Origin of the sequence: Bradyrhizobium genosp. P, assembly GCF_049949265.1 — a bacterium.
Taxonomy (GTDB): Bacteria; Pseudomonadota; Alphaproteobacteria; order Rhizobiales; family Xanthobacteraceae; genus Bradyrhizobium.
On the sequence record NZ_CP188195.1, the window covers coordinates 4753199 to 4810869 of the forward strand.

The 57671-nt window shown below is 62.8% G+C and carries 52 protein-coding genes and 1 pseudogene (2 of these 53 running past the window's edge); 42 read left to right on the forward strand and 11 right to left on the reverse strand.

The genetic code is table 11. From position 1 onward, the window contains the following. The 4 genes from ACP2YO_RS23015 to ACP2YO_RS23030 form a co-directional block, all read right to left on the reverse strand. Window positions 1–838: the 5' portion of an ABC transporter permease gene (locus ACP2YO_RS23015; RefSeq protein ID WP_426442847.1), read on the reverse strand. It extends 197 nt beyond the left edge of the window; the window shows 838 of its 1035 coding nt (coding positions 1–838); the start codon lies at window positions 836–838; the stop codon falls past the left edge of the window. A gap of 12 nt (window positions 839–850) precedes the next feature. Then, entirely contained in the window at window positions 851–2353 is a 1503-nt protein-coding gene (locus tag ACP2YO_RS23020) for a sugar ABC transporter ATP-binding protein (protein ID WP_426442848.1), read from the reverse strand. 9 nt (window positions 2354–2362) lie between these two features. After that, window positions 2363–3376, reverse strand: a complete 1014-nt coding sequence (locus ACP2YO_RS23025) for a sugar ABC transporter substrate-binding protein (protein ID WP_426443292.1) — start codon at window positions 3374–3376, stop codon at window positions 2363–2365. A 126-nt stretch (window positions 3377–3502) separates the two neighbouring features. Further along, a complete protein-coding gene (locus ACP2YO_RS23030) occupies window positions 3503–3910 on the reverse strand; it encodes a globin (protein WP_426443293.1) in 408 nt (135 codons plus the stop codon). Window positions 3911–4393: 483 nt separating this feature from the next. On the opposite strand from ACP2YO_RS23030, the gene ACP2YO_RS23035 reads away from it, so the two are divergent. The 8 genes from ACP2YO_RS23035 to ACP2YO_RS23070 all read left to right on the forward strand — a co-directional run bounded on the left by ACP2YO_RS23035 (window position 4394) and on the right by ACP2YO_RS23070 (window position 13558). After that, complete coding sequence (locus ACP2YO_RS23035) at window positions 4394–4765, forward strand: DUF2946 domain-containing protein (RefSeq protein WP_426442849.1); 372 nt, start codon at window positions 4394–4396, stop codon at window positions 4763–4765. 85 nt (window positions 4766–4850) lie between these two features. Then, a complete protein-coding gene (locus ACP2YO_RS23040; RefSeq protein WP_426442850.1) occupies window positions 4851–7376 on the forward strand; it encodes a TonB-dependent receptor in 2526 nt (841 codons plus the stop codon). Window positions 7377–7415: 39 nt separating this feature from the next. Beyond that, on the forward strand, window positions 7416–7919 hold the full coding sequence (locus tag ACP2YO_RS23045) for a copper chaperone PCu(A)C (RefSeq protein WP_426442851.1): 504 nt from the start codon (window positions 7416–7418) through the stop codon (window positions 7917–7919). 8 nt (window positions 7920–7927) lie between these two features. After that, window positions 7928–8446, forward strand: a complete 519-nt coding sequence (locus tag ACP2YO_RS23050) for a YcnI family protein (RefSeq protein WP_426442852.1) — start codon at window positions 7928–7930, stop codon at window positions 8444–8446. A 130-nt stretch (window positions 8447–8576) separates the two neighbouring features. Further along, complete coding sequence (locus ACP2YO_RS23055) at window positions 8577–10013, forward strand: copper resistance CopC/CopD family protein (RefSeq protein WP_426442853.1); 1437 nt, start codon at window positions 8577–8579, stop codon at window positions 10011–10013. Window positions 10014–10178: 165 nt separating this feature from the next. Continuing rightward, window positions 10179–11498 carry a proline--tRNA ligase gene (proS, locus tag ACP2YO_RS23060; protein WP_426442854.1) on the forward strand — a complete coding sequence of 440 codons (1320 nt, stop codon included), beginning with the start codon at window positions 10179–10181 and terminating at the stop codon, window positions 11496–11498. A gap of 72 nt (window positions 11499–11570) precedes the next feature. Beyond that, the gene (locus tag ACP2YO_RS23065; protein WP_426442855.1) at window positions 11571–12851 is read left to right on the forward strand and encodes a lipoprotein-releasing ABC transporter permease subunit; all 1281 of its coding nucleotides are present in this window, start codon (window positions 11571–11573) and stop codon (window positions 12849–12851) included. Between the two features lie 8 nt (window positions 12852–12859). Further along, entirely contained in the window at window positions 12860–13558 is a 699-nt protein-coding gene (locus ACP2YO_RS23070; protein WP_426442856.1) for an ABC transporter ATP-binding protein, read from the forward strand. 1 nt (window position 13559) lies between these two features. On the opposite strand, the gene ACP2YO_RS23075 is transcribed toward ACP2YO_RS23070, so the two are convergent. Further along, on the reverse strand, window positions 13560–13829 hold the full coding sequence (locus ACP2YO_RS23075) for a DUF3551 domain-containing protein (protein WP_426442857.1): 270 nt from the start codon (window positions 13827–13829) through the stop codon (window positions 13560–13562). 121 nt (window positions 13830–13950) lie between these two features. Continuing rightward, a complete protein-coding gene (locus ACP2YO_RS23080; protein ID WP_426442858.1) occupies window positions 13951–14214 on the reverse strand; it encodes a DUF3551 domain-containing protein in 264 nt (87 codons plus the stop codon). Window positions 14215–14538: 324 nt separating this feature from the next. Between ACP2YO_RS23080 and ACP2YO_RS23085 the strand changes: the two genes are divergently transcribed. From ACP2YO_RS23085 to ACP2YO_RS23170, 18 genes are all read left to right on the forward strand, one after another. Further along, a complete protein-coding gene (locus ACP2YO_RS23085; protein ID WP_426442859.1) occupies window positions 14539–15288 on the forward strand; it encodes an outer membrane protein in 750 nt (249 codons plus the stop codon). Window positions 15289–15752: 464 nt separating this feature from the next. Then, a complete protein-coding gene (dnaE, locus tag ACP2YO_RS23090) occupies window positions 15753–19271 on the forward strand; it encodes a DNA polymerase III subunit alpha (RefSeq protein WP_426442860.1) in 3519 nt (1172 codons plus the stop codon). Between the two features lie 326 nt (window positions 19272–19597). Next, window positions 19598–20590: a 30S ribosomal protein S2 gene (locus ACP2YO_RS23095; protein ID WP_426442861.1), complete on the forward strand. Its 993-nt coding sequence runs from the start codon at window positions 19598–19600 to the stop codon at window positions 20588–20590. A gap of 127 nt (window positions 20591–20717) precedes the next feature. Next, window positions 20718–21641 (forward strand): translation elongation factor Ts, encoded by a 924-nt coding sequence (tsf, locus tag ACP2YO_RS23100; RefSeq protein WP_426442862.1) that lies wholly within the window; start codon window positions 20718–20720, stop codon window positions 21639–21641. 69 nt (window positions 21642–21710) lie between these two features. Beyond that, the gene (gene pyrH / locus ACP2YO_RS23105) at window positions 21711–22427 is read left to right on the forward strand and encodes a UMP kinase (protein WP_426442863.1); all 717 of its coding nucleotides are present in this window, start codon (window positions 21711–21713) and stop codon (window positions 22425–22427) included. Between the two features lie 50 nt (window positions 22428–22477). After that, a complete protein-coding gene (frr, locus tag ACP2YO_RS23110) occupies window positions 22478–23041 on the forward strand; it encodes a ribosome recycling factor (RefSeq protein ID WP_426442864.1) in 564 nt (187 codons plus the stop codon). 65 nt (window positions 23042–23106) lie between these two features. Further along, entirely contained in the window at window positions 23107–23865 is a 759-nt protein-coding gene (locus ACP2YO_RS23115; RefSeq protein WP_426442865.1) for an isoprenyl transferase, read from the forward strand. Further along, window positions 23862–24710, forward strand: a complete 849-nt coding sequence (locus ACP2YO_RS23120) for a phosphatidate cytidylyltransferase (RefSeq protein ID WP_426442866.1) — start codon at window positions 23862–23864, stop codon at window positions 24708–24710. Before ACP2YO_RS23115 ends, ACP2YO_RS23120 begins: the two co-directional genes overlap by 4 nt. A gap of 4 nt (window positions 24711–24714) precedes the next feature. After that, window positions 24715–25938, forward strand: coding sequence for a 1-deoxy-D-xylulose-5-phosphate reductoisomerase (gene dxr / locus ACP2YO_RS23125; protein WP_426442867.1), 1224 nt, complete (start codon window positions 24715–24717; stop codon window positions 25936–25938). A gap of 43 nt (window positions 25939–25981) precedes the next feature. Continuing rightward, the gene (locus ACP2YO_RS23130) at window positions 25982–27133 is read left to right on the forward strand and encodes a M50 family metallopeptidase (RefSeq protein WP_426442868.1); all 1152 of its coding nucleotides are present in this window, start codon (window positions 25982–25984) and stop codon (window positions 27131–27133) included. A gap of 174 nt (window positions 27134–27307) precedes the next feature. Further along, window positions 27308–29881, forward strand: a complete 2574-nt coding sequence (gene bamA / locus ACP2YO_RS23135; RefSeq protein ID WP_426442869.1) for an outer membrane protein assembly factor BamA — start codon at window positions 27308–27310, stop codon at window positions 29879–29881. Between the two features lie 29 nt (window positions 29882–29910). Next, window positions 29911–30978 (forward strand): UDP-3-O-(3-hydroxymyristoyl)glucosamine N-acyltransferase, encoded by a 1068-nt coding sequence (lpxD, locus tag ACP2YO_RS23140; protein ID WP_426442870.1) that lies wholly within the window; start codon window positions 29911–29913, stop codon window positions 30976–30978. Further along, window positions 30978–31436 carry a 3-hydroxyacyl-ACP dehydratase FabZ gene (gene fabZ / locus ACP2YO_RS23145; protein ID WP_426442871.1) on the forward strand — a complete coding sequence of 153 codons (459 nt, stop codon included), beginning with the start codon at window positions 30978–30980 and terminating at the stop codon, window positions 31434–31436. The genes lpxD and fabZ overlap by 1 nt, the downstream gene beginning before the upstream one ends. A 163-nt stretch (window positions 31437–31599) precedes the next feature. Then, window positions 31600–32400, forward strand: a complete 801-nt coding sequence (gene lpxA / locus ACP2YO_RS23150; RefSeq protein WP_426442872.1) for an acyl-ACP--UDP-N-acetylglucosamine O-acyltransferase — start codon at window positions 31600–31602, stop codon at window positions 32398–32400. An 18-nt stretch (window positions 32401–32418) separates the two neighbouring features. Continuing rightward, complete coding sequence (locus ACP2YO_RS23155) at window positions 32419–33276, forward strand: LpxI family protein (protein ID WP_426442873.1); 858 nt, start codon at window positions 32419–32421, stop codon at window positions 33274–33276. Beyond that, complete coding sequence (lpxB, locus tag ACP2YO_RS23160) at window positions 33276–34451, forward strand: lipid-A-disaccharide synthase (RefSeq protein ID WP_426442874.1); 1176 nt, start codon at window positions 33276–33278, stop codon at window positions 34449–34451. The genes ACP2YO_RS23155 and lpxB overlap by 1 nt, the downstream gene beginning before the upstream one ends. A gap of 116 nt (window positions 34452–34567) precedes the next feature. Continuing rightward, on the forward strand, window positions 34568–35221 hold the full coding sequence (locus ACP2YO_RS23165) for an SRPBCC family protein (RefSeq protein ID WP_426442875.1): 654 nt from the start codon (window positions 34568–34570) through the stop codon (window positions 35219–35221). A gap of 6 nt (window positions 35222–35227) precedes the next feature. Further along, the gene (locus ACP2YO_RS23170) at window positions 35228–35563 is read left to right on the forward strand and encodes an ArsR/SmtB family transcription factor (protein WP_426442876.1); all 336 of its coding nucleotides are present in this window, start codon (window positions 35228–35230) and stop codon (window positions 35561–35563) included. A 177-nt stretch (window positions 35564–35740) separates the two neighbouring features. Here ACP2YO_RS23170 and ACP2YO_RS23175 read toward each other — a convergent pair whose 3' ends face one another. The 3 genes from ACP2YO_RS23175 to gltX form a co-directional block, all read right to left on the reverse strand. Beyond that, the gene (locus ACP2YO_RS23175) at window positions 35741–36067 is read right to left on the reverse strand and encodes a GFA family protein (RefSeq protein ID WP_426442877.1); all 327 of its coding nucleotides are present in this window, start codon (window positions 36065–36067) and stop codon (window positions 35741–35743) included. A gap of 105 nt (window positions 36068–36172) precedes the next feature. Further along, window positions 36173–37477 carry a citrate synthase gene (gene gltA, locus ACP2YO_RS23180; RefSeq protein WP_426442878.1) on the reverse strand — a complete coding sequence of 435 codons (1305 nt, stop codon included), beginning with the start codon at window positions 37475–37477 and terminating at the stop codon, window positions 36173–36175. Between the two features lie 162 nt (window positions 37478–37639). Continuing rightward, complete coding sequence (gene gltX / locus ACP2YO_RS23185) at window positions 37640–39061, reverse strand: glutamate--tRNA ligase (protein WP_426442879.1); 1422 nt, start codon at window positions 39059–39061, stop codon at window positions 37640–37642. 151 nt (window positions 39062–39212) lie between these two features. On the opposite strand from gltX, the gene ACP2YO_RS23190 reads away from it, so the two are divergent. The 11 genes and pseudogenes from ACP2YO_RS23190 (at window position 39213) to ACP2YO_RS23240 (ending at window position 51815) form a co-directional block, all read left to right on the forward strand. Continuing rightward, the gene (locus tag ACP2YO_RS23190) at window positions 39213–40898 is read left to right on the forward strand and encodes a glutamine--tRNA ligase/YqeY domain fusion protein (protein WP_426442880.1); all 1686 of its coding nucleotides are present in this window, start codon (window positions 39213–39215) and stop codon (window positions 40896–40898) included. 37 nt (window positions 40899–40935) lie between these two features. Continuing rightward, the gene (locus ACP2YO_RS23195) at window positions 40936–41322 is read left to right on the forward strand and encodes a YybH family protein (protein WP_426442881.1); all 387 of its coding nucleotides are present in this window, start codon (window positions 40936–40938) and stop codon (window positions 41320–41322) included. Window positions 41323–41420: 98 nt separating this feature from the next. Then, window positions 41421–42644 (forward strand): annotated as a pseudogene (locus ACP2YO_RS23200) (ComEC/Rec2 family competence protein); the annotation flags it as partial. Between the two features lie 821 nt (window positions 42645–43465). After that, the gene (locus ACP2YO_RS23205; RefSeq protein WP_426442882.1) at window positions 43466–44548 is read left to right on the forward strand and encodes a hypothetical protein; all 1083 of its coding nucleotides are present in this window, start codon (window positions 43466–43468) and stop codon (window positions 44546–44548) included. Between the two features lie 40 nt (window positions 44549–44588). Then, complete coding sequence (locus ACP2YO_RS23210; RefSeq protein ID WP_426442883.1) at window positions 44589–44819, forward strand: hypothetical protein; 231 nt, start codon at window positions 44589–44591, stop codon at window positions 44817–44819. 139 nt (window positions 44820–44958) lie between these two features. After that, on the forward strand, window positions 44959–45690 hold the full coding sequence (locus tag ACP2YO_RS23215; protein WP_426442884.1) for a hypothetical protein: 732 nt from the start codon (window positions 44959–44961) through the stop codon (window positions 45688–45690). Between the two features lie 148 nt (window positions 45691–45838). Next, window positions 45839–48241 (forward strand): tail fiber domain-containing protein, encoded by a 2403-nt coding sequence (locus tag ACP2YO_RS23220; RefSeq protein ID WP_426442885.1) that lies wholly within the window; start codon window positions 45839–45841, stop codon window positions 48239–48241. Between the two features lie 26 nt (window positions 48242–48267). Next, a complete protein-coding gene (locus tag ACP2YO_RS23225; RefSeq protein ID WP_426442886.1) occupies window positions 48268–49965 on the forward strand; it encodes a hypothetical protein in 1698 nt (565 codons plus the stop codon). Between the two features lie 94 nt (window positions 49966–50059). Then, window positions 50060–50497 (forward strand): hypothetical protein, encoded by a 438-nt coding sequence (locus ACP2YO_RS23230; protein ID WP_426442887.1) that lies wholly within the window; start codon window positions 50060–50062, stop codon window positions 50495–50497. Between the two features lie 87 nt (window positions 50498–50584). Beyond that, on the forward strand, window positions 50585–51280 hold the full coding sequence (locus ACP2YO_RS23235; protein ID WP_426442888.1) for a recombinase family protein: 696 nt from the start codon (window positions 50585–50587) through the stop codon (window positions 51278–51280). Further along, window positions 51273–51815, forward strand: coding sequence for a hypothetical protein (locus ACP2YO_RS23240; protein WP_426442889.1), 543 nt, complete (start codon window positions 51273–51275; stop codon window positions 51813–51815). The genes ACP2YO_RS23235 and ACP2YO_RS23240 overlap by 8 nt, the downstream gene beginning before the upstream one ends. 54 nt (window positions 51816–51869) lie before the next feature. Here ACP2YO_RS23240 and ACP2YO_RS23245 read toward each other — a convergent pair whose 3' ends face one another. After that, entirely contained in the window at window positions 51870–52163 is a 294-nt protein-coding gene (locus tag ACP2YO_RS23245; RefSeq protein ID WP_426442890.1) for a hypothetical protein, read from the reverse strand. Window positions 52164–52508: 345 nt separating this feature from the next. Between ACP2YO_RS23245 and ACP2YO_RS23250 the strand changes: the two genes are divergently transcribed. Together ACP2YO_RS23250 and ACP2YO_RS23255 are read left to right on the forward strand one after the other, a co-directional pair. Further along, complete coding sequence (locus tag ACP2YO_RS23250) at window positions 52509–53018, forward strand: hypothetical protein (protein ID WP_426442891.1); 510 nt, start codon at window positions 52509–52511, stop codon at window positions 53016–53018. Beyond that, window positions 53015–53299 (forward strand): hypothetical protein, encoded by a 285-nt coding sequence (locus tag ACP2YO_RS23255; RefSeq protein WP_426442892.1) that lies wholly within the window; start codon window positions 53015–53017, stop codon window positions 53297–53299. Before ACP2YO_RS23250 ends, ACP2YO_RS23255 begins: the two co-directional genes overlap by 4 nt. A gap of 98 nt (window positions 53300–53397) precedes the next feature. Here the strand turns inward: ACP2YO_RS23255 and ACP2YO_RS23260 are convergent, their stop codons facing one another. Next, on the reverse strand, window positions 53398–54639 hold the full coding sequence (locus tag ACP2YO_RS23260) for a methyltransferase domain-containing protein (protein WP_426442893.1): 1242 nt from the start codon (window positions 54637–54639) through the stop codon (window positions 53398–53400). 390 nt (window positions 54640–55029) lie between these two features. Between ACP2YO_RS23260 and ACP2YO_RS23265 the strand changes: the two genes are divergently transcribed. The 3 genes from ACP2YO_RS23265 to ACP2YO_RS23275 form a co-directional block, all read left to right on the forward strand. Continuing rightward, window positions 55030–55965: a hypothetical protein gene (locus tag ACP2YO_RS23265; RefSeq protein ID WP_426442894.1), complete on the forward strand. Its 936-nt coding sequence runs from the start codon at window positions 55030–55032 to the stop codon at window positions 55963–55965. A 219-nt stretch (window positions 55966–56184) separates the two neighbouring features. Then, complete coding sequence (locus ACP2YO_RS23270) at window positions 56185–57369, forward strand: hypothetical protein (RefSeq protein WP_426442895.1); 1185 nt, start codon at window positions 56185–56187, stop codon at window positions 57367–57369. A gap of 186 nt (window positions 57370–57555) precedes the next feature. Continuing rightward, window positions 57556–57671, forward strand: partial view of a hypothetical protein gene (locus tag ACP2YO_RS23275; RefSeq protein WP_426442896.1) — the start only. 232 nt of this gene lie beyond the right edge of the window; the window shows 116 of its 348 coding nt (coding positions 1–116); it begins with the start codon at window positions 57556–57558; the stop codon falls past the right edge of the window.

Consider the following 57671-nt stretch of genomic DNA (forward strand, 5'->3'; position numbering starts at 1 on the left):
CGCCGACCACCACGGCCGCGATGGAATCCAAAAGATAGGTATCGAACTCGTTCTGCTGCGCGCTGCCGAAATGCGCAACGCCGAGCATTCCGCCGATCCCCGAACAGACCGCCGAGATCACCATCACACTGCCGAGGATCAGCTTGACGTTGAGGCCGGAGAATTCCGCGGCCTCGCGATTGCCGCCGACCATGTAGACGTAGCGGCCGAACCGCGTGTAGGTCAGCACCAGATGGCCGCCGAGCAGCATCACCGCGGCCACGATCACGATCCAGGGGATGCCGCCGATCGAGCCGGAGCCGAGCGTATTAATCAGGGGCGGCACCTTGTAGGCGATTTGGCCGCGGACCAAGAGCGCGGAGACGCCGGCCGCGATCTGCATCATGGCCAGCGTCATGATGAAGGAGGGGATGCCGATCATGGTCAGGCCCAGCGCATTGACGAGGCCGAGCAGCGCGCACAGCGCCAGCGCCAGCAGGATCGCGGCCCAGCCGGGCATCGGGAAATTCGCGATGTTGACGTAGGATTCCTGCAGCGTGAAAAAGGCCACCGCGATGCCGGTGACGTTGGCGATGCTGGCGATCGACAGATCGATCTCGGCGCAGAGGATCACAAATGTCAGCCCGACGGCGATGACGCCGGTGACCGACACCTGGGTCAGGATATTGCCGAGATTGTCGATCGTGGCGAACGACGGGCTTGCGATGGCGAAGAAGGCGCTGAGGAAGATCAGCGTCAGGAACGGCGCGATGTTGCGCATCTGCGAGCGCAGGAAGGTGCCGAGCCCGCGCGGCCGCTTGTGATCCACAGGCGTCGTCGCGCTGTCACTGCTTGCCATCATGTATCTCCATCAAGCGGCCTCCAGCAGCCGGTCCTTGCTGACCGTCTCGCCCGCGAATTCGCGAACCACCGCGCCGCGCTTCAGCACCAGGATGCGGTCGGCCAGCGACAGCACCGTCTCCGGCTCCGTCGACAGCACGATGATCGCCAGTCCCTTGGCGCGGAGATCGCGGACGATGTTGATCACGTCGTTCTTGGCGCCGACATCCATGCCGCGGGTCGGCTCGCACAGCACCAGCAGGCGCGGCGGGTAGGTCAGCCATTTCGCCAGTGCGACCTTCTGCTGGTTGCCGCCGGACAGCATGCCGAGGTCGAGGCCGACGACAGGGGGCCTGATCTGCAACTGCTCGACCTGCCGCTTGGCGATCTCGCGCTCGCGCAGCGGCTTGAGCAGCAGGGCGGAAATCCGATCGAGGATGCTGATCGAGATGTTCTTGTAGACCGGCTCCTGGTGAAACAGCATCGCGCGCCGGCTCTCCGGCACCAGCGCGACGCCAGCACGGCGTGCGTCGGCGGTGCTGCGGAATCTCTTCGCGGAGCCGTCGACCGCGAGCGTTCCGCCGTCCGGCTTCAGCTTGCCGAACAAGACGCGCGACAGCTCGAGCTGGCCGCAGCCCATGAAGCCGTAGATGCCGAGCACCTCCCCGGCGCGGGCCTCGAACGAGACGTCTTGAAGGTTGCGGCCAAGCGAGAGCTGGTCGACCTTCAGCACCACCGAACCGGTGCTGGACGGCTGCAGCGTGCGGTCTTCGGTGTAGCTGTGCTCCAGCGCTTCGCCGCCGCGGCCGATCATGGCCTCGATCAGGGCGACCTTGGTGGTGTCGGCGGATGCGGTCTCCGCGACCTTCCGGCCGTTGCGGAACACCGTCACCGTGTCGGAGACGCGCAGGATGTCCTCGATGAAATGCGAGATGAAGACGATGCTGGTGCCTTCCTCGCGCAGCTTGCGCAGCGTCGCGAACAGGCGCTCGACCTCGGGCGGAGAGAGCGCGGAGGTCGGCTCGTCCAGGATGATGATGCGCGCGCCGGAAAACAGCACGCGCGCGATCTCGATCAATTGCTGCAGGCCGATCGGCAAGTCGCCAAGCCGGGTCATTGGATCGACGTCGATGCCGAAGCGCGCGAGCTGCTCGCCGGCCTCGCGCGCCATCCGCCGCCATTGCACGAGGCCGAGGCGGTTGGTCGGCTGGTTGCCGAGAAAGACGTTCTCGGCGACCGTGAGGTCAGGGGCGACGCTGAGCTCCTGATGCACCATGCCGATGCCGGCCGCATGCGCATCGCGGGTCGAGTGGAAGCGGGTCTCCTGGCCGTCCAGCATGAAGCGGCCGGAGAATTCCGGGTGCACGCCGGCGATGATCTTCATCAGCGTGCTTTTTCCAGCACCGTTCTCGCCGACGAGACCATGGATCTCGCCAGCGTGAAGCGCGAAGTCGACCCCACGAAGGGCTTCGACACCGCCGAAGGCCTTCGTGATCTGGTTCAACTCGAGGACCGGGAAGCGTCCCTGCGACATGAAGGGCGCTCAGATCAGGAAGTGATTCTCCATCCACTGCATGCCGGGGGCGTTGGCCTTGGTCACGACCGGGCCGTCGGTCACGACGTTCTTCGGAATGCCCTGGCCGCTCTTCTCGCCGTTCACGACGGCGGCTACGCCGGCGACGATCGCGCCGCCATGGATGCGGCAGGACGGGTTGCGAACGGTCGCGAACATGCGGCCTTCGCTGACCGCCTGGATCGCCGGCGGCATGGCGTCGACGCCGCCGATCAGGATGTTGGCGCGGTTGTGCGCCTTCATGATGTTGGCGGCGGCGAGCGCCATGTCGTCATTGTGGAAGAATGCCGCGTCGATCTGCGGATATTTCGTCAGATAGGTCTCCCACAGGCGCGCGGTCTTCGACACGTCCCAATCGCCGGGCTGGGTGTCCAGCACCTCGATGTTGGGGAACTGCTTGATGACGGAGTTGAAACCCTTGGCGCGGCCCTGCGCGCCGGTGTGGCCGAGCGCACCCTGGGTCATGATGACCTTGCCCTTGCCGCCGATCGCATTGCAGAGCGCCTGAGTCACCGAGGCGCCCATGAACTCGTTGTCGGGCGCGAGGAACGCGTGGACGTTGATTTGATCGAGCGGGGCAATCAGCGTGTCCATGTCGATCACAGGGATGCCGGCGTCGATCATCTTCTGCACGGGCTGGGTGAGGGTGCCGATGCCGAAGGCCTGCATCGCGACGAAGTCCCATTTCTGCGACGCCATATTGTCGATCGCGGCGCGCTGCTTGACGGCGTCGAGCTGACCGTCGAACCAGGTGACCTCGACGTTGAACAGCTTGCCCCAGAACTCGGCGGCCTGCTTGCCCTGCGCGCACCACGTCGCCTGCAGTCCGGCGTTGGAGAAGGCGGCCTTCAGCGGCTTTTCCGAGCGGCCCATTTCGGCTGCGAGCGCGGAGGTGGCACCGATTCCGCCAAACAGCGCTGCCGCCGCTCCGCCGGCCGCAGCCATCTGCAGAAGATCACGCCTTGTCGTCGGAGACTTGTCCATCCCTGGCATTGTTGCTTGCTCCCTCTTCATTTTTCTGACCGTCGGCGTCAGTTGCACACGCCTCGGATAAAGCGAGTGTGTCACAATCGAAACGGCCGCGCTACGGCCTCCGTACCGGAGATGTTTTTAGTCGGCGTGTTGCGTGACGACGGCCCCGATGTCGCGCAACAACTTGTGCCACGCAGCATCGATCTCATCGGACCATTGTTCACCCAGGATCTCGCGCAGCGCATCGGCGATCACGCCGAAGAACGCGACGAACAATTCACGCGGCGTGCCGTAGGCGTCGTGCGAGGACACCTCGCAGTCGATCAACCGGAAATGCCCGGTGCGCTCGCCGGCGAAGTCGAGGATCGATTCGATCGTGAGCGAGAGCATCGAGCCCTTCACCGGGTCGCTTCCTTCGCTGCGAAACATCGCCTGCGCTTCGGGGTGTTCGCGAAACAGGCGGCGATAAACCTGCGGCGTCAGATCGTCGCAGCGCTCAGCTGCTAGTTCGAAGCTGTGTTCGATCGGATTCGACGATGGCGTCATCATGGATTGCGATCATCACATAAAAGATCGTCACATAAAAAAAGAGCAGGGCTCCGAGCCCTGCTCCAAAAATTGTGTCGACCCTGTTTGCCCCAAAAATTCGATTGATCTTGATTGATGGGGTTGACGCTGCTTATGCGCGCCGGGCTCCTCCCGAGACTTGGACCACCAGGACTCACCTTGCGGCTGGCCTGAGGTTCAATAGGTAGACTATCTTTTTTCGTTTGTCATCATTTTCGGCAACGATTGTTCAAATTTCGAGCAAATTGCGAAATGATTGGGATATTGCGACTGCCGGTTGCATGAAGGTCATGAAAACCCGCGCTGGGGTAAGGGGGTACGGACTGTCTTCACCACACCGGAGACCGCCCGCGCAAAGTCGTCACAGTCGGCAATTTTCGTTGCCGGGAAGAAACAGGACAGGGTCACGATCTCGACTCCTGACGCGCGGGGTGATTAGTTCACCTGCGGATGGGTGTTGCAATGCGCCGGCGGCTGAAGAATTTTCTGCCCATAGTGATGGTTGCCCTGCTGGTGCAGATTTTTGCACCGATCGGCGCCTGCTGGGCGGCGAGCCTTGCCGCGTCCGACCCGCTGGCGGCCGCCTCCATCTGCCAGGGCTATGCAAGCTCACAAAATGGGCAGGGCGACTCGACCGGGCATCGTGCCCATGACGGCTGCTGCTCGGTCTGCAGCGTGCTCCACACCGGGGCGCCGATCGATACCCCTGACATCGCGGCGGTCCCCGTCGAGCGTGTGGCGAGCCATATCGCCTGGCACGATTTTGCGTCCGAGTTCGACCGCCTCCGCGCCGGCTCGCATGCGCAGGCCCGCGCACCACCCTTCGTTTCCTGACGACGATCTCGCTGCCGCTGCGCCTTTGCGCATCGGTGATTGCTATCGAGCCAGCCGGCCGCAGTGCCGGTGTCAGGACATTTCCATGTTTCGCTATCATGCCCTCAGTGGCGTGAGCGTTGTTGCCATCCAGGCGACGCTGCTGGCGTCTGCCGAGATCGCCTACGCGCAGAGCGCAGAGCAGAAGGTGCTGCCGCCCGTCACCGTCGAATCGCCGCGGCCCCCAAAGCCGGCTGCGCGCAAGCCTGCCAATCGGATTGCAGCGAGGCCGCAGCGGACGACACCCGTTGTCGCGACCGAGCAGAAGCGCCCGGTCGTGGTCGTCGAGACCGACGGCGCAGGCGCTGGCGCCCGCGCCTATTTGGGGACGCCGCCCGCGGTCGCGCGGTTCCAACTGCCGCAGAGGTCATTCAGCGTCACGTCGAAGCAGATCGACGAGACCATCAACCTCAAGGACCCCGAGGACGCGGTCAAATACCTGCCCAGCCTGTTCGTGCGGAAGCGCAACGATGGCGACAATCAGGCGGTGCTGGCGACGCGAAGCTGGGGCGTCAATTCGAGCGCGCGGACGCTGATCTATTACGACGACCTGCTGGTCTCGGCGCTGATCGGCAACAACAACAGCGGCGCGTCGCCGAGGTGGAACCTGATTTCGCCGGAGGCAATCGGCCGCATCGACTTCCTCAATGGCCCGTTCGCCGCCGCCTATCCCGGCAACTCGATCGGCGGCGTGCTGCTGATCACGTCGAAGATGCCCGACAAGCCGTTCGCCGTGGCCAAGGAAACGGTTTCGGTGATGCCGTGGAATCAGTACGGCACCAAGGACACCTACGTGACGAGCCAGACCAGTGCTGCGGCTGGCGACCGCAACGGCCCGCTGTCGTGGCTTGTTACCGCGAACCATCTCGACAGCTACCAGCAACCGCTCACCTATACGACCATGGGCGCTTCAACGACGAATCCGACTGGGATTCCGGTTGGAACGACCGGAACGTTTCCGGCCCTGAGCAAGCAGGGTGTCATCGCCAACGTCGTTGGTACCGGCGCATTGGCCCATTCGGTGCAGGACGCGGCGAATGTGAGGCTGGCCTACGATGTCTCGCCGTTGGTGCAGGCAACGTATTCGCTGGGCATCTGGAATAATCACCAGACATCTGATCCTCAGACTTATCTGAAATCGACGGCCACCGGCCAGCCGACGTTTGGCGGCGTCACCGGCTTTGCAAGTAACAGGTACATCTGGGACCAAACGCAGCTCAGCAACGCCGTTTCGGTCAAGAGCGATACGAAAGGCGTGTTCGATTTCGATCTGTCGGCGTCGAGTTACAATTATCTGCAGGACATCCTACTCAACCCCTACACGGTTAACTCGGGCGCGGGCTATTCGCTGAACGGCAAGATCACGCGCAACGACGGAACCAATTGGCAGAACGCCGATGCAAAAGGCATCTGGCGTCCGTTCGGAGTAGATGGCCCTCAAGAGGTCAGTTTCGGCATCCATGGCGATCGCTATCGCCTGGAAAACCCGACTTATCTGTCGACGGTCTGGTACGCGACGTCCTCGACCGGCACCGGTCAGTTGCTGGCCGACGGAGTAGGCGAAACCCGTACCGGCGCGCTGTGGGTGCAGGATGCGTGGAAGATCGTTCCGAATCTGAAGCTAACGCTCGGCGGGCGGCTCGAAACCTGGCGCGCACTCGATGGGTTCAATATTGGTTCCAACGTTGCCGCAGGCACCGGCACGATTGCCATGCCAATCCCGACGATAACGCAGGTACCCACGATTCAGCCCGGACTCGGGTCGACAAACTTTTCGCCGAAAGCCTCGCTTTCGTTCGACCCGAACAAGGACTGGAACATCACCGCCAGTTTTGGCGAAGCCTATCGTTATCCCACCGTCACCGAGCTTTACCAGAACATAACGGTCGGCGGCGTTGCGACCGTTGCCAATCCGTTTCTGACTCCCGAGCAGGACTTCACCGGCGAGCTGAACATCGAGCGCAAATGGAGCGACCGACGCGTCCGGTTGACCCTGTTCAAGGAGCGCACCAACAACGCGATCATCTCGCAAACGAACAATGTGCAGGATTCCAAAGGTAATCAAATTCCAACGACGGTTATCAGCAATGTCGATGCGATTCGGATGCAGGGGATCGAGCTCTCAGCCGACAAGGACAATGTGTTCATCGCCGGTCTGCAGCTGTTCGGCAGCGTGACATACGTCGATTCCAGGATTCTTTCCGACCCGACCTGGACCGGTACTGATCCGCTGACAAACCTGCCGACCACCGCGACCGGCAAGCGCGTTCCCTACGTACCGGATTGGCGCGCCAAAGCCGGTGTGACCTATCGACCGAACGAGAGCTGGGCCTGCACGGTTGCGGCGCGCTATAGCAGCAAACAGTATTCGACTTTGGACAACACTGATCGAGTTTCCCATGTCTACGGCGCGTTCGACAACTACTTCGTCGTCGACATGAAGATCCATTACAACGCGACCAAGAATTTGGCGTTCGATTTCGGCATCGATAACATCTTCAACGAGCAGTACTTCCTGTTCCACCCATTCCCGGGCAGGACGTTCGTCATGGCCGGGAAATACAATTTCTGAGCTGGCGGGCTATCGGCAACAACAAGAGGAGCTTCAATCATGAAAAAGACACTGACTGCGCTGGCCGCGATTCTCGCATTCGCTCTGGTCGCACCCGCATCCGCCGAGGACGTCAAGGCGGGGGATCTCGTGATCTCGCAGGGCTGGACCCGCGCCACGCCAAACGGCGCCAAGATCGGTGGCGGCTATCTCACGATCGAGAACAAGGGCACCGCTCCGGACCGGCTGCTCGGCGGCTCCGGCGACGTCGCCGGCAAGATCGAAGTCCACGAAATGGCGATGGACAACGGCGTGATGAAGATGCGTGCGCTCGATAAGGGCCTGACCATCGAACCCGGCAAGACCGTGAAGCTCGCGCCCGGCGGCTACCACCTGATGATGTTCGACCTGAACGCGCCATTGAAGCAGGGTGACAAGGTGCCGGTCACGCTCGAATTCGAGAAGGCCGGCAAGGTGCCGGTGTCGCTGGACGTGCAAGGCATCGGCGCGCAGGCGCCGGGTGGCGGCGATAGTTCCGGCCATATGGACATGAAGAAGATGTGAGGTCGGCCATGAGGACGCATACGCTTTTCATCATCGCCGGCATGGCGCTCGCCATGTCGCCGGCGATGGCACATATCACGCTCGAGGGAAAACAGGCGACGATCGGCTCGTCCTACAAAGCGGTGTTTGCCGTGCCGCACGGCTGTGCGGGATCGGCGACGATCAAGATTCGCGTGCAGATTCCGGAAGGGGTGATCGCGGTGAAACCGATGCCGAAGGCAGGCTGGAACGTCGAATCCATCACCGGCAAGTATGAGACCGAATACGACTATCACGGTCACAAGTTCACCGAAGGCGTGAGGGAGGTGGCCTGGAGCGGCGGCAAGCTCCTGGACCAGAACTACGACGAGTTCGTGATGCACACCTTCCTCACCGATGTGCTGAAGCCAAACACCACGCTGTATTTCCCTGTCGTGCAGGAATGCGAGCAGGGTGTCAGCCGCTGGATCGACATCCCCGCCGAAGGGCAGGGCGATCACGGCAGCAAGTCGCCCGCGCCGGGCGTCAAGCTGTTGCCGAAATCGTAAGCCGAAGCGGCTGGTCGCAAGCATTGCCGCGCTGCTCGTCGGGCTCTGTCTTGCGACCGTGGCCCATGCACATGCCGTCCTCGTCGGCGCGGAGCCGGCAGATGGCAGTGTTTTAGCCGAGGCGCCGAAAATGGTGGTGCTCCGCTTCAACGAGGCGGTGGCGCCGACCGTGGTCAGCCTGCTCGACGCCGCAGGTAAGCCACGCGACGTTGCTTTCAGCAGCGTCGATCAGTCCGTGCAGGTGACGCTGCCCGAGGATCTGCCTCAGGGTACGCAGGTCATCAGCTATCGGGTAGTGTCGCAGGACGGCCACCCGGTAGCGGGGTCGTTGCTGTTCTCGATCGGCGTCGTGACCGGCTCGGCGGCGCCGTCGGGCGGTGGTGCGGTCAGTCCGCTGATCTGGCTGGCGAAGATCGGCGTCTATCTCGGACTGTTCGCCGGCGTCGGCGGCGCCTTCTTCGCGGCATGGATCGGGCAGGGGCCTGCGGGCGGCCGGGTGATCCTGTCATCGCTCGGCATCGGGTTCATCGGCGCGGTCGTCTCGCTCGGCCTTCAAGGCATAGACCTGCTCAATCTTCCGCTGTCCGGGCTTGCGACACGCGCGCCGTGGGTCGGCGCGCTTGCCACCAGCCTTGGTCCTTCGATGCTGATTGCGATTGCCGCGATGCTGATCGCGGCAATCAGCTGGCGGAGGCCGTCCGTCAAAATGGGCCGGATGCTAACCTCCGTCGCGATGGTCAGTGTCGGCCTCGCGCTCGCTACGAGCGGACATGCCGCGACGGCGTCGCCGCAATGGCTGACGCGGCCCGCGGTCTTCATCCATGGCATCGGCCTCGCTTACTGGATCGGCGCTTTCACGCCGCTGGCGGCGATGTCATGGCGGCGAAGCGATACGCTGCCGTGGACGCTCAAGAGATTTTCCGCCATCGCCGTGCCGGTCGTCGCGCTAATCGCGCTGTCGGGACTGGCGCTCGCGATCGTCCAACTCGAGACCGTCAGCGCGCTGATCGACACCCGATATGGCAACATCCTTGCGCTCAAGCTCGCTCTGGTCCTGTTGTTGCTCGTGCTGGCGGCGCTGAACCGGTTCGTACTCACGCCGGCGGTCACACGCGATGTCAACGACGCGAAGCCGTTGCTGCGATCGGTCCTGGCGGAATGCGTGCTTGCCATCGCGATCCTGGCGCTGGTGGCCGGCTGGCGCTTCACACCGCCGCCGCGCGCACTCGCGATGTCGACGGCCGCTCCGCTTGCGATCCACATCCACACCGACGCCGCGATGTTCCAGGTGCTGATCGCGCCGGGCAAGGTCGGGCAGAACGATTTCGTGCTGCAGCTGATGAACGGGGATGCGAGCCCGTTTGCCGCCAAGGAGGCGACGCTGACGCTGAGCCTCCCCGACAAGGGCATCCAACCGATGGACCACAGCGCCACGCTCGGTCCCGACGGCTACTGGCACGTGAACAAGGTACCGTTGCCGTTCCCCGGCCGCTGGCACATGCAGATCGATGCCCTGGTGACCGATTTCAAGAAAGTGACGCTGGAAGACGACTTCGAGGTCAGGTAAGGGCAGGGCCTGCGCACCCGGCGGCTTGGGTTGGGCGCAGGGCGCGGAAATGGCCGAAAATCGCCTGATTTGACGGGTTTTTCGCGATTGTCGGCCTTGTGTTTTCGCACCTGATCCGGTTTCACTGCAGCTCTTCCGGCGCATCCCTGATTCCCGAGTAACACCATGCGATTGTCGCGGTTTTTCCTGCCCATCCTGAAAGAGAACCCGAAAGAGGCGGAGATCGTCTCGCATCGCCTGATGCTGCGTGCCGGCATGATGCGGCAGGAGGCGGCCGGCATCTATGCCTGGCTGCCGCTGGGCTTCCGGGTGCTGAAGAAGATCGAGCAGATCGTGCGTGAGGAACAGGACCGCGCCGGCGCGCTCGAGCTCCTGATGCCGACGCTGCAACTCGCCGATCTCTGGCGTGAAAGCGGCCGCTATGATGCCTACGGCCCGGAGATGCTGCGCATCATCGATCGCCACAAGCGCGAGCTGCTGTATGGGCCGACCAATGAGGAAATGATCACGGAGATCTTCCGCTCCTATGTCAAGTCCTACAAGAACCTGCCGCTCAACCTCTACCACATTCAGTGGAAATTCCGCGACGAGCAGCGTCCGCGCTTCGGCGTGATGCGCGGCCGCGAGTTCCTGATGAAGGACGCCTATTCGTTCGATCTCGATGAGGCCAGCGCGCGGCGCTCCTACAACAGGATGTTCGTCGCTTACCTGCGCACCTTCGCGCGGATGGGCCTGAAGGCTATCCCGATGCGAGCCGAGACCGGCCCGATCGGCGGAGACCTGAGCCACGAATTCATCGTGCTCGCCGAGACCGGCGAGTCCGGCGTCTTCTGCAACAAGGACGTGCTCGATCTGCCGATCCCGCCCGACGACGTCGACTATGACGGCGATCTCACCCCGATCATCAAGCAGTGGACGTCGGTTTACGCCGCGACCGAGGACGTGCATGACGCCGCGCGGTTCGAGAGCGAAGTGCCGGCGGACAAGCGGGTGAACACCCGCGGCATCGAGGTCGGTCAGATCTTCTATTTCGGTACCAAATATTCCGACATCATGAAGGCGATGGTGGCCGGTCCTGATGGCGTCGACGTGCCGATCCATGGCGGCTCCTACGGCGTCGGCGTCTCGCGTCTGGTCGGCGCGATCATCGAAGCTTGCCATGACGATGCCGGCATCAAATGGCCCGAGGCGGTCGCACCGTTCCGCGCTGCGATCCTCAACCTCAAGCAGGGCGATGCCGCGGTCGACGGGGCCTGCGAGAATCTGTATCGCGACCTCACCGCGAAGGGCGTCGACGTGCTCTATGACGACACCGATCAGCGCGCCGGTGCGAAGTTCGCCGCCGCCGATCTGATCGGCATTCCCTGGCAGATTCTCGTTGGGCCCAAGGGCCTGGCAGAAGGCAAGGTCGAGGTGAAGCGTCGCAGCGACGGTTCGCGCGAGAACATGAGCCCGGCCGAGTTGGTCGCAAAGCTGGCGAACTAAAGTTTATTTACCACGCGCATATCCGCGGGGTAATCCGGCCACAATTGGCCCGAATCATGGGATTACCGATAGATGGATGACACCATGAGCGAGCCAGTCCGCACCCCGCCTTTCGCGCCATTCGAATGGCTGCTGTCCGGACGCTACTTGCGCGCACGTCGCAAGGAAGGATTCATTTCGGTCATCGCCGGCTTTTCGTTCCTGGGCATCATGCTGGGCGTCGCCACGCTGATCGTCGTGATGGCGGTCATGAACGGCTTCCGCAAGGAGCTGTTGGACAAGATCCTCGGCCTTAACGGGCACATTCTGGTGCAGCCGCTGGAATCGCCGCTGACCGATTGGAAGGACGTCGCCGACCGCATCAGCCAGGTCCAGGGCATCCGCCTGGCCGCGCCGGTCGTGGATGGGCAGGGGCTCGGCTCCTCGCCGTTCAACGCGGCCGGCGTCTTCATCCGCGGCATCCGCGCCGACGATCTCAACAACCTCACCTCGATCGCCAAGAACATCAAGCAGGGCACGCTCGAGGGCTTTGACGACGGCCAGGGGGTTGCGATTGGCCGCCGGCTTGCCGACCAGCTCTCGCTGCATGCCGGCGACAGCATCACGCTGGTCTCGCCGAAGGGCGCGGTGACGCCGATGGGGACCACGCCGCGCATCAAGCCCTACAAGATCACGGCGGTGTTCGAGATCGGCATGTCGGAATACGATTCGACCTTCGTGTTCATGCCACTGACCGAGGCGCAGGCCTATTTCAACCGCAACAATGACGTCTCCTCGATCGAGGTCTTCACCACAAATCCCGACAAGATCGATACTTTCCGCAAGGCAGTGACCGAGGCCGCGGGGCGGCCGGTGTTCCTGGTCGACTGGCGGCAGCGCAATTCGACCTTCTTCAACGCGTTGCAGGTCGAGCGCAACGTGATGTTCCTGATCCTGACCATGATCGTGCTCGTTGCGGCGCTCAATATCGTCTCCGGGCTGATCATGCTGGTAAAGGACAAGGGCCAGGACATCGCGATCCTGCGCACCATGGGTGCGTCCCAGGGGTCGATCATGCGCATCTTCCTGATCACCGGCGCGTCGATCGGCTTCGTCGGCACGCTTGTCGGCCTCATGGTCGGGCTGCTGATCTGCTTCAACATCGAATCGATCCGGCAATTCCTTTCCTGGCTGACGAACACGGAATTGTTCGATCCGACTCTGTATTTCCTGTCCAAGCTGCCGGCGGAGATCGATTTCGGCGAAACGCTGGCGGTCGTCATCATGGCGCTGACGCTGTCCTTCTTGGCGACGCTCTACCCGTCGTGGCGCGCCGCGCGCCTCGATCCGGTCGACGCACTCCGGTACGAGTGAGGGCGGGCATGGCGGAGGGGGCGGAAGATGTACCGGTTATCTATCTCCATGACATCAAGCGGGAGTACAGGCAGGGCGAAGCGACACTGACGATCCTGAACGGCGCCAAGCTTGCGTTGTGGCCGGGGCAGTCGGTGGCGCTGGTGGCGCCGTCGGGGTCGGGCAAGTCGACGCTGCTGCATATCGCCGGGTTGCTGGAGAGCCCCGACGACGGCGAGGTCTATGTCGCGGGAACGCCGACGTCGCAACTGGCAAACTCCGATCGCACCCAGATCAGGCGCTCCGACATCGGATTCGTCTATCAGCAGCATCGGCTATTGCCGGAATTCACCGCGCTCGAAAACGTCATGCTGCCGCAGATGATCCGGGGGCTCAAACGCTCCGAGACCATCAAGCGATCGACCGAGATCCTGGGCTATCTGGGGCTCGGCGACCGCATCAAGCACCGGCCGGCGGAGCTGTCGGGCGGTGAGCAGCAGCGCGTCGCGATCGCGCGCGCGGTTGCCAATGCGCCGCGGGCGCTGCTGGCGGACGAGCCGACCGGCAATCTCGATCCAGCCACGGCCGACCACGTCTTCGGCGCGCTGATGCAACTCGTCAAGGCGACGCGGGTCGCGATGCTGATCGCTACCCACAACATGGAACTGGCTGGGCGAATGGATCGCCGAGTGTCGCTCGCGAACGGACAGGTCGTCGAACTGGATTAGATCAGTAGGCCGGGCGGCGTCCCCGCCTGGCTGGCTCCCTCGGTCGATTGGGGGAGGGCCCGACATAATAGGGATTATTGGCGCACATCGCTGGGAGACCGGACGCCGTTGCCTGGCACTGCTCGATCGACGTGTAGCCGCACTCGGTATTTTCACCGCCCCATCGATAGTAGGTTATGCAGACCGGGGAGGTGGAGTCGTATTTTTGAGCGCGTGCTGGCGCGCTTGCGACAGTAACCAGCGCCAATAGTGCCAGAATCAAGCTTCGCATCAGAAATTGTCCCGTCGATTAGGCGTCCGCAGCTGTCGCACGCCGGACTTGCGCCGCAGCAGGCGTCGTTGCACGAGTCTGCGTCCAGTCACGTTCTCGTGCCCCGATCGCGACCCGGCGATCAGCGGATGAACAGCCCGAAGAAACTACCTTCGTCGTGCTCGCGCGGAGGGATGTTAATATACGAGCGCGGGCTGCTGTCGCCGGCATAGTAGGGATTGGCGATGCAATTCTGACCGATCCCGGCGGCGGAGGCTTGGCACTGCTGATAAGTCTCATACGCGCAGTTGCTGAGACCGGGATACCGGTCGCCTTGCATGCAGAACGGATAGCGCACGCCGACGGCTTGCACGGGAACCGCGGCAAATGTCGTGAATGCGGCCATAGACGCCGCAGCAAGAACCATTGTCCGCATTGTTGCATTCCTTTGCTGCGAAAACTCGACCTCGCAGATGATCCAAATCGAACAGGCGGGTTCCCGTCAACATCATCCCCCGAACGACTGCGCACGCAGATTTGAATTGTGAAAATTGTGCGGCAACCATGTGGCGAAAAGTGCGAGAAGTGCGTGTAACACAACATTAACTTACAATTTGAACGGAGTCGTTTGGATCTTCCTGTTGCAGCGAAGTTACAGCAATTCGAAACGAGACTGCTATGAGCATGTCTCGAGGCCTTGGGGGCCAGTACAAAAAGTTGGAACGGGAAAATGAAAAAGGTTTTGCTTGTTACTGTCAGCCTGATCGCGCTCGGCGCGACTGCGCCGGCATTCGCTGCCGATCTCGCGGCGCGTCCGTACACCAAAGCTCCGCCGATGATTCAGGCCGTCTATGACTGGAGCGGGTTCTACATCGGTATCAACGGCGGTTGGGGTTCGAGCCACAACAGCTGGACCAACACCGCGGTTGGTGGCGTTCCCTTCGCGCCGTTGGGCGAAGGCAGCCATGACGCGACGGGCGGCACGGTCGGTGGCCAGGTTGGTTACCGCTGGCAGAGCGCCGGTTGGGTGTTCGGTCTCGAAGCTCAGGGCAACTGGGCTGACCTCAGCGGTTCGAACGCCAGCTCGGCTTTCGCTGGTCTCACCAACCGCACGAAGGTCGACGCGTTCGGCCTGTTCACCGGTCAGCTCGGTTATGCCTGGAACACCACCCTGCTCTACGTGAAGGGCGGTGCTGCGATCACCGACAACCGTTACCAGGGTCTCGCTGCCGGCTCGCTGGTCGACAGCACTTCGGACACCCGTTGGGGCGGCACCGTCGGCGTCGGTCTCGAATACGCCTTCGCTCCGAACTGGTCGGCTGCAGTTGAATACGACCATCTGTTCATGGACACCCACAACTACACCCTGGTCACCCCGGGCGGCGTCAACTCCCGCAACGACGACGTCAAGCAGGACGTCGATCTCGTCACCGTTCGTCTGAACTACAAGTTCGGCGGTCCGGTCGTCGGACGTTACTGATCGCTCGCTTAACTTAAGCGGCATCGAAAGCCCCGGGCCTCGGCCCGGGGCTTTTTTGTTGGGCTTGCGGATTAACCATTGGCTCTGATGGCTGGATTAAACGCGCCGGCGCGCGCTTGACTCTGAGAACAAAAAAGGAACAATGTTCTGCATACGTTCCAGTTCAAGGAGAGCGGCCATGTTGAGGATTTTCGTGGAAGAGGCGGCGGCGCTGGCATCGATCACGCTGTTCGTCGGGATGATCGCGGTGTGGGCGCAGTTGTTCACCCAGTTCTAGCCATGCGGGAGCAGGTACAGGGACCTAGCTTGCCCCTGGGGAAAAGCAGGAGGGCGGACCGCCATGCGGCGTTCCGCGTGGACTCGGCAGGGTTGAAGCCTCACGATGGCGGTGCGAGTCGGGCCTGAAGCGTTGCTTTCGGGGCGATGCTCGCTCCATCCCTGACGCAAATATCCTTCGAGCAGCCATGTCGAACGCCGGATTCGTTCATCTTCACGTCCATTCGGCCTATTCGCTGCTGAAAGGCTCGATCAAGATCGCCAAGCTCGGCGAACTTGCAAAAGCCGACCGTCAACCGGCGCTGGCGCTGACCGACACCGACAACATGTTCGGGGCGCTCGAATTCTCCGACAAGATGGCGGGCTACGGGATTCAGCCGATTGTCGGCTGCGAACTTGCGGTGGACTTCGGCGACGTCGATCCGACCACGCGCAACGTGCTGGCGGCGGGCCCTGCGCGGATCGTCCTGCTGGCGGCGCGCGAGCGCGGCTACCGCAGCCTGATGCGGCTGAACTCGCGGGCGTTCCTGGAGACGCCGGTCAACCAGACCCCGCACATCAAGCTCGAGTGGCTCATCGATGACGCCGAGGACCTGATCGCGCTGACCGGCGGTCCCGACGGACCGATCGCGCTGGCACTGGGCGCTGATCAGGCCGCACTGGCGGCCACGCGCTGCGACCGCCTGGCCGGCCTGTTCGGCGATCGCCTCTATGTCGAATTGCAGCGCCATGGCGTGGACAAGGAGCGTCGCACGGAAAGCGGTCTCATCGATCTGGCCTATGCAAAGGGCCTGCCACTGGTGGCGACCAACGAGCCGTATTTCGCGACCAACGACGACTATGAGTCGCACGACGCGCTTCTGTGCATCGCCGGTGGTCATCTGATCGCCGAGACCAATCGCACGCAACTGACGCCCGATCATCGCTTCAAGACGCGCGCCGAAATGGCGGTGCTGTTCGCCGACATTCCGGAAGCGCTGTCATCGACGGTGGAAGTCGCCGAGCGCTGCTCGTTCCGGCCGAAGACGCGCAAGCCGATACTGCCGTTCTTCACCGTCGGCGCGGCATCGAGCTCCGACGCCGCCGCCGACGAGGCCGCCGAGCTGAAGCGTCAGGCGCAAGAGGGACTGGCGAACCGTCTTCGGGTGCATGGTCTCTCGCAGGGCACGACGGACGAGGATTACAGCAAGCGGCTCGCCTTCGAGCTCGACGTCATCACCCGCATGAAATATGCGGGCTACTTCCTGATCGTCGCCGACTTCATCAAATGGGCCAAGGCGCAGGGCATTCCGGTCGGACCGGGCCGCGGCTCCGGCGCGGGCTCGCTGGTCGCCTGGGCGCTCACCGTCACCGACCTCGATCCCATCAGGTTCGGCCTGCTGTTTGAGCGCTTCCTCAATCCCGAACGCGTATCGATGCCGGACTTCGATATCGACTTCTGCCAGGATCGCCGCGGCGAGGTGATCCAGTACGTGCAGCAGCGCTACGGCCGCGACCAGGTGGCGCAGATCATCACTTTCGGTACGCTTCAGGCGCGCGGCGTGCTGCGCGACGTCGGCCGCGTGCTGCAGATGCCCTATGGCCAGGTCGACAAGCTGACGAAACTTGTCCCGCAGAATCCTGCCGCGCCGGTGACGCTGGCGCAGGCGATCGAGGGCGAGCCGAAGCTGCAGGCGTTCCGCGACGAGGACCCGGTGGTGGCGCGCGCCTTCGACATCGCGCAGCGCCTCGAGGGCCTGACCCGCCACGCCTCGACCCATGCGGCCGGCATCGTGATCGGCGATCGGCCCTTGAGCGAACTGGTGCCGCTCTACCGCGATCCGAAATCCGACATGCCGGTGACCCAGTTCAACATGAAATGGGTCGAGCCGGCCGGTCTCGTCAAATTCGACTTCCTCGGCCTGAAGACGCTCACCGTGCTCGACGTCGCCGTGAAGCTGCTCAAGCCGCGCAACATCCACATCGATCTCGCCACGCTGCCGATCGAGGACCCGTCGAGCTACCAGATGCTGGCACGGGGCGATGTGGTCGGCGTGTTCCAGGTGGAAAGCCAGGGCATGCGGCGCGCGCTGATCGACATGCGCCCGGACCGTTTCGAGGACATCATCGCGCTGGTGGCGCTGTATCGCCCGGGTCCGATGGCGAACATCCCGACCTATTGCGCGCGCAAGCATGGCGATGAGGAACCGGAATACCTGCATCCGATCCTGGAGCCGATCCTGAAAGAGACGTTTGGCGTCATCATCTACCAGGAACAGGTGATGCAGATCGCGCAGGTGATGGCGGGCTATTCGCTCGGCGACGCCGACCTGCTGCGCCGCGCGATGGGCAAGAAGATCCGCGCCGAAATGGAAAAGCAGCGCGCGGTCTTCGTCGCCGGGGCGGTCAAGAACGGCGTGCCGAAAGGGCAGGCGGATACGATCTTCGAGCTGCTCGCGAAGTTCGCCGACTACGGCTTCAACAAGAGCCACGCGGCAGCCTATGCGCTGGTGTCGTTCCACACCGCCTACATGAAGGCGCATTACCCGGTCGAGTTCCTGGCGGCGTCGATGACGCTCGAACTCAACAACACCGATAAGCTCTCGGAATTTCGCGCCGAGGCGCAGCGGCTCGGCATCAAGGTCGAGGCGCCCAACATCAACCGTTCCGGACCGACCTTCGAGGTCGGCGAGAATACGATCTACTACGCGCTTGCGGCGTTGAAGGGCGTCGGTATCCAGGCCGTCGAGCAGATCGTGGAGGAGCGCAAGAAAGGCGCCTTCACCTCGCTCGCCGATTTCGCCGCGCGGGTGAGCCCGCGCGCCATCAACAAGCGTATCATCGAGAGCCTCGCGGCGGCGGGCGCCTTCGACACGCTCGAACCGAACCGCGCGCGGGTGTTCGCCGGTGCGGACGCGGTCCTCGCCGCCTGTCAGCGCAGCCATGAGGCCGCGACCTCAGGACAGAACGACATGTTCGGCAGCTCAGCGGATGCGCCGAGCATCATCCTGCCACAGATCGAGCCGTGGCTGCCCGCGGACCGGCTCCGCCGCGAATATGACGCAATCGGCTTCTTCCTGTCGGGCCATCCGCTCGACGACTATGCGACCGCGTTGAAGCGGCTCCGCGTGCAATCCTGGGCCGAGTTCTCCCGTGCGGTGAAGACCGGCGCCACGGCAGGCAAGGTGGCGGCAACGGTGGTGTCGCGGATGGAGCGACGGACCAAGACCGGCAACAAGATGGGCATCATGGGCCTGTCGGACCCGACCGGCCATTTCGAGGCGGTGCTGTTCTCCGAGGGGCTGGCGCAATATCGCGACGTGCTCGAGCCGGGCGCCGCCGTGCTGTTGCAACTCGGCGCCGAACTGCAGGGCGAGGACGTGCGGGCGAGGGTGCTGCACGCCGAGCCGCTGGATCACGCGGCGGCCAAGACCCAGAAGGGACTCCGCATCTTCGTGCGCGACACCAAACCGCTCGACTCGATCGCGCGCCGGCTCAACATGCCGGACGCCACGCCGGCCGCAGCGGGCAGCGGAAGGGTGCCTGTGGCAAGGCCGGCGCCAGCAGCGGTCCCGGCAGGTGCTGCCGACGGCGATGTCTCGCTGGTGATCATGCTCGACCTCGAAACCGAGGTGGAGATGAAGCTGCCCGGCCGCTACAAGGTCTCGCCGCAGATCGCCGGCGCGATCAAGGCCGTGGCCGGCGTCGTCGACGTGCAGACGCTGTAGGCGCGGTCGTTGCGGCTTGCCGTCGGGGACGACTTCGCCCCCAAAGAGGCGCGGACCCGAAGTTGACGCAGCAGAGGGCCGCACCTTCCCTGGATTGCGACGCCCCCAGATCGGCGCAATGCCGGGTAAAGCAGGGCTTTTGCGGGCTGTGGAGGCTGATTGGGCCGCCAAAACCGGCCTTATTTCCTTGCTTCTGGCGCAAATCGCGCTATATACCGCGCCATCTCACACGGAAACATGGCTCTCAAAGGCCGTCCGGTGGCAACCGGGCCAACAGGCTCGTTTGCTCACACGTTTCCGGAGGAACCAACCGGAGAATTGAACCTATGTCGCTACCCGAATTCAATATGCGTCAGCTTTTGGAAGCTGGCGTTCACTTTGGTCACCAGTCTCACCGCTGGAACCCGAAAATGGCGGATTACATTTTCGGCGCCCGCAACAATATTCACATCATCGACCTCGCGCAGACCGTGCCGATGATGCATCGCGCGCTTCAGGCCGTCAGCGATACCGTCGCCAAGGGCGGCCGTATTCTATTCGTCGGCACCAAACGTTCGGCGCAGGACGGCGTCGCCGAGGCTGCCAAGCGTTCGGCGCAGTACTTCGTCAATTCGCGCTGGCTCGGCGGCACGCTGACCAACTGGAAGACGATCTCCGGCTCGATCAAGCGGCTGCGTCACCTCGATGACGTGCTCGCGTCCGGCGAAGCTCACTCCTACACCAAGAAGGAGCGGCTGACGCTGCAGCGCGAGCGCGATAAGCTCGACCGTTCGCTCGGCGGCATCAAGGACATGGGCGGTCTGCCCGACATGATCTTCGTGATCGACACCAACAAGGAAGACATCGCGATCCAGGAAGCGCAGCGGCTCAACATTCCGGTCGCCGCTATCGTCGATACCAATTCGGACCCCAAGGGCATCACCTTTGTGGTGCCGGGCAATGACGACGCGGGCCGCGCAATCTCGCTGTATTGCGATCTCGTCGCGCGCGCTGCGATCGATGGCATTTCACGTGCGCAGGGCGATTCCGGGATCGACATCGGCGCGTCGGCCGCGCCCATGCGGGAAGAGCTTCCGGCGGCTGCGCCGGTTGGCTTCCAGGGCCTGGCCGGTCCGCGCGGCACTGCCGATGACCTCAAGAAGCTCACCGGCGTGTCCGGTGCGATCGAGAAGAAGCTCAACGACCTCGGCATCTTCCACTATTGGCAACTCGCCGAGCTCGATCACGACACCGCCCACAAGATCGGCGAAGAAGTCGGTCTGCCGAGCCGTGCCGACGCCTGGGTTGCCCAGGCCAAGACGCTCGCCGAAGCGGAATAAGGGTTACGCGGCGTGGCCGGGCCCAGTCCCGGCCGCCGCTTCCATTCCACGAACAACGATTTTCCTGTAGCTAGCGGCGGCGCCATCGGCGCCGCGGTTTCTGTACAGGCAAGAAGGACATTGAACGATGGCAACGATCACAGCTGCGATGGTCAAGGAACTCCGCGAGTCGACCGGCGCGGGCATGATGGATTGCAAGGCGGCGCTGACCGAGAACAACGGCGACCTGCAGACGGCGCAGGATTGGCTGCGCAAGAAGGGTCTCTCCAAGGCCGCCAAGAAGGCCGGCCGGGTCGCGGCCGAGGGTCTGATCGGCGCGCTGACCTCAGGCACCAAGGGCGTGCTGGTCGAGGTCAATTCGGAAACCGACTTCGTCGCGCGCAACGAGCAGTTCCAGGGCCTGGTCAAGATGATCGCCCAGGTCGGGCTTCATCATGGTGCCGACGTCGAGACGATCAAGGCTGCCAAGGTCGGCGACGTCACGGTGGAGAGGGCGATCTCGGATGCGATCGCGACCATCGGCGAGAACATGACGCTGCGCCGCGCCGCTTCGCTCGAGGTGAGCAAGGGCATGGTGTCGAGCTACGTCCACAACGCCGTGATCGAGGGCGCCGGCAAGATCGGCGTGATCGTCGCGCTTGAATCTCCAGGCAAGACCGACGAACTCGCGGTCCTCGGCCGTCAGCTTGCGATGCACGTGGCGGCAGCAAAGCCGCTGGCGCTCGATCCGGCCGGCCTCGATCCGGAGACCGTCAAGCGCGAGAAGGACGTGCTGGCCGACAAATACCGCCAGCAGGGCAAGCCGGAAAACGTCATCGAGAAGATCGTCGATTCCGGCCTGAAGACCTACTACAAGGAAGTCTGCCTGCTGGATCAGGCCTTCGTCCACGACAACGGCAAGTCCGTTGCCCAGGCGGTGAAGGAAGCTGAGGGTAAGGTCGGTGCGCCGATCAAAATCGCGGGCTTTGTGAACTATACTCTCGGTGAGGGAATCGAGAAGCAGGAAAGCGATTTCGCCGCCGAAGTCGCCGCTGCCAGCGGCAAGAAGTAACCGCTGACAAAGGGCTTCCGGTGCGAACGCCGGAAGCTTGCCTGCGCGGGACAAGGAAGCGATCGCATCATGGCTGAGCTGGTCTATCGTCGCGTCGTGATCAAGCTGTCCGGCGAATATCTGGCCGGCAGCCATGGCTTCGGGATCGACCAGCCCACCGTTGATCGCGTTGCCGACGATCTGATTGCGGCGCGCCAACTCGGCGTCGAACTCGCGGTCGTGATCGGCGGCGGCAACATCGTCCGCGGCGTCGAAGTGTCGTCCCGCGGCGTGTCGCGGCCGACCGGCGACACCATGGGCATGCTCGCCACCATGATGAACTGCCTCGCGCTGGAGGCGGCCATCGAGCGCAAGGGAACCCCGGCGCGGACGCTGTCGGCGTTCGTGATGCCGGAGATTTCCGAGCTATTCACGCGAAGTGCAACGCACAAATATCTCGCCGAGGGACGAATCGTCCTGCTCGGCGGTGGAACCGGCAATCCGTTCTTCACGACCGACACGACCGCGGTGCTGCGCGCGGCCGAGATCGGCGCGGAGGCGGTGCTGAAGGCCACCAATGTCGACGGCGTCTACAGCGCCGATCCGAAGAAGGACCCCAAAGCCAAGCGCTTCGACCGCCTGACCCATTCGCAGGCGATCGAGGGGGGCTACAAGGTCATGGACGCGACCGCTTTCGCGCTTGCCCGCGAGACGTCGCTGCCTATCATCGTGTTCTCGATCGCGGAGCCCGGTTCGATCGGGGCGATTCTGCGCGGGTCGGGACACGGCACGGTCGTCGCCGGCTGACGCCACGCGTTCTGGCGTCGACAATCGGTTTCTTGAGAAGGGAGAACGTCATGGCCGTACCTGGTTTTGACATCAACGAAGTGAAGCGCCGCATGCAGGGTGCCACGCAGTCGCTCAAGCACGAGCTCGGCGGTCTGCGCACCGGCCGTGCCGCGGCCTCCATGCTGGAGCCGGTCCAGGTCGAGGCCTACGGCTCGCACATGCCGCTCAATCAGGTTGCGACCATCAGCGTGCCCGAGCCGCGTTTGCTCTCGGTGCAGGTCTGGGACAAGTCGATGGTGAAGGCCGTGGAAAAGGCGATCGTCGATTCCAATCTTGGCCTGTCGCCCGCGACCGAAGGGCAGGTGCTGCGCCTGCGTATTCCGGAACTCAACGAGGAGCGCCGCAAGGAGCTCGTCAAGGTCGCGCACAAATACTCCGAAGCAGCGAAGGTCGCCGTGCGCCACGTTCGCCGCGACGGGCTCGACGTGATCAAGAAGCTCGAGAAGAATCACGATATCTCGGAGGACGATCAGGAGCGTTTGTCCAACGAGGTGCAGAAGGCGACCGACGGCGTGATCTCCGAAATCGATCAGTTGCTTGCCGCCAAGGAAAAGGAAATCCTGACGGTCTGACGCGTTCGTTGGTTTTGCACGTTTTCGTCGCGCGAGCCGGTCTTCACCTCGCCTGAAAGAGCCCGATGTCGAAAGCCGCCGCCCCAGCAACCGACGGACCGGATCGCCCCGGCAGTCCGTTGCATGTGGCCGTTATCATGGATGGCAACGGGCGCTGGGCGGCCGCGCGTGGCTTGCCGCGTGTCGAAGGGCATCGCCGCGGTGTCGAGGCGCTGCGCCGTGTGGTCCGTGCGGCCAACGAACTCGGTGTCCTCTATCTGACGATCTTCTCGTTCAGCTCGGAGAACTGGTCGCGGCCTGCGACCGAGATCGGGGATTTGTTCGGCCTCCTGCGCCGCTTTATCCGCAATGACCTGGCGACGCTGCACCGCGACGGGGTGAGGGTGCGCGTGATCGGCGAACGCGAGGGGCTCGAGCCCGATATCTGCGCGCTGCTCAACGAGGCCGAGGAGCTGACGAAAGCCAACAGCAAGCTCAACCTCATCGTTGCCTTCAACTACGGCTCGCGGGCCGAGATCGCTGCCGCGGCCCGGCGCCTTGCGCGCGAGGTCGCCGAGGGCAAGCGCGACGCCAGCTCGATCGACGCCGACACGCTTGGGCAATACCTCGATGCGCCCGACATTCCGGATCCCGATCTGATCATCCGCACCAGCGGCGAGCAGCGCCTGTCGAATTTCCTGATGTGGCAGGCCGCCTACAGCGAACTCGTGTTCGTGCCGATTCATTGGCCCGACTTCGACAAGGCGGCGCTCGAGGGTGCGATTGCGGAATATGGCCGGCGCGAGCGCCGATTTGGCGGCCTTGCCGCTAAAACCGGCTCGTGACCGAGGGCGAAGCCGCGCCGGCGGCAGTAAGCGAGCAGGGGTCGCGCAATCTGGTGATGCGCGTGGTGGCGGCCCTGGTGCTGGCGCCGATCGCGATCGCGCTGGCCTATGTCGGCGGCGTCGCCTGGGCCGTGCTCGTGACGCTGGCCGTGATCGGCCTGTATGTCGAATGGCTGATGATCACGGGTCTTGCGGGTGAAGCGCGCGTCCTGGTTCCCGGCATCGCGGCTCTTTTGTTCTCCGGTCTGTGCCTGATGGTCGGCCGGATCGACGCCGCACTGGTCGTTCTCGCCATCGGCGCGGTCGCGTTGGTGGTGATCTCCGGCGAGCGGCGCAACTGGGCAACGAGCGGACTTCTGTACGCCGCGGCTGCAGAGATCGCGTCGGTGCTGGTGCGGCTCGATGCGGCCAAAGGTTTCGCCGCGCTCCTGTTCGTGTTTCTGGTCGTTTGGGTCACTGATATCGGAGGCTACTTTGCCGGCCGCAGCATCGGTGGCCCCAAGCTCTGGGTGCGCATCAGCCCGAAAAAGACATGGGCCGGCGCGATCGGGGGTTTCGTGGCGAGCCTCCTCGTTGCCGCCGGCTTTGCCGCCTTCGAGATCGGCGCCACCGGGCCGCTATTGCTGCTCGGAGCGTTGCTGTCGGTGGTTTCACAGCTCGGCGACCTCTTCGAATCCGCCGTGAAGCGGCGGTTCGGCGTGAAGGATTCGAGCCATATCATTCCCGGCCACGGCGGACTGTTAGACCGCCTGGACGGATTTGTCGCGGCCGTCGTTGTGGCGGCGCTTTTCGGCTTTCTTCGCGGCGGCGCCGATGGCGTTGGGCGCGGTCTTATGGTTTGGTGACGAGATGAGCGCAGTTCCATTGCGTAACAACAAGACCGTCGCGACCGACGTGCGGAGCGTGACCGTCCTGGGTGCCACCGGCTCGATCGGCGACAGCACCATGGACCTGCTCCGTGGCGCGCGCGACCGTTACCGGGTCGAAGCGCTGACCGCGAACGGCAATGTCCCGGGGCTCGCCAAGCTTGCCAGGGAATTCGGCGCGCGGTTCGCGGCCGTTGCCGATCCGGCACGCCTTTCCGAGCTGAAGGAGGCGCTGGCCGGCACGCGGATCGAATGCGGCGCCGGTGAGAGCGCGATCATCGAAGCCGCCGCACGACCCGCGGACTGGGTGATGGCGGCGGTCAGCGGCGCGGCTGGGCTGAAGCCCGCGCTTGCGGCGGTCGACCGCGGTGCGACGGTGGCGCTGGCGAACAAGGAATGCCTGGTCTGTGCCGGCGATTTCTTCATGGAGCGCGCGGCGAGGGCAGGCGCCTGCATCCTGCCGGCCGACTCCGAGCACAATGCGTTGTTCCAGGCGCTGGCGTCCGGCCATCGCGAAGAGCTGGTACGGGTGATCATCACCGCCTCGGGCGGACCGTTCCGTACCTGGGCCCCGGCCGACATCGAGCGGGCGACCCTGGAGCAGGCGCTGAAACATCCTAACTGGAGCATGGGACAGAAGATCACGATCGATTCAGCGTCGATGATGAACAAGGGCCTCGAGGTGATCGAGGCGGCCTATCTGTTCGCTTTGACGCCCGACGAGATCGACGTGCTGGTGCATCCGCAATCGATCATCCACGGCATGGTCGAGTTCTCCGACCGCTCGGTGATGGCGCAGCTCGGCGTGCCCGACATGCGGATCCCGATCGCGCATTGTCTTGGGTGGCCGGAGCGCATCGTCGGTCCGTCGGCGAGGCTCGATCTCGCCAAGATCGGCCAGCTCACCTTCGAGACGCCGGACTTCGAGCGCTTCCCGGGGCTCCGGCTGGCTTTCGAGGCGCTGCGGATCGGTCACGGCGCGACGACCGTCTACAACGCCGCCAACGAGGTCGCCGTTGCCGCCTTCATCGCCGGCAGGATCAGGTTCGGCGCGATCGCGCGCCTGGTCGAAGCGACGATAAATGATTGGATGCGGTCCGGGAATCTGGCTCCGCTGGGATCGGCGGATGAAGCGATTTCCGTTGACCATAATGCGCGAAATAAAGCTGCCGCCCTATTGCCTCAAATTGCCTTAAAGGCATCCTAGTAGGTTGGGGACGGAGCCTTTGGCTCTTGTCGAGGGGAAATGAATGTCCGAGTTTTTTCTTCATAGTTTCAATACGTTGAGCCATGGGCTCATCGGCTATGTCGTCCCCTTCCTGTTCGTCCTGACGATTGTCGTGTTCTTTCACGAGCTCGGCCATTTCCTGGTCGCGCGCTGGGCTGGCGTGAAGGTGTTGACGTTCTCGCTCGGTTTCGGACCCGAGCTCGCAGGCTTCAACGACCGCCACGGCACACGCTGGAAGGTTTCGGCGATTCCGCTCGGCGGCTACGTGAAGTTCTTCGGGGACGACACCGAGGCGTCCACGCCGGCGATGCAGACGCTTGCCACCATGACGGCTGATGAGCGCGAAGGCAGCTTCCATCACAAGAGCGTCGGAAGGCGCGCCGCCATCGTTGCTGCCGGCCCGGTTGCGAATTTCATCCTGGCGATCGTGATCTTCACCTGCCTGTTCGCCTTCTTCGGCAAGCCGAGCACCACGGCGCGGGTCGACAAGGTCGAAGCCAATAGCGCCGCGGCGGCCGCCGGTTTCCAGGTCGGCGACGTCGTGACCGCGATCGACGGCTCGGCGATCGACAACTTCTCGGACATGCAGCGGATCGTCAGCGTCCATGCCGGTGACAAGCTCACCTTCACGGTCAAGCGCGGCGATTCCATGGTGCAGCTGATCGGCACGCCCGAACTGCGCGAGATGAAGGATCCCTTCGGCAATGCCCATCGGCAGGGTGTGCTGGGCATCACCCGGGCCACCGCGCCTGGTGACGTCATTACCGAACCGGTCGATCCCGCCACCGCACTCTGGCTCGGCGTCAAGGAAACCTGGTTCGTGATCGACCGGACGCTGGCCTATATCGGCGGCATCTTCACCGGCCGCGAGGCCGCCGACCAGGTCGGCGGTCCGCTCCGGATCGCCCAGATTTCGGGGCAGGTCGCGACCCTCGGTCTAGCACCTCTGATTCGCCTGGCTGCGGTACTTTCGATCTCGATCGGCCTCCTGAACTTGTTCCCGGTGCCGTTGCTCGATGGTGGACATCTTTTGTTCTATGCCGTGGAAGCGGTCCGCGGCCGTCCGCTGTCGGAGCGGGCTCAGGAGATGGGGTTCCGAATCGGATTGGGCTTGGTGCTGATGCTGATGGTGTTTGCGACCTACAACGACATCCTCCATTTGGGCGCGTCTTGAAGTGGGCTTTTTTGTGACGTTGCTAATGGGCAACGTCTTGGAACGAAAATGGAATTGCATCGCGGTAGTAAGTTTGCCCACATGGCAAAGTTGGCTACAAGCGGTGCAGCAGGTTGGGAATCTGTCGGGTCGTAGGGGTACGGTCCGGCATGGAAGGATAAGGGCGCGTTGCGCATGATGTTTGGAATGCGAGTGAGGGGTGGCCTGTTCGCCGCCTTGGTCATGTTCGCCGTGCCGGTGGCTGCCACCTTGGCGGCCTTAGCTATGTCTGTGCCTGCGGTCGCCCAGACCGTCGATTCGATCACCGTCGAGGGGAACCGGCGTGTCGAGCTCGAAACCATCCGCTCCTATTTCCATCCCGGCCCAGGTGGTCGGTTGGGCCCGGCCGAGGTCGACGACGGCCTGAAAGCGCTGATCGAGACCGGCCTGTTCCAGGACGTCCACATCGATCAACGGGGTGGTCGGATCGTCGTGGTGGTGGTCGAGAACCCCGTGATTGGCCGCGTCGCCTTCGAGGGCAACAAGAAGGTCAAGGACGAGCAGCTGACCGGTGAAGTCCAGTCTAAGCCGCGTGGCACGTTCTCGCGCCCGATGGTCCAGTCGGACGCCCAGCGAATCTCTGATATCTATCGCCATGCGGGCCGCTACGATGTGCGGGTCAATCCGCAGATCATCGAGCAGCCGAACAACCGGGTCGACCTGATCTTCGTGATCGATGAAGGCGTGAAGACCGGCGTCCGCTCTATTGAGTTCGTCGGCAACAATGCCTATTCGGCGTCGCGCCTGCGCGACATCATCAAGACGCGCGAATCGAACATCCTCAGCTTCCTGGGCGGCAACGACGTCTACGATCCCGATCGTGTCGAGGCGGATCGCGACCTGCTGCGCCGGTTTTATCTCAAGAACGGCTATGCCGACGTTCAGGTCGTAGCCGCACTGACCGAATACGACCCCGATAAGAAGGGCTTCCTGGTCACCTTCAAGATCGAGGAGGGCCAGCAGTATCGCGTCTCGTCGGTCAACTTCCAGTCGACGATCGCAACCCTCGACCCGAATTCGCTGAGTTCGTTCTCGCAGGTCAGGGTCGGCTCGCTCTACAACGCGGAGGCTCTGGAGAAATCGGTCGAGCAGATGCAGATCGAGGCCTCGCGTCGCGGCTACGCCTTCGCGATCGTGCGGCCGCGCGGTGACCGCAATTTCGAGAATCACACGGTGTCGCTCACCTTCGCCATCGACGAGGGACCGCGCACCTACATTGAGCGCATTAATATCCGTGGCAACACCCGCACGCGCGACTACGTGATCCGCCGTGAGTTCGATATTTCGGAGGGCGACGCCTACAACCGAGCGCTGGTCGACCGCGCCGAGCGCAGGCTGAAGAACCTCGACTTCTTCAAGAGCGTCAAGATCACCACCGAGCCAGGATCCTCAAGCGACCGCGTCATCCTGATCGTGGACCTCGAGGAGAAATCGACGGGCGACTTCTCGGTATCGGGCGGCTATTCGACCACCGACGGCGCCCTGGCCGAAGTCAGCGTCTCCGAGCGCAACCTGCTAGGGCGGGGCCTGTTCGCGAAGGCGTCAGTGACCTACGGCCAGTATGCCCGTGGCTATTCGCTGTCCTTCGTCGAGCCCTATCTGCTCGACTATCGTGTCGCGCTCGGTCTCGATTTCTATCAGCGCGAACAGCTGTCCAACAGCTACATCGCTTACGGCACCAAGACGCTGGGCTTCAGCCCGCGGCTCGGCTTCAGCCTCCGCGAGGACCTCTCGTTGCAGCTGCGCTATTCGATCTATCAGCAGGAAATTACCCTGCCGTCGACGCTGGCGAATTGTAACAACAACCCGAACAACGGCTTGTTGGCGTTCAATCCGACGCCGGCCTTTGCAGCCTTGAACGGACTTCCTGCGGGAGGCACGGCAACGGCAGGGACCCCCCCGCAGACCGCTACCGACACGAGCCTGCAGGGCCTGTGGTGCTACTCCGACGGCGAAGCTTCGCTGCCGGTCCGCAAGGAGCTTGCGAACGGTTCGAGCCTGACTTCGGCGCTCGGCTACACGCTGAACTACAACACCCTCGACAACAACAAGAACCCGACCGACGGCCTCCTGATCGACTTCAAGCAGGACTTCGCGGGTGTCGGCGGCGACGTCAGCTACATCAAGACCGCGATCGACGCGAAGTATTACAGCCCGCTGGTGTCTGACATCGTCGGCGTGATCCACGCCCAGGGCGGCATTCTGAACAAGCTCGGCAGCAACGAGCTGCGCATGCTCGATCACTTCCAGATGGGCCCGAACCTGGTCCGCGGCTTCGCGCCGAACGGCATCGGCCCGCGCGACATCAATCCCTACGGTACGCAGGACGCTATTGGCGGCACCAAGTACTGGGGCGTATCGGCGGAGCTGCAGATGCCGTTCTGGTTCCTGCCGAAGGAAGTCGGGCTCAAGGGCGCGGTCTACGCCGACGCTGGCGGCCTGTATGACTACCAGGGACCGACCTCGTGGACGGCGACGGGCGAAGTCAACACGCCCGGCTGTATCAAGCCGACCCAAAATCCGCCGTCTCCGGGGACCTGCTTGGGTCTGCAATTTGACGACAGCAAGGTTGTCCGCACCTCGGTCGGTGTCGGCTTGATCTGGCAGTCTCCGTTCGGCCCGCTGCGCTTCGACTACGCTGTACCGCTGACCAAGGGAGCGTATGATCGCGTGCAAGAATTCAGGTTTGGCGGCGGTACAACGTTCTAAGACCGTTCGGCCGGACTGCGACGGGTGGAATGACGCGGCCGATCTTCTTCAAGAGTCCTCCTTCGTCAACGCTGGCTGAGATCGCCACGCTGACGAAGGCGCATTTGGTCGACCCCGCGAGGGGCGCGCAACAGATCAAGGGACTGGCTTCGCTCGACGAGGCCGGTCCGATGCACCTCGCCTTCTTCGATAACCTCAAATACGTCGATCAGCTCGCCGCGACCAAAGCCGGCGCATGCCTGGTCAGCCAGCGCTTCGAGGCGCAGGTGCCGAAGGGGGTTGCCGTGTTGCGGGCAGCCAAGCCGTTCCACGCCTTCGTCCAGATCGCCCGCGAATGGCACGCCGATGCGCTGCGGCCGCAATCCTGGTTCGGCACCGAAGGCATTGCGCCGTCGGCGATCATCGACCCCACCGCACATCTCGAGGACGGCGTCATCGTCGATCCGCTTGTCGTCATTGGACCGCGGGTGGAGATCGGTGCCGGGACTATCATCGGCGCCGGGGCCGTGATTGGGGCAGACGTGAAGATCGGCCGGGACTGCAATGTCGGCGCCAAGACCACGATCCAGTTTGCTCTGATCGGCAACAACGTGCTGATCCATACCGGCTGCAATATCGGCCAGGATGGCTATGGCTTCATCTTCTTCAGCTCCGAGGGCCATATCAAGGTCCCGCAAACCGGCCGCGTGCTGATCCAGAACAACGTCGAGGTCGGCGCTGCCTCGACCATCGATCGCGGGTCCTTGCGCGACACGGTGATCGGGGAAGGCACCAAAATCGACAATCAGGTCCAGATCGGCCACAATGTGACGATCGGCAGGCACTGCCTGCTCGCGGCCCAGATCGGGCTCGCCGGCAGCCTGACGATCGGCGACCATGTCGCGCTCGGCGCCAAGGTGGGGATCAACAACCACCTCACCATCGGCGACGGCGCCCAGGTGACGGCCATGAGTGCGGTCAAGGACGACATCCCGCCCAACGGCCGCTGGGGCGGGCACTTCGCCAAGCCGACCAAGCAGTGGTTCAGGGAGATACTGGCGGTGGAGCGGCTGGTGCGCGACAACGCCGCTGATGCGAAGGGTGAGGGGAAGGAGTGATGGAGGAGTCACCGGTCAGGTTCGAGCTCGTCGATATCAACGATATCCTGAAGACGCTGCCGCACCGTTTTCCGATGTTGCTGATCGACCGGGTCGTCAGGATCCGCGCTGATTACAGTGGCATCGGCATCAAGAACGTCACCTTCAACGAGCCACCGTTCCAGGGGCATTTTCCCGACCGCCCGGTCTATCCCGGCGTGATGATGATCGAGGCGATGGCCCAGACTGCGGGCGTGATCGGCATCAAATCGGTCGAGGGCACCGAGAAGCCGCGCGCGGTCTATTTCCTCACGATCGACAAGTGCAAGTTCAGGAAACCGGTGCAGCCCGGCGACACCATCGAGTACCACATGCGTTCGATCGGCAGGCGCAAGACGATGTGGTGGTTTCACGGCGATGCCAAGGTCAACGGGCAGATCGTTGCCGAGGCCGATGTCGGCGCCATGCTGACCGACTGAGGCGAGAAGTCGCCAAGGCAGGCGCGTCGGCCCTCCGTTCCCGCGATCCGCAACAGGCCGTCATGATACGTCACTGGACAGGTCGGGCAAAGTCGCGCTAACGACCGGAAAACCCGACACTTTCGCGCCCAAAGCGCAATCAACGAATCCGGATTCCAATTCCATGAACATGATCGATCCCACTGCGCGGATCGCGGATGGCGCGGTGATCGGCGCCGGCACCGAAATCGGTCCGTTCTGCATGATCGGGCCCCACGTCGTCATCGGCGAGAACTGCAAGCTGATCGCGCATGTCACGATCATCGGGCATACAACGATTGGCGCCGGCTGCGTCATCTCGCCATTCGCTGTGCTCGGCGGCCCGCCGCAGGACCTGAGCTACCGCGGTGAGCCGACGCGTCTCGAAGTCGGCGAGGCCTGCACGATCCGCGAAGGCGTCACGATGAACGTCGGCACCGTCAAGGGTGGCGGCCTGACCCGCGTCGGCGATCACGGCTTCTTCATGAACAACAGCCACGTCGGCCATGACTGCACGGTCGGCAACAATGCGATCTTCGCGACTTCGGCAACACTCGGAGGGCATTGCGAGATCGGCGACTTCGTCTATATCGGCGGCCTGTCCGCGGTGCATCAGTTCGCGCGCATTGGCTCGCAGGTCATGATCGGCGGCATCAGCGGCGTGCGCCGCGATGTGATCCCGTTCGGGCTGGCCAGCGGCCACCGTGCCATGCTCGAGGGTCTGAACATCGTCGGTATGAAACGGCGCAAGTTCACCAGAGAGCGGCTCGCAACCGTGCGCTCGTTCTATCAAAAGCTGTTCAACGGCCCGGGCATTTTTGCCGAACGGCTGGCCGCTGTGCGATCGCTCTCCGGCGAGGATCCCGCGATCGCGGAAATCCTTGCTTTCATTGATACCGGCACGCACCTTGCGCTGTGTCTTCCCGCCGCTGACAACGAGCGCTGAGCACGCGATGGCCGCCAGATGACGTCAGCGGCTTCCTCGATCTCCTCGCCGGTCGGCGTGATCGCCGGCGGCGGCGCCATGCCGTTCGCCGTGGCGGACTCGCTGGTCGCGCGCGGCATCACGCCGGTGCTGTTCCCGTTGCGGGGCGCCTGCGATCCGGCGCGCGCGCAGCGGTTTCGTCACCGCTGGATCTCGGTCGGCCAGCTCGGGCGAGCGACGCGGCTGTTCCGCGACGAGGGCTGTCGCGACCTGATCTTCATCGGTACGCTGGTCCGTCCGGCGCTGTCGGAGATCCGGCTCGACTGGGGCACGCTGCGCCTGCTTGGCCATGTCGCGCGCGCGTTTCGCGGCGGTGACGACCACCTGCTATCGAGCGTCGGCCGTATCTTCGAGCAGCAGGGCTTCCGCATGGTCGGAATCAAGGACGTGGCGCCAGATCTCCTGATGCCGGAAGGGGTCATCACGCGCACGCTTCCCGACGGCAGCGCGCTGGCAGACATCGCACGGGGGCGCGGGGTGCTTGAGGCGCTAGGTCCGTTCGACATCGGTCAGGCCGCTATCGTGATCGACGGGCATGTCGTTGCGGTCGAGGACATCGAGGGCACCGATGGGCTGCTGGTGCGCGTGAAGCGGCTGCGCGCCGAGGGCCGCATCCGAGCCAAGGCCGGCCGCGGTGTGCTGGTGAAAGCGCCCAAAAGCGGCCAGGATCTGCGCTTCGATCTGCCGACCATCGGCCCGCGGACAGTCGAGGGCGCGGCAGCGGCCGGCATCGCCGGGGTCGCAGTGATCGCCGGCAACACGCTTGCTGCCGATCCGCAGGCGCTGATCGATGCCGCCGACGCCAGGCAGCTCTTTGTCATTGGTCTGGCCGGCTGATGGCGCGCACCCCTGCGATCGGGCGAAAGATTTTCATCATTGCAACCGAGGAGTCCGGTGACCGACTCGGCGCGGCCCTGATGAAGGTGTTGCGGCAACGGCTCGGCGATGCCGTGCGGTTTTCCGGCGTCGGTGGCCGCGCAATGACGCGCGAGGGGATCGACCCGCTGTTTCCGATCGAAGAGCTGTCGATCATGGGGTTTACCGCCGTCGTCAAGCAATTGCCCAAGATCCTGCGGTTGATCCGCCGCACGGCTGACGCGGTGCTCGATGATGCGCCGGACATGCTCGTCATCATCGACAGTCCCGATTTCACCCACCGCGTCGCGCGCCGCGTCCGCGCGCGCAATCCGGGCATCCCGATCGTCGACTATGTGTCGCCGTCGGTTTGGGCGTGGCGGCCGGGCAGGGCGCGGGCGATGCGGAGCTATGTCGATCACGTACTGGCGTTGCTGCCGTTCGAGCCGGAGGAATATCGCAAGCTACGCGGGCCGCCATGCAGCTATGTCGGCCATCCCCTGACCGAGCAGTTCGCATCGCTCCGACCGAGCGCGCAGGAACAGAAGCGGCGCGATACCGAGCCGCCGGTCTTGCTGGTTCTGCCCGGCAGCCGGCGCAGCGAGATCAGGCATCATCTGGCGCTGTTCGGCGCAGCGCTCGGCGAGCTCAGCCAACGGACAGAGTTCGAGCTCGTGCTTCCGACCATGCCGCATCTCGAGACGATGGTGCGGGAGGGCGTGGCGGCGTGGCCGGTTCTGCCGAAGATCGCCGTCGGTGAGACCGAGAAGCGCGCGGCATTCCGCCTCGCGCGCGCCGCGCTGGCGAAGTCCGGCACCGTGACGCTGGAGCTCGCGCTGTCGGGCATTCCGATGGTGACGGCCTATCGCGTCGGCGCCGTCGAGGCATTCATTGTACGGCGTGCGATCCAGGTGTCGTCGGTGATCCTCGCCAATCTCGTGATCGGCAGCGACGTCATCCCGGAGTTCCTGCAGGAGAATTGCACGCCGGAGAAGCTTGCGCAGGCGCTTGGCGACGTGCTTGCGGATTCGGCCGCGCGCCGACGGCAGCTCGAGGCATTCGCGACGCTGGATGCCAAGATGGCGACCGGCAACGTGTCGCCAAGCGTCCGCGCTGCCGACATCGTGCTGGCGACAATGGGCCGCCGGTCCGGCTAGCGACCATCTGATGAAGAGGCTTCCGCGCGGCATCCGGCCGCGACAGTTTCAGTTGCGTCCGATTATAAGACTGAGCTAATATTAGATGTAGCTAATATAACACAAGGAGCCTGCCCATGAAGATCGATCCGATCGCCTATGCCGGAGCCGTCGTTCGCGAAGTCGCATTCAGGGAGCGCGACGGCAGGCCGACGCGGGCGGTGATCGCGACCCGCAGCTACGATACGGACATCGCCGATCTCTGGGATGCACTGACCAATCCGGAGCGCATTCCGCGCTGGTTTCTGCCGATTTCAGGCGATCTGAAACTCGGTGGCCGGTATCAGTTCCAGGGGCAGGCGGGCGGTGAAATCATCGCCTGCGAGCCGCCGCGCCAGCTTGCCGTCACTTGGGAGGCCATGGGCAGCGTCAGCTGGTTGACCGTGATGCTGGCCGATGATCACTCTGGGGGAAGCCGATTGGAATTGGAGCATCTCTCCGTCGTCGAGGGTGATTTCTGGGATCGTTACGGACCGGGCGCGGTCGGCGTGGGCTGGGACCTCGCGCTGATGGGCCTCGCTCTGCACCTTGCTTCGGGAAAGCAGTTCGACCGCGACGCAGCCGCGGCGTGGCCCGCGTCCGACGACGGCAAGGATTTCATCCGCCGGATCAGCGCGGACTGGTGCAGGGCCTCGATCGCCGCGGGCACGGCCGAAGCCGCGGCGCGGAGAGCGGCCGCGAACACGACCGCGTTCTATTGCGGCGAGCTGGAGCCGGGGGGTGGAGGCTAGCGATCAGTGCACGCCTTCGACATTCTCGGCGATCCCGTCCGCCGGCGCATCCTGGAGCTGCTCGCGACCGGCGAGCACAGTTCGGGTGATATCGTCGCCGTGGTGCAAGGCGAATTCGGGATTACCCAATCGGCGGTATCGCAGCAGCTGCGGGTGTTGCGGGATGCTGGTTTCGCGTCGGTCCGCGCCGACGGCACGCGCCGCATCTACGCCGTGCAGCCGGGGCGGCTGCGCGAGATTGACGACTGGCTCGACCAGTTCAGGGCGTTCTGGCTGCCGCGTCTCGACGCGCTCGCGACCGAAGTCGCGCGGGGCAAACGCAAGCGGCGGCAACGCAAATGAGCTTGCTGAACGCCTTCGAGTGAAGTCGACGTCGGTTCGCGCGAAAATGCGTCAGACATCTGGAGCTTCGGTTCTGATGCAATCAACAGCGAACGCGATTTAAGTCCGCGGCGGGCCGCCCTCCGGCCATTCCGGCAACTCGTCCTTCGGGTCGAACCACGACGCCGCATCCGATCGTCAGATGTGCATCTTCGGCCGGTCAGCGATTGGCGTGTTGAGGCAACCCATCCGCAGCAGCATGCTGTTCTTGCCCGCGCGCGCGGCGACGATATGCGATCCGCATTGCGAACAGAAGTAGCGCGTCTTGCCGGGCGAGGACTCGAACCCGCGCAACAGGTCCTCACCCCTGATCCAGCGAAACCGCTCGCGCGGAACGTTGGTGACGGTCGAGAAGGCAGAGCCGTGCGTCTTCCGGCAGGTCGCACAATGGCAATGCACGATCGGGCCGGCGTCGGCGTCAACCTCGTAGGCCACCTTTCCGCGCAGACAGGATCCTGTAAGCATTGCTTGTCTCCAATTGCGTCGGCTTCCAAGGTCGTGTCGAAACAAAAATCCCGCCCAAGAGATTTGCTCTTTGGGCGGGATTTCGACGCGCGGCTGTTGCTGCCGTTACGTGCGCTTGTCGATCGTCACATAGTCGCGGCGCCCGACGCCGGTGTAGAGCTGGCGCGGCCGGCCGATCTTCTGCTGCGGGTCCTCGATCATCTCGCTCCACTGGCTGATCCAGCCGACGGTGCGGGCGACCGCGAACAGCACGGTGAACATCGAGGTCGGGAAGCCCATCGCCTTCAGCGTGATGCCCGAATAGAAATCGACGTTCGGATAGAGCTTGCGGTCGATGAAGTAGGGGTCGCTCAGCGCGATCTTTTCCAGCTCCAGCGCGACCTTCAGCATCGGGTCGTTGCCATGGCCGGTCTCCGCCAGCACGGCGTGACACATCTTCTGCATGATCTTGGCGCGCGGGTCATAGTTCTTGTAGACGCGGTGACCGAAGCCCATCAGGCGGACTTCGCTGTTCTTGTCCTTCACCTTGGCGATGAACTCGGGAATCTTGTCGACCGTGCCGATCGAGGACAGCATCGCGAGTGCTGCTTCATTGGCGCCGCCGTGCGCCGGGCCCCACAGGCATGCGATGCCGGCCGCAATACACGCGAACGGGTTGGCGCCCGATGAGCCGGCGATACGAACCGTCGAGGTTGACGCATTTTGCTCGTGATCGGCGTGCAGGATGAAGATCTTGTCGAGCGCGTCGGCGAGCACCGGGTTGATCTTGTATTCCTCGCACGGCACCGCGAAGCACATCCGCAGGAAGTTCTCGGCAAAGGAGAGCGAGTTCTTCGGATAGATGAAGGGCTGGCCGATGGTGTACTTGTAGGCCATCGCCGCCAGCGTCGGCACTTTCGCGATCATGCGCATCGAAGCGATCATGCGCTGCTTCGGGTCGGTGATGTCGGTGGAGTCGTGATAAAACGCGGCCAGCGCGCCGACCGCTGCGACCATGATGGCCATCGGATGGGCGTCGCGGCGGAAGCCCTGGTAGAAGCGGGCCATCTGCTCGTGGACCATGGTGTGATGGATCACACGATGGTCGAAGTCCTTCTTCTGGGCCGGAGTCGGAAGCTCCCCGTAGAGCAGCAAGTAGCAGGTCTCGAGGAAGTCGCCGTGCTCGGCGAGCTGCTCGATCGGATAACCGCGGTATTCGAGGATACCGGCGTCACCGTCGATATAGGTGATCTTGGACTGGCAGCTGCCGGTCGATGTGAAGCCGGGGTCGTAGGTGAACACCCCGGCCTGGCCGTAGAGCTTGGCGATATCGATAACGTCAGGCCCGATGGTGCCGCTCAGGATCGGGAAATCATAGGTCTTGTTGCCGATCGTGAGGGTGGCTGTTTTGCTGCTGGATTTTGCGTCCATCGTGTGATCCCCGATGAATTCGTTGTGAAAACCGACCTTGCCGGGGAGCCGCTAGGCGGCGCTTGGCGGACGGAACGGCTCGTCTAGAAGGCGTCGGAAGATGGGTAGCTTATTGCAATGTGCGCTGCAAGATGGCCCCTGGGCGGGGACCATGCAAGATCATTACGTCGCCTGATCGGCCAGCCGGTCGAGGCATTCCTGGCGTCCCAGCACCGCCAGGACGTCGAAAATTCCCGGTGACGTCGTCCGTCCGGTCAGCGCGACCCGCAGCGGCTGGGCGACGGCGCCAAGCTTCAGATTGTTCTGCTCGGCGAAATTCCGCATGGCGGTCTCGGTGCTCTCCGCCGTCCAGTCGTTCACGGCGTCCAGTGCTGTGCGCAGCTGGCCGATCAGCGCGCGCGTCTCCGGCGTCAGCAGCGCGGCGGCCTTCGGCTCGAGTTCAAGCGGGCGGTCGGCGAAGATGAAATAGGCGCCCGCGATCAGCTCGATCAGCGTCTTGGCACGCTCCTTCAGGCTCGGCATCGCGCGCAGCAATTGCGCGCGCGTGGTGTCGTTGAGCTTGGCCTTCAGCGCCGCGCCCTCGGGAACATAGTCCAGCACTTTCTCGAACTGGGTCACGAGGGATTGATCGTCGCTGTGGCGGATATAGTGGCCGTTGAGGTTCTCGAGCTTGGCGAAATCGAACCGTGCCGCCGAGCGGCCGACGCCTGACAGATCGAACGCCTCGATCATCTCCTGGGTCGAGAAGATCTCCTGGTCGCCGTGGCTCCAGCCCAGCCGGACGAGGTAGTTGCGCAAGGCGGCCGGCAGATAGCCCAAGGCACGGTAGGCGTCGATGCCGAGCGCGCCGTGGCGCTTCGACAGTTTGGAGCCGTCGGGACCGTGGATCAGCGGAATGTGGGACATGTTCGGGATGTCCCATTCCAGCGCGTCGTAGATCTGCTTCTGGCGGGCGGCGTTGATCAGGTGATCGTCGCCGCGGATCACATGGGTGACGCCCATATCGTGGTCATCAACCACGACCGCGAGCATGTAGGTCGGGGTGCCGTCGCCACGCAGCAGCACGAGGTCGTCGAGGTTCTCGTTCTGCCAGACCACACGGCCCTGGACCTGGTCCTCGATCACGGTCTCGCCGGTCTGCGGCGCCTTCAGGCGGATGGTCGGCTTGACGCCTGATGGCGCCGTGGCGGGATCGCGGTCGCGCCAGAGGCCGTCATAGAGCCGGGTGCGGCCGTCGGCGCGCGCCTTCTCGCGCATCGCGGTCAGCTCCTCCGGCGTCGCGTAGCAGTAATAGGCACGCCCCGAGGCGAGCAGGCTCTCGGCGACCTCGCGATGGCGGGCGGCGCGGCTGAACTGATAAATGACGTCGCCGTCCCAATCGAGCTCGAGCCATTTCAGTCCGTCCAGGATGGCGTCGATCGCCGCCTCGGTCGAGCGTTCGCGGTCGGTGTCCTCGATCCGGAGCAGCATCTTGCCGCCAAGCTTCTTGGCGTAGAGCCAGTTGAACAGCGCGGTGCGGGCTCCCCCGATATGGAGGAAGCCGGTCGGCGAGGGCGCGAAACGAGTGATGATGGAATCGGTCATGATTGGACGAGTCGTATGCTGGAATGGCGGTGGTGTATAACAGGAACCGGACATAACTAAAGCCTCGACGGGCCAATTGGTTGGCCAAAGCAGGCTTGGCTCAATCCGGCGAATTTGGCAGAAGGTCGGCTTGAACCCTCCAGGGAACCCATTGATGACGACTGACACGGCGACAGCAGAGGCAGGGCGCGATTTCATCCGCGACATCGTCCAGGCCGATCTCTCCTCCCACCGGCACGACCGGATCGTGACGCGCTTCCCGCCGGAGCCGAATGGCTACCTGCACATCGGCCATGCCAAGTCGATTGCCCTGAATTTCGGCATCGCGCAGGAGTTCGGCGGCCAGTGCAACCTGCGCTTCGACGACACCAATCCGACCCGCGAGGAGCAGGAATATATCGACTCCATCCAGGCCGACGTGCATTGGCTCGGCTACGACTGGGGGACCAACCTCTTCTTCGCCTCGGACTATTTCGAGCGCCTCTACGATTGGGCCGAGGGCCTGATCAAGGCCGGCCACGCCTATGTCGACGACCAATCGCAGGAGGAGATCCGCACCTCGCGCGGCACGCTGACCGAGCCGGGCAAGAACTCGCCGTTCCGCGACCGTTCGGTGGAGGAGAACCTCGACCTGTTCCGTCGCATGAAGGCCGGTAAATTTCCGAATGGCGCCCGCGTGCTGCGCGCCAGGATCGACATGGCCGCCGGCAACATCAACCTGCGCGACCCCGTGCTGTACCGTATCCTGCACGCCCACCATCCGCGCACCGGCGACAAATGGTCGATCTATCCGAGCTACGACTACGCCCACGGCCAGTCGGACGCCATTGAAGGCATCACGCACTCGATCTGCACGCTGGAGTTCGAGGATCATCGGCCGCTCTACGAGTGGCTGCTCGACAAGTTGCCGGTGCCGTCGAAGCCGCGGCAGTATGAAATGGCGCGGCTCAACCTGACCTACACGCTGTTGTCCAAGCGCGTGCTGACTCAGCTCGTCCGCGACGGTCATGTCTCGGGCTGGGACGACCCGCGCATGCCGACCATCGCCGGCCTGAAGCAGCGCGGCGTGCCGCCGGCCGCGGTACGCGAATTCATCAAGCGCATCGGCGTCGCCAAGGCCAACAGCGTGGTCGATGTCGGGATGCTCGAATTCTGCATTCGCGAAGAGTTGAACCGCACGGCGCTGCGGCGGATGGCGGTGCTGCGGCCGCTCAAGGTCGTGATCGAGAACTATCCGGAAGGGCAGGTCGAGCAGCTCGAGGCGATCAACCACCCTGATAATCCCGAGGCCGGCACCCGCAAGATCGCCTTCGGCCGCGAGCTCTATATCGAGCGCGACGATTTCATGGAGAACCCGCCGAAGAAGTTCTTCCGCCTCTCGCCCGGCAACGAGGTACGGCTGCGCTATGCCTATTTCATCAAATGCACTGATGTCGTGAAGAACGACGCTGGCGAGATCGTTGAGCTGCGCGCGACCTACGATCCCGCGACCAGGGGCGGCAACGCGCCCGACGGCCGCAAGGTGAAGGCGACGATGCACTGGCTTTCAGCGGCACAGTCGAAGCCGGCCGAAATCCGCATCTACAATCAGCTGTTCTCCAATCCGAGCCCGAGCGCCGACACCTTCGCTGCCGACCTCAACCCGCAGTCGCTGGAAGTATTGACGGACGCGCGCGTCGAACCGGCGATCGCGGAGAGCAATTCGCTCGACGTGGTGCAGTTCGAACGGCAGGGCTATTTCGTGCGGGACCGGGACTCGACCGCGGACAAGCTCGTGTTCAACCGCACCATCGGCCTGCGCGACACCTTTGCCAAGGAAGTCGGCGGGAAGAGCTAGGCCACGCCCATCGTGGTCGACGAACGGGAGGCCATCGATGCCAAGTGAAACTGACGACATTGCCTCCGATATCATCGCCAGTTGGTCCGCCGGCTTCGGCAAGCTCGACGCCGATGCGCTTGCCGCGCTCTATTCGAAGAGCGCGTTCTTCTTCGGGTCGAACCCGACCCTCTATCGCGGCCGCGATGGGGTGAAGGCCTATGTCAACTTCCTGCCGCGCTGGAATGCGCCGCGGGCCCAGTTCACCGAGGTCAGGACCGAGCGGGTCAACCCCGATCTCGTCATCATGGCTGCAATCGCATCGTTCTTCCTTGACGGGAATACGCCGTCGCTGGCGGTGAAGATCACCTGGGCGATCGTGCGCGAGGACGATGACTGGAAGATCGCGTGCCATCACGTGTCGTCACAGACGCCGCTGATCTAGCCACGCCCGTCGGGCTCCCCCCGGTTTCCCGTTCTGTTCCGCTAGCGAGCCTGTGATCCGTTCCGCTAGCCTTGCGCGCGGCAGGGATCACAGGCGAGATGGCGGAGCAGGGCACAACGCCGGGCGGCAAGCGCGGCTACGCGGGGACATGGCCGCCGCGCGCGGCCGCGCCCATCGGAGGCTACGTACCGGCGCGCGTCAGCGTCTGGCCGCCGCTCGTCGAGACATTGCGGCAATGGGTTCGCGCCGAGGCAGGGGCCGGGCGGCTGTTGCCGTGGGTTCCGATGGCATTCGGCACCGGTATCGCATTCTACTTCGCGGCCGAGCACGAGCCGATGCTCTCGGTCGCGGCAATCGCCGCGATCGCGCTCTGCGCACTCGCCGTCCTGCTGCGGCGGCAGAAGGTATTTCCCGCCATCGTCATGGTTGCCGCCGTGGCGGCGGGCTTTGCCACCGCGACCTGGAAGACGGCGCGGATTGCGCACGGCGTGCTGGCACGACCGATGTTCTCGGTGGCGCTAACCGGTTTCGTCGCGACGCGCGACATCAGGGAGAAGACCGACCGCTTCGTGCTGCGCGTGGTCTCGATGGAAAGCCCGCGCGACACGATGAAGCTTGAGCGCGTCAGGCTCTCGGTGAAGAAGGGCACCGCGCCCGAGGTCGGCAGCTTCGTCGAACTGAAGGCGCGGTTGCAGCCGCCGCTCGGACCGCAGCGCCCGGGCTCCTATGATTTCGGCCGCGATCTCTATTTCCAGGGCATCGGCGCCTCCGGCTTCGTGATGGGCGCGATCAAGACGAAGGAACCGCCGGCAAGCGGCGGCCTCACGCTGCGCTATGCGGCCATCATGCAGAACCTGCGCGATGCCATCGACGCGCGCATCCGCACCACGCTCGACGGCGACAAGCGTGCGATCGCGACCGCGCTGCTCACCGGCCGGCGCGATGCGATCACCACGCCCGTCAACGATGCGATGTTCATCTCCGGGCTCGGCCACGTCCTGTCGATCTCCGGCTATCACATGGCCGTCGTCGCGGGCGTGGTGTTCTTCGTAATCCGCGCGCTGCTCGCGCTGTTTCCGGCGCTGACGGCGGCCCATCCGATCAAGAAATGGTCGGCTGCCGCCGCGCTTGTCGCTGCCGCGTTCTATCTCCTGCTGTCGGGTGCGGAGGTCGCGACCCAGCGATCCTTCTTCATGACGGCGGTGGTGCTGATCGCGGTCATGGTCGATCGCCGCGCGATCACGTTCCGCACTCTGGCGGTGGCTGCGCTGATCGTGCTGGCGATTGCGCCGGAAGCGTTGGTGCATCCGAGCTTCCAGATGCTGGAGACGCCTCCGGGCTGAAGGTGATTTTCAACCACAAGTCCCTTGAAATACAGCGGCTTTTCGCTGCGGCCGGTTTCCACCGCCGAGAACGAAAAGCCGACAAAGCAGGGCAAAAGTCCCGGATAGGCGGCGAAAGGTCCCGGAAAAAGTCACAGACGTTCGCCGGCTGTTCTGCGGCGCGGCCGGTGGGGAAGATCCGCGCGCAAACGGCAGCGCGCCGCGTGATCGAGCGGTCTGACGGCATCCTGGGCTGGAAACGAAACCGGCTCCAGCGACAGGAACGCGGGAGCCGGCATCTTTCAAAAGCGACGAAGGTAGCAACACCAACACCAACCGACGGAGGAGAACCATCAGTTGGCTATCGAGAGATACCGCTTCGCTTCGAGGAGATCAATCGTTGTCGGTGCGCTTCGCACTGAGAACGGTAACAGCTTTTCGCGCGTGCATCGATCACACAGAATGGTGCGAGTTTGTAGACGTCGAGAAACTACCGCCGCTCCTCAAAAAATCTGCAGCGGTAACAACTCTTTTCAGATGACGGCGCCGATCGCATGCGGCATTGAAGAATGATCACAGCGAGAGCTGATGACGACCAACCGTTCCGGACACGTCCGGCGCGGACAAGCTGATTCCTAAAAGCAGAACGCCCACCAGCTGAGCTGATGGGCGCCAACACCGAATAGAAGTCGAGAGAGAGAATAGCAAGGGAGAGGGGCCAACCTTTACCTTTGCACTTGATGTGATCGCATAGCGCGAGTCGCAGTTCAAGAGCAAAGGTTCGGGCCTCTCCCTTCGGAACAACACCGAAGGGGTCGAGAGTGACGATCGAGAAGTTTGCCGGCGAGACGCCAAATCAAATCGGGCTGCACCGGAAAATCGCGCTCGCGGATAAGCAGCGCCGCCGGTACCCGAAAGGCCCGCTAATGGCGCGCCTTCGCGTTTCCGAACTGGAGCGGTTTTTCGTTCACGCATACGGCGGCCGATCGCTGCCCGATGATGACGCGGGCCGCGCGGACCTTCGCTTGATGGCCGATCACCTGGCACAGATTGATCCGAACCGGATTTGGATATGGGCTGCGGACTGGCTGCCGGAAGTCGAAGGCGCCGAGCTGCAAGCGCTGATCGCCCGCGCCGGCATCGGCCTGAGATGGAAGGCCGATCCGCTCGCGCGTGAACTCGGCCTGACCGACGCGACGCGAACGCAGCTCAAAATCCGCACCATCGGCGCCGTTGATTTCACCAAGGCGCAACGGGAGAAGCGCCGCCGCAAGAAGGATAAGCTTAACGCCGCGGCTCGTCGGGCCGCGGCCGGTGCGACGCCACGCGCGCAGTCCGCCGCAGCAACCAAACCGTGGATCGCCGAAGGCATTTCGGAAAGCACGTATTACCGGCGGAAAAAAGCGAAGCTTGAGGCCGGTGACAGTAAAACGTCGGCAATACCTCTTTCTGCTTCTCCTCCCACGAAACACTCTCACGAGGCATCGGGCAGCACCACCGATCAGGGAGAGGCGCACAGCCGGGAGACCAGCAAACCCATTGGCAAGCCTCTTCCTTCCTCGATCCACGTCGACAGGCCGTGTGATGAAACAGGGCGTGGTCAGATTGCCGACCCCGGTGATGCGCTGATCGACGACGTCGATGTCGACGACGCGGCGTCCGGCTGCGGCTCAATGATGCTCCGCGTGTTTCATGGTGCCTACTACCAATCGCTTGGCCTGCCGCGCTCTCCCGCATTGAATGCGTACCTGGCCGAGCTAGACGACATGATCGAGACCATGCGCGAGCGCGATGCGGAGCGGAAAGCTGTGATGATCAGGGCCGGCCATAGGGCACGCTCCCCGCACGTTCGCCGGCTTGGAGGAGTCCGGCCGCGAACGTGCCTCTGTGAGGCGGACGATTAAGATTAAAAGACCAACCACCAACCGAACTGAGAGCAGAACGATGAAGTTGCAGAGATACCGGATACGCGCCGAGATGGGGACCGAGCTGCTTCGTCTCCGTTTGGCAGACAGCTACACCATGTTGCAATTTTTGCGGTTCCTGCACGGCGAGAACACCGCCTTTGAGCTGCCTTACGAGCTGCGGCACCAATTGCCCGGCCTGTGGCCTCGCCGAAGATTTGATTCCGCCGTCGAGAGCTTGATCGCGCAAAAATATATTGTTGCCTGTTAGAGCTGCGTCGAAACCACTATGCGCAAAGGGTAACCAGCGAATTCTCCACAAGGGCCGCGAGCCGCGCTGGCGGAAAGCGTGCTACATCTGCACCAACCGACAAACCGTCACCACCAACTCTACAAAGGGGATTACGAAAATGGATGAAGAAAAGTTGCTCGCAGCGATCGCTGCTATCGCTGAAGGACTCCGCGCTGACATCTCGAATCTAGCCGGCCGCGTCGACGACGTCAGTGCGAGCTACGATCAACTCGCCGGCCAGATCAAGGCCGCAGACGCCGCCGGTTCGCGTACGCACATGGACCGCTCCATGCGGCGCGACAACGACGATCGCGATCCCATCGGCGAGTTTAAGCACGCGGCGCGTCAGACCGCTGCAGACAGCCGGAGCGATAGCGTCCCTCGCTCCGAGTTCGTAGCGCTGGCTCACGAAGTTTCCGCAATGAAGAAGACGCAGGTGCGGCCGATGGCCGATCTCGATGCGTACGCCGATGCACAAGCGAAGGCGGACGCGGTGATGCGGGCCTTGGGATCCCGCGCCGAGCCCCCAATGTATGCAGAGCAGCTCATCCCGTACAAGATTCGCCTGGCCCGCAAGATGCAGGCGCACAGTCCCCGCTGGAAGGGCGTCGACCTTCAGCTTATCGCAGCGGACCAAATTGCTTTGGAGCAAGTCGTGTCGGACATCCGGAGCGACGCCATGGCGAGCAGTATGAACACCGATGGCATGCCGGAGTTCCAGCACCGCATGATCACCAAGTCCCTCCCGGGCGGGCACACCGTGAACGAGTGGATCGGCCGCGGAACCTTCGTGAAGCAGTTGAGCCGCCCGGTCCGGCACGTCAGCTACATCGGGGTTCGCCAGCAGTAAGCCACAAGCCATGCCGCGCCGGCCGGACAACACCGCGACCGGCGCGGCATGCCTCGCACGGTGCGCCGGCACGCCCGCCTCCACACAACCATCATTCCGACTGCGGAATCAGATCGCCGCGCTCGCCAAATTTACCGGGGACACATAAATGGCCGCGCCGACCTATCAATTTGCAAACAACGCCAACATCACGAAGAAGGATCGGGCCGTGCGCGCATTCAAGCTTTCTCTTCTTGTGCTGGCTATCTCAGGCCATATCGCTTCTGCGCAAGGCCCTAGCGGTGGACCGGGACCTGGACCGGCACCGAATCCGTGGGTGCTTTCTGGAAGCACGATCTCCTATAGCAAAGGCGGCGTGACGATCCCGCAGAACGTTGTCGGAGGTGATCAGGGCGCCGGCACCATCAATGTGTCGGTCGGGTACTATGTCGGTGGTGTTCCGCTCACCAGTCTGCCCTGCACGCTGTGCGCGTTGACCACCAACCCTCTGTCGCAATTTGCATCGACTACGTCCGCGCAGCTCGCCACAACGATATCGGATGAGACCGGGTCCGGATCGCTGGTGTTCTCAACGTCTCCGACGCTGGTCACACCGAGCCTGGGCATAGCCACCGCGACCAGCATCAACAAGGTGGCGATCACCGCGCCGGCAACGTCCGCAACTCTCACGATTGCAAACGGCAAGACTTTGAGCGTCGGGAACTCGCTAACGCTCAACGGCACCGACGGGACGACGATGACGTTCCCCGGTTCAAGCGACACCGTCGCGACGTTGACGGCCGCTCAGACCCTGACGAACAAGACGATCAGCGGTGCCAGCAATACGATGACCAGCATCGCCACGACCGCTCTGACTGGAACGCTGCAGGCGACGCAGTTCCCGGGCTTGATCGGCGACGTGACGACCACGGCCGGGTCGCTGGCGACCACCATCACCGCGGGGGCTGTCACCTATGCCAAGATGCAGAATGTGACGGCCTCCAGCCTCCTTGGAAATTTTACCGGATCATCGACCTCGGCATCCGCGATCACGCTCGATCCCTCTCTGACGTTCTCAGGCGCTGCTCTTGCGGTCAATCTCACGCACGCCAACACGTGGTCAGCTCAACAGTCGATCTCGATCAGCCAGAATACATCGACGAGCTTTACCGTCACGAACCTGTCGACCGGGATTTCGGCAGAGGCAGCTTTCATTACGACGAATAGCAACGACATCAGCGCCTTTGGAACTGCTGGTTCGGCCTATACGGCGATTGCGGCACTTCAAAACAAGACGTTCATTTATTCAGGACCGGCTCTTTCTGGTCTGGCCTTCTACAATATCGGCGCGACCCCGATTGACTTTTATGTCAATGGTTCACGTGCTGGCGGCTTCGCCACCACCGGTCTCTTTTCCGTCAATGACGGGTTGTTGGCCAACACCGCGGCGAACATCCAGGCCAGCACCTACAGCTATTTCGATACGTCGACACTCTCTCAAGGTGTGCTTGCGACGCCGTCGTCAATGGTATCGACGACGAAGTCCGAGGCGAATCTGGTGCTCAACGCAGCGGCAGGAAACTGTGGCGGTTGCACCGTCACTCAATTCAAGGCCAACATCCTGACCGCGATCACCGGAAACTCTGGTTCCACCGGAGGGGTGTGGAGTGGCGCCATGGTAGCGACGGCGGCTGCCGGGTTCGGTGCGAATCCGCTGCGCGTCCTAGAATTGGATGCCAACAATTTCAGTCAGAGCTATTCGATCGCTACCTACAACAGCACGGGCATCGGAACGTTCAATCTGACACTGACGGGCGTTGGCGACAGCAATCATTTCTATCACACTGCGGCCCTCTCCATCGGCTCAGGTTATGCCAACACACCGTTCTATGATGCCGGCCTTCTGATCGGCATCCCTGGCATCTCCGGGATGAACACAACATCTATTCTGGATCAGGGCAATGCCCCGGCGTCGTATACGACCAACGGCCAGTACGCGACCGCGATCATGAATCTCTTCAACACACACGACACGATCGGTGATCAGGGCATCGTCATGGGTGTCGGCTCCACGATCTGCAACGACACATCCACCAAATATCTGGCTATGTACACGCCAACGGGGACGGCTCTGGCTGGATCAGTCACGAGGAACGACAGCGGAGGCACCTGCCACGTCATGTACGGAGGCACAAGTGACCAGAGGCTAAAGCATGATCTCGGTCCATTAGATGGCGCGATCAATCGTGTCATGGGGATCAGGGTTCACAAATATGTCGGCGAACAATACGATGGGCCTGTCGATGGCAAGTACGCCGTTGGCTTCTTCGCTCAAGAGTTGAACCAGCAATATCCCTGGGCGGTCATTCCGTCGTCGGATCCGGACTATCACAAACATCCGTGGCAGGTGGACTACGGCATGGTAACGCCGCTGCTAACGGCAGCTATCCAAGATCAGCAGCACGGGATCACCCAAATCAGCGGCCGGATCGACCAAATCAACGACCGCATGACCTCGCTCGAGGTGAAAGTTGGCGCTCTGCTCGCGAGAGATAGTACGGACACTCGCTAGTAACGACACACGACGGGGCCCCCACCATGCCGGCTAAAAGTATTATTTCGATTGATGTCGACGACGCATCGTTCCGTCAATTCAACGCGCTCTTCCAGCGATATCAGAAGCAGCTCGCCTCGACGCCACTGCAGTGGCGCAACATCGCGCAAGCGCAGCAGCAGGGAGTGAAGGGCTTCCGCGATCTTGTGCTGGAACAGGCCGCGGCGATCGGCCAGCAGCGCTTGCTCGGTGAGGCGCATGAGGCGGCACTCAGACTGCTAAGGCAGGAGGAAGGTTCGTGGACGCGTATCAAGCGGCAGACCACGGGCGTCGCAACCAACATCCGCGACGTGACCGGCCAGCTTCTGAAGTGGGGCAGCCTCACGGGAGTGATCAGCGGACTCGTCGGCGCCGGTGGCCTATTCGGTGTCAGCCGCCTGGCCGGCAACGTTGCGAGCGGTCGCCAATCCGCGCTTGGGCTTGGCGCGACCTATGGCGGCGCGAAGGCATTCGGTACGGCATTCGGCCGGTTCGGCGATCCGGGCTCATTGCTGGCTGGCGTCGAGGACGCGCGCACCGACATAGCCAAGCGCGTTGCGCTCTACGGCGCCGGCCTCACCGACAAGGATCTCACCGGCGACACGGCAACGGTGGGCGCGAAGGCGCTGGCCAGCATCCGGCAGCTCGCCAAGCGCACGGACGACGCGTTGCTGACCAACGTGTTCAACTCGCGCCAGCTCGGCAATCTCGGTATCTCGCCGGAGATGTTCCGCACGCTGAAGCGCACCTCTGACAGCGAGTTCGCGCAGCAGCAGACGCAATTCCGCAAGCTGTCTGGCGACTATGCTGTGGGCTCGAGAGAACAGCGCGCTTATCAGGATTTCACCACCGCGCTCGATGACGCCGGCAACCGGATCGAGAACGTTTTCGTCAAGGGCCTGGCGCCGCTGATCCCCGGCATGGAGAAGCTGTCCGGGTCTCTCGTCCGGTCGATCGAGAACCTTGCCAAGGCGATACCACCGGACGCCATGGAGCGGATCGGCAAGGGCATCGAAACGTTCGCGGAGTATCTCGGCAGCGAGAAATTCCAGGGCGACATCAAGGCGGTCGGCGCTGGCTTTTCGTGGTTTGCCGGCAAGGTCCGGGATTTCGGCATCTACGTCGCAGGCGACACCGGCGCCAAGGGCATCCGCGACCGAAACAATTGGGCGCAGCACCACCGGGATGGCCTCAAGACCGTCGGCGAGCTGCGGAAGGAGCGCGCGGAGGGCAAGGCCACGGCCTGGAGCCAGCTAGGCAACATCTTCAAGGGTGGGATCGGCCCGACCGACAACACCTCCAAAGGCTCGGCAGATACCGATCTCCCGATCAAGCCGGGCGCCGGCAAACTTGATCCTGGTCTCGCTTCACTCGCGCGATCCATCCGCGGCAGGATTCCGAACGACTTCGGCCAGATAACGGCGGGAGAGGACGACTATCACAAGGGCTTCAAGTCAGCTCACAACGACGGCCGCGCGTTCGACTTCACGATCAAGAATCCAGCTGATGCTGCCATGGTCGCGCAGCTTGTCCGCGATGAACTCCAGAAGCAGGGCATCAAGGGAAAAGTGGTCGACGAGTATAGCAATCCGTCGAAGAACGCGACCGGCGGCCACATCCATGTGCAGACCGATGTTCGGATCATGAATCAGACCGGCAGCAATATCGTCGTGCAGACGCAACAGGCAACACCCTCACCATGAAGCCGCCAGATCGCAAGCCCCAAGCCGGAGCTGCCGCCGCCCCGATCGCCACCGTCACACCCGCTTGAAACTGAAAAACTGAAAAACTGGCACCATGGCGAACGGCGGAAAACGACCCGGCGCCGGTCGCAAAAAAGGCGTCCCCAATAGGGCGACCGCGGCGAGAGAACGCGCCGTTGCAGCGTCCGGCTCAACCCCGCTCGACGTCATGATCAAGGCCATGCGCAACTTCGAAGCGCTGGCGGACGAAAGCGCGAGCAACAAAAAACGGTTTGAATATTACCTCCGCGCCGCCGTTGCCGTCGCCAAGGATGCGGCGATCTTCGTTCACCCGCGTCTCAACCCGACGACACCAGGCGGTGGCGGTGACGGCGTGACGGAAGTCATCCATCGTGTGGAAGTGATCGGCGGGCTGCCCCACGGCAGCACGCCCGAACGGCCGGAAGGCGATTCCTATAACGATGTGCCGGAGGAAGAATCGCCGCGAGGGCCATGGGGCCAGCCGCCACCCAAAGACGATCCAACCAATTAGCGCTCGGTGACCAAGCCCGATTGACATCGCCGCCGCGCCCGTTACGAATACATCAACGAAGGTTGACGCATTTGTAGCGAGGCGACCATGGCTCAGAACAACGGCAAGTTCGTCTGCTACTACAGGGTCAGCACCGGCCGACAGGGCAAGAGCGGCCTGGGTCTGGATGCGCAACGCGCCGCGGTGACCACCTATCTGAACGGCGGCGACTGGCAGATCGTCGACGAGTTCACCGAGGTGGAGAGCGGCAAGAACTCCGATCGGCCCGCCCTGGACAACGCGCTGGCCGCTGCGCGGCTTCACCGCGCCTCGCTGGTCGTTTCCAAGGTCGACCGGCTGACGCGCTCTGTGGCCTTCCTATCGCGTCTGCTGGAGGCCGGCGTCGACGTTCGCTTCGCCGATCTGCCCCAGATTGAAGGCGCCACCGGCCGATTCATGCTGCAGCAGATGGTCGCCGTCGCCGAGCTCGAGGCCGGCATGATCTCGGCTAGGACGAAGGCCGCGCTGGCTGCCGCAAAGAAACGCGGCAGGAAACTCGGCGGCAATCGCGGGGTGAAGCCAACAGCGAAGATGCAGGCACTGTCAAAGGCGGCCCTACAGAAGCGCGCCGATGCGCGGGCGGCAGACATCGGCCCGGCGATCAAAGCTCTACAGGCGGACGGCGCAACGAGCCTGCGGGCCATTGCAGCCGGCCTCAACGTCAAAGGCATTCCCACGGCGCGCGGCAATGGCAACTGGTCTGCGGTGCAGGTCAAGCGCATTGTGGAGCGGCTAGATGGCTGACATGTCCGAACCCGATGACCTTGTGGACGAGTTCTATCGGCCATATGTGCGCGCGCTTGGCAACATGGTCGTGCTGTTCGCCCAATGCGAGGCGGATCTCCTCGCGTTTGTCTCGGAGTTATGCGGCGGCGGTGATGACGCCGAGCTTGGCGCCGTTCGGCTGCTGAAAGACGAGAAGGCAAAGGATCGGATTATTGAGCTTGTCCGTCGTATGGGCCTGTCCGGCTTTGACCTAGATGAGCTTGTCGGTGGCATCGACAATTTTTGGTCCGATAAGGAAGCCCGCAATCGCCTCATTCACGACGACTGGTTTCCGAGCGTTGCGGAAGGTCAGTTGGGCAGGGTTGGGACCAGAGGGTTAACGCGCAAGAAAGTCCCCGAGGAAGTCATCGGCTGGCCAGGCGTCGATGAGGTTTGGGGTTTGGCGCATCGTTTCAGGGAATACAGCAGTCTCTTCTCGCACCGCGCCTGGGAGTTGTCGCGAAACCGGAGTCCTGATTCGTCACGCAATGATCGACCGATCGGGCCAGCATAGCTGCGCCGTGCACACCTGATCGTGGCGTAGAAGTTCTTGGTGCGATCAGCCGCATCAGAAGGTCAGGTCGAAAATATCTTCGCAGGCGGAGAGATAGTCAGCCAGTGACTTGCCGGGAAACTTCTTCGCCACATCGTTCGCGCAAATGTTCACAAGCGTTTCATGGCTTAGATGAACTCGGACGCCGTAGTCATGCATATTGTAGGCTGTCCCGATCAGCTTGACGCAGGTCTCGTGCTCTAAGGGAATAGTCCTGGTGTAGAATTTACACTGCACGATGTCACCGAGGGACTGAGCCCGCGCAGTCGGTGGCGCGAACAGGAGCGAAGTTGCCAGCACCGCGGTCATCAGATATCCGGTGAATGCCCCCATCAACATGATTGAAGGGGATCACACCCAGAGGTTATCCGCAACCCGCCGCCAACTCGGGGAGCTTTTGTTGGACGTATTAAATTTCAAATTCCGGGAGCTTTGTTGGACGTTCTGAATTTACAACCGTCCTGATTCGCGTCAGGCTGCCGGCGGGTTTGATCGCCCACGAGACACCGTATACATCATTGGCCATGAGGCCGGGGGCGAACGCGCTGTCCAAGGCGTAAGCCCAAAAGCGTTCGACGTGTTCTCGCACGTGATCAACCCCCGGCTACCCGTCCGCCACGGGCTACGGCTTGATCAGCCAGCGAGAACCAACCAATGACGACATCACGACAGGAAGCAGATCAGCTTTTGCTCGAACGGCAAGAGCGCCGCCGAGCCACGAAAGAGAAAATTAGCGATCGCGGAGTTACAATCCGACCCGTCGAGCCAGGGTTTGCCTTGTTCGGCTTTTTGATTTCGCTGCGGGAAGATCTGCGCGATCGCAAAGACACCGTCACTCGCACCAAATGCCAAGTTCGCAAGCAGGCTCCGCAAAGCGTGGGCGCTCTGACGCAAAGCCAGCAACAGGAGCCCTTGCCGAGATATGTCGAGCGCGATTGTTACGGGAACCTATCGTTTCGCGTAGACCGAGGCAGCCCGCGCTTTCTGCTGCCGAACGATCCGACGACGCCGGAATTTCGCGCCGCCTACAACGTGGCGCTCGTCGATTCCGTCGCCGCGGAGCCCGAGGTCGATGATTGGAGCGAGTTGGAGCGCGACCATGAGTTACAACGACGACAGCGACGTTTGTTGAACCGGAGCAAGCCAGGGAGAGCCGTAGCATGAGCGAACCGGTCACGATTGCGCGCCTTGAGCGTGCGCTTGCGATATGCGCGTATCTTGTCGTTAGGGATGGTGCTGTCGTAGTTCCCCTGTACGAAAGACTTGAGCGCGATCTGGCCAAGCTGCGCCAGACGCAAGACGCCATGGGGCGCGCGAAGCGGTTGCTCGAAACCTACGGCGGCCCGCGCCTCGCACTCGCGCCGCCGCTCGCGGATCAGGATAGGCTGGCTCCGGTGTTCACAGCACCGCGCCCCAACCATGCCGGTTCCACAGTAAGTAAGTGAAAGAGGCCCCGGAGATGATCCGGGGTCTTAGTCAGCGCGACGACGACATCGAAGAGGCTCCGGGATCTCCGGGGCCTCATTCATTTTACTGGACGCTTCTATAAAAGTGCTTCCAGGAAGCTCCGCCTGATATCATCACGCGTTGCCTCGGTCTTTTCCAGTACGACGACGAAGCTGTGATTGTCGCGGCCCTGAGACTCGAGCCTGGTCGGATAGAATTGCTTGCAGCGGAATGGAAGCAATCCTTCTGAGGCGACCTCGGCCATTGCCATTAGGAACGACGACGATGTGAAGACCCAGCAATGCACGTCGAGATAATTGCCGCCGTGTGCTGCCTGGGCAAGAGATATCGGATCACTCGCCAGAATTTCCGCAGAGACCGATCCTTGTCCATCGATCACCTGCTGCGGCGTTTTCGACGTTTCGGGTCTGGCCCACTCGAAATGCACGGCGGCCGCTTGCGAATGATGGTCGTAGACGGCTCTCGCATCCGGCACAGTCAGATCGGCGATGTAGGCTGCGACCAGATCGGAAGCGCGGCTGTCCTCGCGGTATAAATCGAAGGTGTTGCGGCGATCGGGGAGCGAGATCGAGAGCAAGCCATTCGTGCGAAGCACCGCGGCAATCTCGTTCATCCATCTGATCGGGTTAGGAACATGCTCCATGACCTGCGATGCGACGACATAGTCGAGCGGGGCATCGCCTCGCAGGGTTTTCTCGATATTGTTATCGACCATCGGCCGATCGACTTCCTTAATGTCGTTGAGGAAGCTGTATTTTTCGCAAAGGCCGGCGGTGTCGAGATGATCGACATAGAGAACGTCGGCGTCCTCCTTCGAAAGAAGCGGCTGATTGAGCGGACCGATCTCGGCGCCGCGACCGGTTTTCAGCGGCAGATGACTTACGAGCTTGTCCCGGTAGGACAGGCCGTGGTCTGCGAGGGGCCAAGGTTTGGAGCTTGGCATTGCGCCTTCCGGTGCGATCTCGCCCTTCGCTTCGAAAATTGCTCTGCGGAATCGTAGAATCTGAGGTTGCTCATCGATCATTCTGCGCGCGTTGCCGAGTGCGCGTTCCGATTGAGCCAGTTGTTCCCTGAGATGTGTTTGCCGCTCGATGAGGTTGGCTTGCTGCCTCTCAAGGTTCGCTCGCTGATCAATAAGGTTGGTCTGCTGCTCGATAAGGTTGTCTCGCTGCTCCATAAGTTTGGCTTGCTGCTCCCTGAGATCGGACTTCTCACGTTCTGCCGCCAGCAACTGCTCGGTGATCTCGTTCCGATGGTCATACAGGCGTCGGATCGGGGGAAAAGTCGAAAGAACCAGGCGTTTGAATTGAGCGCGCAAGACCAACTCCATCTCGCGGCAAGAACTTCTGACAGTTCTTTTCATCTTTGCCGGTGATCGGCCTGCCGCAGAGTCCGCTCTTTAAGCATTCAACTTAGCGGCGATCAACCCTCGCGAGAATCGATACCCTGGCTCCCGCACCGTGATACCTTTCATTCACAGCCATGCCGGTTCCACAGGAGGTAAGCAAAAGCGGCCCCGGATCATCTCCGGGGCCTCTTTCACTTACTGGACCTTGTCCGTTAGTTTTTTCATAGCCACAAGCATATCGGACCGATCGGTGAACCTACCGAGCCGCGATGTAGTGATTCTCGCGGGGGTTGATTGCGGATGGACGGGGCGGCTAAGGTGCCGCCGATCCATCATGAGAACCGGGCTGGGATAATTCGCATGCTCCGACGTTTCCGTAGTGTTTTACCAGCGCGCACACGCCTACCTGTCTACGAGCCAGAACCTGCACCGCCTCATCCGACGGTACCGGCCCAGGCCAGCACGCCCCCAACCATCGAGTTGCGGCGCACCGACCGAACAAAACCGGAGAACAAAGTCCTTAGTTCGTTTGCTTCCGACATCACCTCGCAGTTCGGCGAAGACGGCATCCTGCGCGAGGTGTTCAGCCGGATTGGAATCCGCAATCGATGGTGCGTCGAATTTGGCGCATGGGACGGCGAATATCTCTCAAACACGTGGTCGCTGATCAATCAGCAAAACTGGAGCGCCGTTCTCATCGAATCTGACCCGAAGCGCAGCGCGAAACTCCGCGATCTTCATCATCTCAACGAGCACGTTCACGTCGTATCTGCCGCTGTTGGTTGGGCCGGCGACGAGGCTCTTGATGCCATTCTCTCCTCAACGCCGATACCGAAGGACTTCGATCTGGTTTCGATCGACATTGACGGCAACGACTGGCACGTCTGGAGCGCGATGCAGAATTATCGTCCGCGCGTCGTCGCGATCGAATTCAACTATTCAGCCTCGAACGATCTGTATTTCGTGCAAGCTGCCGATCCGTCCCTCAATCAAGGCGCATCGCTACTCGCCATGATCGAACTCGGCAAAAGCAGGGGATACGAACTCGTCGCCACCACATTGACCAATGCAATCTTCGTGCTTGCCGAGGACTTCCAGAAGATCGGAATCTCAGATAATTCGATCGATGCCATGCACTTCAGTGATCGCACGATCGAGATCGCGCAGGGCTATGATGGGACCATCTTTGCCGGCGGCAACCTGTCGCTGTATTGGCAAAATCGTTCCCTTGCTCAAGAGGACTTCCAGATGCTGCCTCCCGAAAAGCGGAAGTATGTCTATCCCGGAAATGACTAGAACGGCGCGCCGTAGGCAACGAGCGCATTATACCAAAGCGTCGTAGCCGAAGCCGCGCCCGTGTCGTTGAGGTGCGTTAGGTCGGCCTGCCGTAGGTCGCGCCGGTCAGGCTGTCGATATTCGGGCTCGCCCAGATTCCGAGGCTGTGGTTGACCAGAAGCCAAGATTGTAGAGTCCGGTTCGGTCGGCTCAACCACGCCCTTGCGGATTGTCGAGCTGATGGACCGCGGCGCCGCAACGCTGCTAGAAATTCATCTGCAGGGGATCATCCAACCGACGGAAGGCGCAGCGCTCGAACACGGGAAGCAAACAATGATCACCGGCAACAAGTGGCAGTCCGCCAAGACGCATTGCCCCAGGCCCCACGCATACACTCCGGCCGCCCCGCTGCAAACCGCAGCACTGCGCGCGGCATGGGACGACCACATGACCGACGAGATCAGGCTTAGTCCGAGCTGGCGAATCATCGTGGTGCCGGCCGCGCGGATCGACCGCCGCACCTGGTCGGTGCAGCGCCTGGTCGACGGCGCCTGGCAAGACGCCCACGTTACGCGGTCCCGCGAGATGTTGCGATGGTACCTGCCGCTTTGCGGCACGATCGACAAGGCCGTGCGCGCCATCGTGGCCAACCTGCCGGACCGCATCGACCGGCGCCGGCCCGGAGAACCAGGGCGGAGCCAGTACATCCGGAAGAGGGCGCCCAAGGTCGTCGCTGCACCGATCGCCGAGGTGATGGTGGCCGAGCCCGCGGCACCGATTGCGCTGGCCAGTCTGGACGTGGGGTACCGCCCCCCTGGCACACCCGCAGCGTCTAACCTGCTCGCTGGCCCGCGTGGAGCCGCCCAGGCCAAGCCGCCGGGCAAATCTCGCGCTTGTGCGTGGTGCGGATTGACCTTCACCTTCTCGGCGAGATCGCCGCGCACGTTGAGTTGCTCCCCGGTATGCGTGCGAGCCTACCGACGCAGGTACCTGCAGGAACTTCGAGCCCGTGATCCTGGCTGGCCAGAAAGGGCGCGGCTTGATGAGGCCGCACGGCGAGCCGCCCGCAAGGCCCGGAAACAGGCTCGAGAGATCGCCCTGGCCGCCGCTGCCGAGCAGCCAATCGAGCCCGCGACGTTGGAACATTTCCACATCTTTCACGGCGTCAGGATTGACCGCATAGAGCTGGCCCCGGCCAGCGGGCCGGCCGTCGAAGTGATGCCCGTCGAGCCGGAAGCCTCTCCAGCGCCCGCCGTGGCCCATCTGGAGGCCGCGCCATCGACGCCGTACCGGGACGTGCCACGCGAGACCAAGCGGCTTGCCCGCCAATTCCTGGCTTGGTGTCGGGACCATGAGCGGGAGGTAGAGCGAGCTATGTCTCGAAGCCGCTTCGCCAGCGCTCCGGCCGATGCCGATGCTTGGTGATGATCCTCGCCAGCAGCGGGCCAACGTCCAACAAACGTCCAACTTTCTGTGGACAAATTTTTGCGCGATTTTTAGTTTGCCGCATCTTCAATGACTTATCCGCTGCACTCTATGGTTTTTTCCTGCAGTGACCGAACGTCATCGCCCATGCGATCGTTCGCGTCGGGGTTGCTGATGGAGAGACCATTGCCGAAAGTGCAGTTTGATCTCGAAGAGATCGCCAAGGAATTCATGGCCGCTTACGGCGGCTGGTACGAGCGAATGCGGGTCGCGAAGGTCGGGGCGCAACTCGCTGCCGAGCG

What these genes read in the sequence shown, in the direction of transcription:
- ACP2YO_RS23240 (WP_426442889.1), top strand. Translation starts at nt 51,273, where the DNA reads ATGGCTGACATGTCCGAACCCGATGACCTTGTGGACGAGTTCTATCGG.
- proS (WP_426442854.1), top strand. Translation starts at nt 10,179, where the DNA reads ATGCGATTGTCGCGGTTTTTCCTGCCCATCCTGAAAGAGAACCCGAAA.
- ACP2YO_RS23055 (WP_426442853.1), top strand. Translation starts at nt 8,577, where the DNA reads ATGGTGGTGCTCCGCTTCAACGAGGCGGTGGCGCCGACCGTGGTCAGC.
- ACP2YO_RS23045 (WP_426442851.1), top strand. Translation starts at nt 7,416, where the DNA reads ATGAAAAAGACACTGACTGCGCTGGCCGCGATTCTCGCATTCGCTCTG.
- ACP2YO_RS23070 (WP_426442856.1), top strand. Translation starts at nt 12,860, where the DNA reads ATGGCGGAGGGGGCGGAAGATGTACCGGTTATCTATCTCCATGACATC.
- ACP2YO_RS23245 (WP_426442890.1), bottom strand. Translation starts at nt 52,163, where the DNA reads ATGACCGCGGTGCTGGCAACTTCGCTCCTGTTCGCGCCACCGACTGCG.
- ACP2YO_RS23035 (WP_426442849.1), top strand. Translation starts at nt 4,394, where the DNA reads ATGCGCCGGCGGCTGAAGAATTTTCTGCCCATAGTGATGGTTGCCCTG.
- gltX (WP_426442879.1), bottom strand. Translation starts at nt 39,061, where the DNA reads ATGACCGATTCCATCATCACTCGTTTCGCGCCCTCGCCGACCGGCTTC.
- tsf (WP_426442862.1), top strand. Translation starts at nt 20,718, where the DNA reads ATGGCAACGATCACAGCTGCGATGGTCAAGGAACTCCGCGAGTCGACC.
- ACP2YO_RS23215 (WP_426442884.1), top strand. Translation starts at nt 44,959, where the DNA reads ATGGATGAAGAAAAGTTGCTCGCAGCGATCGCTGCTATCGCTGAAGGA.
- ACP2YO_RS23025 (WP_426443292.1), bottom strand. Translation starts at nt 3,376, where the DNA reads ATGGACAAGTCTCCGACGACAAGGCGTGATCTTCTGCAGATGGCTGCG.
- lpxA (WP_426442872.1), top strand. Translation starts at nt 31,600, where the DNA reads ATGAACATGATCGATCCCACTGCGCGGATCGCGGATGGCGCGGTGATC.
- ACP2YO_RS23030 (WP_426443293.1), bottom strand. Translation starts at nt 3,910, where the DNA reads ATGACGCCATCGTCGAATCCGATCGAACACAGCTTCGAACTAGCAGCT.
- ACP2YO_RS23175 (WP_426442877.1), bottom strand. Translation starts at nt 36,067, where the DNA reads ATGCTTACAGGATCCTGTCTGCGCGGAAAGGTGGCCTACGAGGTTGAC.
- ACP2YO_RS23195 (WP_426442881.1), top strand. Translation starts at nt 40,936, where the DNA reads ATGCCAAGTGAAACTGACGACATTGCCTCCGATATCATCGCCAGTTGG.
- ACP2YO_RS23095 (WP_426442861.1), top strand. Translation starts at nt 19,598, where the DNA reads ATGTCGCTACCCGAATTCAATATGCGTCAGCTTTTGGAAGCTGGCGTT.
- ACP2YO_RS23270 (WP_426442895.1), top strand. Translation starts at nt 56,185, where the DNA reads ATGGACCGCGGCGCCGCAACGCTGCTAGAAATTCATCTGCAGGGGATC.
- ACP2YO_RS23210 (WP_426442883.1), top strand. Translation starts at nt 44,589, where the DNA reads ATGAAGTTGCAGAGATACCGGATACGCGCCGAGATGGGGACCGAGCTG.
- bamA (WP_426442869.1), top strand. Translation starts at nt 27,308, where the DNA reads ATGATGTTTGGAATGCGAGTGAGGGGTGGCCTGTTCGCCGCCTTGGTC.
- ACP2YO_RS23040 (WP_426442850.1), top strand. Translation starts at nt 4,851, where the DNA reads ATGTTTCGCTATCATGCCCTCAGTGGCGTGAGCGTTGTTGCCATCCAG.
- ACP2YO_RS23020 (WP_426442848.1), bottom strand. Translation starts at nt 2,353, where the DNA reads ATGTCGCAGGGACGCTTCCCGGTCCTCGAGTTGAACCAGATCACGAAG.
- ACP2YO_RS23220 (WP_426442885.1), top strand. Translation starts at nt 45,839, where the DNA reads ATGGCCGCGCCGACCTATCAATTTGCAAACAACGCCAACATCACGAAG.
- pyrH (WP_426442863.1), top strand. Translation starts at nt 21,711, where the DNA reads ATGGCTGAGCTGGTCTATCGTCGCGTCGTGATCAAGCTGTCCGGCGAA.
- ACP2YO_RS23265 (WP_426442894.1), top strand. Translation starts at nt 55,030, where the DNA reads ATGCTCCGACGTTTCCGTAGTGTTTTACCAGCGCGCACACGCCTACCT.
- ACP2YO_RS23075 (WP_426442857.1), bottom strand. Translation starts at nt 13,829, where the DNA reads ATGCGAAGCTTGATTCTGGCACTATTGGCGCTGGTTACTGTCGCAAGC.
- ACP2YO_RS23235 (WP_426442888.1), top strand. Translation starts at nt 50,585, where the DNA reads ATGGCTCAGAACAACGGCAAGTTCGTCTGCTACTACAGGGTCAGCACC.
- fabZ (WP_426442871.1), top strand. Translation starts at nt 30,978, where the DNA reads ATGGAGGAGTCACCGGTCAGGTTCGAGCTCGTCGATATCAACGATATC.
- lpxB (WP_426442874.1), top strand. Translation starts at nt 33,276, where the DNA reads ATGGCGCGCACCCCTGCGATCGGGCGAAAGATTTTCATCATTGCAACC.
- dxr (WP_426442867.1), top strand. Translation starts at nt 24,715, where the DNA reads ATGAGCGCAGTTCCATTGCGTAACAACAAGACCGTCGCGACCGACGTG.
- dnaE (WP_426442860.1), top strand. Translation starts at nt 15,753, where the DNA reads ATGTCGAACGCCGGATTCGTTCATCTTCACGTCCATTCGGCCTATTCG.
- ACP2YO_RS23225 (WP_426442886.1), top strand. Translation starts at nt 48,268, where the DNA reads ATGCCGGCTAAAAGTATTATTTCGATTGATGTCGACGACGCATCGTTC.
- ACP2YO_RS23155 (WP_426442873.1), top strand. Translation starts at nt 32,419, where the DNA reads ATGACGTCAGCGGCTTCCTCGATCTCCTCGCCGGTCGGCGTGATCGCC.
- ACP2YO_RS23065 (WP_426442855.1), top strand. Translation starts at nt 11,571, where the DNA reads ATGGATGACACCATGAGCGAGCCAGTCCGCACCCCGCCTTTCGCGCCA.
- ACP2YO_RS23115 (WP_426442865.1), top strand. Translation starts at nt 23,107, where the DNA reads ATGTCGAAAGCCGCCGCCCCAGCAACCGACGGACCGGATCGCCCCGGC.
- ACP2YO_RS23050 (WP_426442852.1), top strand. Translation starts at nt 7,928, where the DNA reads ATGAGGACGCATACGCTTTTCATCATCGCCGGCATGGCGCTCGCCATG.
- lpxD (WP_426442870.1), top strand. Translation starts at nt 29,911, where the DNA reads ATGACGCGGCCGATCTTCTTCAAGAGTCCTCCTTCGTCAACGCTGGCT.
- gltA (WP_426442878.1), bottom strand. Translation starts at nt 37,477, where the DNA reads ATGGACGCAAAATCCAGCAGCAAAACAGCCACCCTCACGATCGGCAAC.
- ACP2YO_RS23130 (WP_426442868.1), top strand. Translation starts at nt 25,982, where the DNA reads ATGTCCGAGTTTTTTCTTCATAGTTTCAATACGTTGAGCCATGGGCTC.
- ACP2YO_RS23085 (WP_426442859.1), top strand. Translation starts at nt 14,539, where the DNA reads ATGAAAAAGGTTTTGCTTGTTACTGTCAGCCTGATCGCGCTCGGCGCG.
- ACP2YO_RS23080 (WP_426442858.1), bottom strand. Translation starts at nt 14,214, where the DNA reads ATGGCCGCATTCACGACATTTGCCGCGGTTCCCGTGCAAGCCGTCGGC.
- ACP2YO_RS23165 (WP_426442875.1), top strand. Translation starts at nt 34,568, where the DNA reads ATGAAGATCGATCCGATCGCCTATGCCGGAGCCGTCGTTCGCGAAGTC.
- ACP2YO_RS23230 (WP_426442887.1), top strand. Translation starts at nt 50,060, where the DNA reads ATGGCGAACGGCGGAAAACGACCCGGCGCCGGTCGCAAAAAAGGCGTC.
- ACP2YO_RS23255 (WP_426442892.1), top strand. Translation starts at nt 53,015, where the DNA reads ATGAGCGAACCGGTCACGATTGCGCGCCTTGAGCGTGCGCTTGCGATA.
- ACP2YO_RS23250 (WP_426442891.1), top strand. Translation starts at nt 52,509, where the DNA reads ATGACGACATCACGACAGGAAGCAGATCAGCTTTTGCTCGAACGGCAA.
- frr (WP_426442864.1), top strand. Translation starts at nt 22,478, where the DNA reads ATGGCCGTACCTGGTTTTGACATCAACGAAGTGAAGCGCCGCATGCAG.